This window comes from Pseudomonas sp. GW456-E7 (assembly GCF_059424105.1).
Window position 1 is genome coordinate 1 of sequence record NZ_JBWKZB010000037.1, and the last position, 57,671, is coordinate 57,671.

At 57.4% G+C, this 57,671-nt stretch carries 52 protein-coding genes and 1 pseudogene (1 of these 53 running past the window's edge); 16 read left to right on the forward strand and 37 right to left on the reverse strand.

What is annotated here, in order from left to right; genetic code table 11:
* Positions 1-229: 229 nt before the first annotated feature.
* Both AC07YV_RS21435 and AC07YV_RS21440 read right to left on the reverse strand, forming a co-directional pair.
* The gene (locus tag AC07YV_RS21435) at positions 230-523 is read right to left on the reverse strand and encodes a hypothetical protein (protein ID WP_007991769.1); all 294 of its coding nucleotides are present in this window, start codon (positions 521-523) and stop codon (positions 230-232) included.
* A 56-nt stretch (positions 524-579) separates the two neighbouring features.
* Positions 580-1,185: an arylesterase gene (locus AC07YV_RS21440; RefSeq protein WP_007973565.1), complete on the reverse strand. Its 606-nt coding sequence runs from the start codon at positions 1,183-1,185 to the stop codon at positions 580-582.
* A gap of 10 nt (positions 1,186-1,195) precedes the next feature.
* On the opposite strand from AC07YV_RS21440, the gene AC07YV_RS21445 reads away from it, so the two are divergent.
* From AC07YV_RS21445 to greB, 3 genes are read left to right on the forward strand one after another with little or no spacing between them, the layout of a single operon-like run.
* On the forward strand, positions 1,196-1,879 hold the full coding sequence (locus tag AC07YV_RS21445; RefSeq protein WP_102700327.1) for an ABC transporter ATP-binding protein: 684 nt from the start codon (positions 1,196-1,198) through the stop codon (positions 1,877-1,879).
* A complete protein-coding gene (locus tag AC07YV_RS21450; RefSeq protein ID WP_102700326.1) occupies positions 1,879-4,383 on the forward strand; it encodes an ABC transporter permease in 2,505 nt (834 codons plus the stop codon). The genes AC07YV_RS21445 and AC07YV_RS21450 overlap by 1 nt, the downstream gene beginning before the upstream one ends.
* A gap of 34 nt (positions 4,384-4,417) precedes the next feature.
* A complete protein-coding gene (greB, locus tag AC07YV_RS21455) occupies positions 4,418-4,915 on the forward strand; it encodes a transcription elongation factor GreB (protein WP_007973570.1) in 498 nt (165 codons plus the stop codon).
* 3 nt (positions 4,916-4,918) lie between these two features.
* Here the strand turns inward: greB and AC07YV_RS21460 are convergent, their stop codons facing one another.
* The 3 genes from AC07YV_RS21460 to AC07YV_RS21470 all read right to left on the reverse strand — a co-directional run bounded on the left by AC07YV_RS21460 (position 4,919) and on the right by AC07YV_RS21470 (position 7,435).
* Complete coding sequence (locus AC07YV_RS21460) at positions 4,919-5,227, reverse strand: hypothetical protein (RefSeq protein WP_007973571.1); 309 nt, start codon at positions 5,225-5,227, stop codon at positions 4,919-4,921.
* A gap of 250 nt (positions 5,228-5,477) precedes the next feature.
* Positions 5,478-5,912 (reverse strand): DoxX family protein, encoded by a 435-nt coding sequence (locus tag AC07YV_RS21465; protein ID WP_015094020.1) that lies wholly within the window; start codon positions 5,910-5,912, stop codon positions 5,478-5,480.
* A 101-nt stretch (positions 5,913-6,013) separates the two neighbouring features.
* The gene (locus tag AC07YV_RS21470) at positions 6,014-7,435 is read right to left on the reverse strand and encodes an MltF family protein (protein WP_102700325.1); all 1,422 of its coding nucleotides are present in this window, start codon (positions 7,433-7,435) and stop codon (positions 6,014-6,016) included.
* 224 nt (positions 7,436-7,659) lie between these two features.
* Here AC07YV_RS21470 and AC07YV_RS21475 point away from each other — a divergent pair, with 224 nt between their 5' ends.
* From AC07YV_RS21475 to AC07YV_RS21485, 3 genes are all read left to right on the forward strand, one after another.
* Positions 7,660-8,475 carry a TatD family hydrolase gene (locus AC07YV_RS21475; RefSeq protein WP_102700324.1) on the forward strand — a complete coding sequence of 272 codons (816 nt, stop codon included), beginning with the start codon at positions 7,660-7,662 and terminating at the stop codon, positions 8,473-8,475.
* Positions 8,476-8,664: 189 nt separating this feature from the next.
* Positions 8,665-10,146 carry a methyl-accepting chemotaxis protein gene (locus AC07YV_RS21480; protein WP_102700323.1) on the forward strand — a complete coding sequence of 494 codons (1,482 nt, stop codon included), beginning with the start codon at positions 8,665-8,667 and terminating at the stop codon, positions 10,144-10,146.
* Positions 10,147-10,350: 204 nt separating this feature from the next.
* The gene (locus AC07YV_RS21485; protein WP_102700322.1) at positions 10,351-10,716 is read left to right on the forward strand and encodes an Mpo1-like protein; all 366 of its coding nucleotides are present in this window, start codon (positions 10,351-10,353) and stop codon (positions 10,714-10,716) included.
* Here the strand turns inward: AC07YV_RS21485 and AC07YV_RS21490 are convergent, their stop codons facing one another.
* From AC07YV_RS21490 to AC07YV_RS21500, 3 genes are all read right to left on the reverse strand, one after another.
* Entirely contained in the window at positions 10,717-11,514 is a 798-nt protein-coding gene (locus tag AC07YV_RS21490) for an acyl-CoA thioesterase (protein ID WP_007973583.1), read from the reverse strand.
* 156 nt (positions 11,515-11,670) lie between these two features.
* Positions 11,671-12,429: a CHAD domain-containing protein gene (locus AC07YV_RS21495; RefSeq protein ID WP_102700321.1), complete on the reverse strand. Its 759-nt coding sequence runs from the start codon at positions 12,427-12,429 to the stop codon at positions 11,671-11,673.
* A gap of 100 nt (positions 12,430-12,529) precedes the next feature.
* Positions 12,530-12,808 carry a hypothetical protein gene (locus AC07YV_RS21500; protein WP_102700320.1) on the reverse strand — a complete coding sequence of 93 codons (279 nt, stop codon included), beginning with the start codon at positions 12,806-12,808 and terminating at the stop codon, positions 12,530-12,532.
* A 221-nt stretch (positions 12,809-13,029) separates the two neighbouring features.
* On the opposite strand from AC07YV_RS21500, the gene AC07YV_RS21505 reads away from it, so the two are divergent.
* Entirely contained in the window at positions 13,030-14,067 is a 1,038-nt protein-coding gene (locus AC07YV_RS21505) for a patatin-like phospholipase family protein (RefSeq protein WP_102700319.1), read from the forward strand.
* A gap of 137 nt (positions 14,068-14,204) precedes the next feature.
* On the opposite strand, the gene AC07YV_RS21510 is transcribed toward AC07YV_RS21505, so the two are convergent.
* From AC07YV_RS21510 to kdpF, 6 genes are all read right to left on the reverse strand, one after another.
* Positions 14,205-14,900 carry a response regulator gene (locus AC07YV_RS21510; protein ID WP_102700318.1) on the reverse strand — a complete coding sequence of 232 codons (696 nt, stop codon included), beginning with the start codon at positions 14,898-14,900 and terminating at the stop codon, positions 14,205-14,207.
* 48 nt (positions 14,901-14,948) lie between these two features.
* Entirely contained in the window at positions 14,949-17,600 is a 2,652-nt protein-coding gene (locus AC07YV_RS21515) for a DUF4118 domain-containing protein (protein WP_102700317.1), read from the reverse strand.
* 131 nt (positions 17,601-17,731) lie between these two features.
* The gene (gene kdpC / locus AC07YV_RS21520) at positions 17,732-18,277 is read right to left on the reverse strand and encodes a potassium-transporting ATPase subunit KdpC (protein ID WP_102700316.1); all 546 of its coding nucleotides are present in this window, start codon (positions 18,275-18,277) and stop codon (positions 17,732-17,734) included.
* Between the two features lie 142 nt (positions 18,278-18,419).
* A complete protein-coding gene (gene kdpB / locus AC07YV_RS21525) occupies positions 18,420-20,477 on the reverse strand; it encodes a potassium-transporting ATPase subunit KdpB (RefSeq protein ID WP_102700315.1) in 2,058 nt (685 codons plus the stop codon).
* An 11-nt stretch (positions 20,478-20,488) separates the two neighbouring features.
* Complete coding sequence (kdpA, locus tag AC07YV_RS21530; protein ID WP_102700314.1) at positions 20,489-22,183, reverse strand: potassium-transporting ATPase subunit KdpA; 1,695 nt, start codon at positions 22,181-22,183, stop codon at positions 20,489-20,491.
* Positions 22,184-22,191: 8 nt separating this feature from the next.
* Complete coding sequence (gene kdpF / locus AC07YV_RS21535; RefSeq protein WP_007899818.1) at positions 22,192-22,281, reverse strand: K(+)-transporting ATPase subunit F; 90 nt, start codon at positions 22,279-22,281, stop codon at positions 22,192-22,194.
* A gap of 343 nt (positions 22,282-22,624) precedes the next feature.
* On the opposite strand from kdpF, the gene rfbB reads away from it, so the two are divergent.
* From rfbB to AC07YV_RS21565, 6 genes are all read left to right on the forward strand, one after another.
* Positions 22,625-23,707, forward strand: a complete 1,083-nt coding sequence (rfbB, locus tag AC07YV_RS21540) for a dTDP-glucose 4,6-dehydratase (RefSeq protein WP_102700313.1) — start codon at positions 22,625-22,627, stop codon at positions 23,705-23,707.
* On the forward strand, positions 23,704-24,579 hold the full coding sequence (gene rfbA / locus AC07YV_RS21545) for a glucose-1-phosphate thymidylyltransferase RfbA (RefSeq protein WP_102700312.1): 876 nt from the start codon (positions 23,704-23,706) through the stop codon (positions 24,577-24,579). Before rfbB ends, rfbA begins: the two co-directional genes overlap by 4 nt.
* 46 nt (positions 24,580-24,625) lie before the next feature.
* Complete coding sequence (gene rfbD, locus AC07YV_RS21550; protein ID WP_102700311.1) at positions 24,626-25,495, forward strand: dTDP-4-dehydrorhamnose reductase; 870 nt, start codon at positions 24,626-24,628, stop codon at positions 25,493-25,495.
* A 260-nt stretch (positions 25,496-25,755) separates the two neighbouring features.
* On the forward strand, positions 25,756-27,120 hold the full coding sequence (gene eat / locus AC07YV_RS21555) for an ethanolamine permease (protein ID WP_102700310.1): 1,365 nt from the start codon (positions 25,756-25,758) through the stop codon (positions 27,118-27,120).
* Between the two features lie 142 nt (positions 27,121-27,262).
* The gene (locus AC07YV_RS21560) at positions 27,263-27,430 is read left to right on the forward strand and encodes a DUF2897 family protein (protein WP_007973599.1); all 168 of its coding nucleotides are present in this window, start codon (positions 27,263-27,265) and stop codon (positions 27,428-27,430) included.
* A 167-nt stretch (positions 27,431-27,597) separates the two neighbouring features.
* Positions 27,598-28,155: a TetR/AcrR family transcriptional regulator gene (locus tag AC07YV_RS21565; protein ID WP_102700309.1), complete on the forward strand. Its 558-nt coding sequence runs from the start codon at positions 27,598-27,600 to the stop codon at positions 28,153-28,155.
* Here the strand turns inward: AC07YV_RS21565 and fabF are convergent.
* Positions 28,152-29,426 carry a beta-ketoacyl-ACP synthase II gene (gene fabF / locus AC07YV_RS21570; RefSeq protein WP_102700308.1) on the reverse strand — a complete coding sequence of 425 codons (1,275 nt, stop codon included), beginning with the start codon at positions 29,424-29,426 and terminating at the stop codon, positions 28,152-28,154. The two genes, AC07YV_RS21565 and fabF, sit on opposite strands and share 4 nt — an antisense overlap.
* 31 nt (positions 29,427-29,457) lie before the next feature.
* Positions 29,458-30,252: an SDR family NAD(P)-dependent oxidoreductase gene (locus tag AC07YV_RS21575; protein WP_102700307.1), complete on the reverse strand. Its 795-nt coding sequence runs from the start codon at positions 30,250-30,252 to the stop codon at positions 29,458-29,460.
* A 360-nt stretch (positions 30,253-30,612) separates the two neighbouring features.
* Between AC07YV_RS21575 and AC07YV_RS21580 the strand changes: the two genes are divergently transcribed.
* Positions 30,613-32,019, forward strand: coding sequence for a Wzz/FepE/Etk N-terminal domain-containing protein (locus AC07YV_RS21580; protein ID WP_494990348.1), 1,407 nt, complete (start codon positions 30,613-30,615; stop codon positions 32,017-32,019).
* A gap of 149 nt (positions 32,020-32,168) precedes the next feature.
* On the opposite strand, the gene AC07YV_RS21585 is transcribed toward AC07YV_RS21580, so the two are convergent.
* The 3 genes from AC07YV_RS21585 to AC07YV_RS21595 are packed head-to-tail and all read right to left on the reverse strand — an operon-like array spanning position 32,169 to position 36,653.
* Positions 32,169-33,539 carry a TolC family outer membrane protein gene (locus tag AC07YV_RS21585; protein WP_494990350.1) on the reverse strand — a complete coding sequence of 457 codons (1,371 nt, stop codon included), beginning with the start codon at positions 33,537-33,539 and terminating at the stop codon, positions 32,169-32,171.
* A 35-nt stretch (positions 33,540-33,574) separates the two neighbouring features.
* The gene (locus AC07YV_RS21590; protein ID WP_102700305.1) at positions 33,575-34,897 is read right to left on the reverse strand and encodes an HlyD family type I secretion periplasmic adaptor subunit; all 1,323 of its coding nucleotides are present in this window, start codon (positions 34,895-34,897) and stop codon (positions 33,575-33,577) included.
* 13 nt (positions 34,898-34,910) lie between these two features.
* The gene (locus AC07YV_RS21595; protein ID WP_102700346.1) at positions 34,911-36,653 is read right to left on the reverse strand and encodes a type I secretion system permease/ATPase; all 1,743 of its coding nucleotides are present in this window, start codon (positions 36,651-36,653) and stop codon (positions 34,911-34,913) included.
* Positions 36,654-36,943: 290 nt separating this feature from the next.
* Here AC07YV_RS21595 and AC07YV_RS21600 point away from each other — a divergent pair, with 290 nt between their 5' ends.
* Positions 36,944-38,713 carry a calcium-binding protein gene (locus AC07YV_RS21600; protein ID WP_146025372.1) on the forward strand — a complete coding sequence of 590 codons (1,770 nt, stop codon included), beginning with the start codon at positions 36,944-36,946 and terminating at the stop codon, positions 38,711-38,713.
* A gap of 84 nt (positions 38,714-38,797) precedes the next feature.
* Here the strand turns inward: AC07YV_RS21600 and AC07YV_RS21605 are convergent, their stop codons facing one another.
* The 14 genes and pseudogenes from AC07YV_RS21605 to tviB form a co-directional block, all read right to left on the reverse strand.
* Positions 38,798-39,133: a ComEA family DNA-binding protein gene (locus tag AC07YV_RS21605; protein WP_102700303.1), complete on the reverse strand. Its 336-nt coding sequence runs from the start codon at positions 39,131-39,133 to the stop codon at positions 38,798-38,800.
* Positions 39,134-39,244: 111 nt separating this feature from the next.
* Positions 39,245-41,239: a polysaccharide biosynthesis protein gene (locus AC07YV_RS21610; protein ID WP_102700302.1), complete on the reverse strand. Its 1,995-nt coding sequence runs from the start codon at positions 41,237-41,239 to the stop codon at positions 39,245-39,247.
* Between the two features lie 103 nt (positions 41,240-41,342).
* Positions 41,343-42,368, reverse strand: a complete 1,026-nt coding sequence (locus tag AC07YV_RS21615; RefSeq protein ID WP_102700301.1) for an MraY family glycosyltransferase — start codon at positions 42,366-42,368, stop codon at positions 41,343-41,345.
* A gap of 64 nt (positions 42,369-42,432) precedes the next feature.
* Positions 42,433-42,555, reverse strand: a pseudogene (locus AC07YV_RS21620) (NAD-dependent dehydratase); the annotation flags it as partial.
* Between the two features lie 136 nt (positions 42,556-42,691).
* Complete coding sequence (wecB, locus tag AC07YV_RS21625; protein WP_015093996.1) at positions 42,692-43,819, reverse strand: non-hydrolyzing UDP-N-acetylglucosamine 2-epimerase; 1,128 nt, start codon at positions 43,817-43,819, stop codon at positions 42,692-42,694.
* On the reverse strand, positions 43,812-44,822 hold the full coding sequence (locus AC07YV_RS21630; RefSeq protein ID WP_102700300.1) for a polysaccharide biosynthesis protein: 1,011 nt from the start codon (positions 44,820-44,822) through the stop codon (positions 43,812-43,814). Before AC07YV_RS21630 ends, wecB begins: the two co-directional genes overlap by 8 nt.
* Before the next feature lie 33 nt (positions 44,823-44,855).
* A complete protein-coding gene (locus AC07YV_RS21635; RefSeq protein ID WP_102700299.1) occupies positions 44,856-45,713 on the reverse strand; it encodes a dTDP-4-dehydrorhamnose reductase family protein in 858 nt (285 codons plus the stop codon).
* Positions 45,710-46,954 carry a glycosyltransferase family 4 protein gene (locus AC07YV_RS21640; protein ID WP_102700298.1) on the reverse strand — a complete coding sequence of 415 codons (1,245 nt, stop codon included), beginning with the start codon at positions 46,952-46,954 and terminating at the stop codon, positions 45,710-45,712. Before AC07YV_RS21640 ends, AC07YV_RS21635 begins: the two co-directional genes overlap by 4 nt.
* Before the next feature lie 3 nt (positions 46,955-46,957).
* Positions 46,958-48,094: a glycosyltransferase family 4 protein gene (locus tag AC07YV_RS21645; RefSeq protein ID WP_102700297.1), complete on the reverse strand. Its 1,137-nt coding sequence runs from the start codon at positions 48,092-48,094 to the stop codon at positions 46,958-46,960.
* A 22-nt stretch (positions 48,095-48,116) separates the two neighbouring features.
* Positions 48,117-50,042 (reverse strand): asparagine synthase (glutamine-hydrolyzing), encoded by a 1,926-nt coding sequence (gene asnB / locus AC07YV_RS21650; RefSeq protein WP_102700296.1) that lies wholly within the window; start codon positions 50,040-50,042, stop codon positions 48,117-48,119.
* A 34-nt stretch (positions 50,043-50,076) separates the two neighbouring features.
* Positions 50,077-51,288 (reverse strand): hypothetical protein, encoded by a 1,212-nt coding sequence (locus AC07YV_RS21655; RefSeq protein ID WP_102700295.1) that lies wholly within the window; start codon positions 51,286-51,288, stop codon positions 50,077-50,079.
* A 114-nt stretch (positions 51,289-51,402) separates the two neighbouring features.
* Complete coding sequence (locus AC07YV_RS21660) at positions 51,403-52,626, reverse strand: MATE family efflux transporter (RefSeq protein WP_102700294.1); 1,224 nt, start codon at positions 52,624-52,626, stop codon at positions 51,403-51,405.
* 5 nt (positions 52,627-52,631) lie between these two features.
* Positions 52,632-53,681, reverse strand: a complete 1,050-nt coding sequence (locus tag AC07YV_RS21665) for an NAD-dependent epimerase/dehydratase family protein (RefSeq protein ID WP_102700293.1) — start codon at positions 53,679-53,681, stop codon at positions 52,632-52,634.
* 65 nt (positions 53,682-53,746) lie between these two features.
* Entirely contained in the window at positions 53,747-55,024 is a 1,278-nt protein-coding gene (gene tviB, locus AC07YV_RS21670; protein ID WP_102700292.1) for a Vi polysaccharide biosynthesis UDP-N-acetylglucosamine C-6 dehydrogenase TviB, read from the reverse strand.
* A gap of 209 nt (positions 55,025-55,233) precedes the next feature.
* Between tviB and AC07YV_RS21675 the strand changes: the two genes are divergently transcribed.
* Positions 55,234-55,413 (forward strand): hypothetical protein, encoded by a 180-nt coding sequence (locus tag AC07YV_RS21675; protein WP_494990349.1) that lies wholly within the window; start codon positions 55,234-55,236, stop codon positions 55,411-55,413.
* A gap of 60 nt (positions 55,414-55,473) precedes the next feature.
* On the opposite strand, the gene AC07YV_RS21680 is transcribed toward AC07YV_RS21675, so the two are convergent.
* The 4 genes from AC07YV_RS21680 to AC07YV_RS21695 all read right to left on the reverse strand — a co-directional run.
* On the reverse strand, positions 55,474-56,517 hold the full coding sequence (locus tag AC07YV_RS21680) for an LPS O-antigen chain length determinant protein WzzB (RefSeq protein WP_102700290.1): 1,044 nt from the start codon (positions 56,515-56,517) through the stop codon (positions 55,474-55,476).
* Between the two features lie 180 nt (positions 56,518-56,697).
* Positions 56,698-56,928: a lipopolysaccharide assembly protein LapA domain-containing protein gene (locus AC07YV_RS21685; protein WP_173900816.1), complete on the reverse strand. Its 231-nt coding sequence runs from the start codon at positions 56,926-56,928 to the stop codon at positions 56,698-56,700.
* Between the two features lie 22 nt (positions 56,929-56,950).
* A complete protein-coding gene (gene ihfB / locus AC07YV_RS21690) occupies positions 56,951-57,253 on the reverse strand; it encodes an integration host factor subunit beta (RefSeq protein ID WP_102700288.1) in 303 nt (100 codons plus the stop codon).
* A gap of 153 nt (positions 57,254-57,406) precedes the next feature.
* Positions 57,407-57,671, reverse strand: the 3' portion of a protein-coding gene (locus tag AC07YV_RS21695) for a hypothetical protein (RefSeq protein WP_102700287.1). 14 nt of this gene lie beyond the right edge of the window; the window shows 265 of its 279 coding nt (coding positions 15-279); the start codon falls outside the window, past its right edge; its stop codon occupies positions 57,407-57,409.

Below are 57,671 nucleotides of genomic sequence, written 5' to 3' on the forward strand. Positions count from 1 at the left end.
TTGCATGTAGGTCGAAGCGAAGCCGACCGGAGGGCAATGCCCCCGGATGGACACCGGAGCGAAGGAACCCCGAGCCTTAGCGAGGGGCCGTACGTAAGGGGCGAGCGCTTTTGGTTACTTTTAAGGCGCTTGTTAAAAGTGACTCGCCGTAAGGGCGAAACCATAAGCCGCCGTTACCTAAAAAACGGATATGTACCCAGTCAGCAAAAGACAAGCGCACAACTAAGGATCAAAGCTCAAACCGCAATTCAGGCCAGATCGGCGACGTCCCCCGCTTCTGCGACTCAAGAATGGCCCTGCACAACGAACACAACCGCTGATCCTGAAACACCCGGCGATCAACACTCGACCAGCGAGGCGAAGCCGGTAACAGGCTGCCGCACAAGGTCCGGTCCGCCGAGCCCCCCAACTCCAGCTGACGGGTCACCAGATGCACCCGCACTTCCTGGCAGGCGAACAGATCCAGCTGTTCGTCAGGCTCGATCAGTTGATAGGCAAAGAGTGACCAGGCGGGACGCGGCATCGGGGGCTCCAAATCGGGGGCGCCACCTTAGCCGAAAGCCTGCGTCTAGAAAAGTGTCATAACAGCGGTTTTAGAGTAGGCCAGACATTTTCCAGCAACTTGTCCTGGGCCCCGGCCGCCGGGTGTATGCCGTCGGCCTGCATCAACTCCGGATGACCACCCACACCGTCAAGGAAAAACGGCACCAGCGGGATCTTTTTCTCATCGGCCAGGTTGCTGTAGACCTCGGCGAACGCCTTGGTGTAACGCGCACCGTAATTGGGTGGCAATTGCATGCCGAGCAACAGAACTTTGGCACCGCTGGCCCGGGAGCTGTCGATCATCGAGGCAAGATTTTGTTGCAATTGAGTTGGCAGCAAGCCGCGCAGGCCGTCATTGCCCCCCAACTCGAGGATCACCAGTTCCGGTTTATGCTCTGCAAGCAGCGCGGGCAGGCGCGCCTGGCCTCCGGCACTGGTGTCGCCACTGATGGACGCATTGATCACTTTGTCGTCGAAACCTTCGCGCCTGAGCCGCTGTTCAAGCAGCGACACCCACCCCAGCCGGGTATCCAGCCCGAAACCGGCGCTGATACTATCGCCAACGATCAGGACTGTACCCGCCGCTGCGTTTTGGGCCATGCACATCAAGGCCAGGCCAGCACTCAAAAACCAGACACGCATCGGACTCTCCATGGGCGCAAGCATTCTCATCGCGAAGGACCTTAGCAAAGTGGTTCCCAGCGCGGAAGGTGAACTGACCATCCTGCACGAACTCAGCCTGGAACTGAACAAGGGCGACAGCCTGGCCATCGTCGGCGCTTCCGGTTCCGGCAAATCCACCCTGCTGGGCCTGCTCGCCGGTCTCGACCTGCCGAGCAGTGGCGAAGTCACCCTCGCCGGGCAGGGCCTGAGCAACCTCGATGAAGACCAGCGTGCGCGCATCCGCGCCGAGCACGTGGGTTTTGTCTTTCAATCGTTTCAGCTGCTCGACAGTCTCAATGCCCTGGAAAACGTCATGCTGCCGCTGGAGCTCGATGGCCGCAAAGACGCCCGCGAACGCGCTACCGAGTTACTCCAGCGTGTCGGACTCGGCCAGCGCCTGACGCATTCGCCGCGCCAGCTCTCCGGGGGCGAGCAACAACGCGTGGCGATTGCCCGCGCGTTTGCCGCCGAACCCGATGTGCTGTTCGCCGACGAACCGACCGGCAACCTCGACAGCCACACCGGCGAGCGCATCAGCGACTTGCTGTTCGAACTCAACAAGGAACGCGGCACGACCCTGGTGCTGGTGACCCACGATGAACGCCTGGCCCATCGGTGCCGGCGCCTGATCCGTCTTGAAGCCGGCCTGCTGGTCGCCCCTGTGGAGCCTTGATGGTACGCCTGCCGCTGTTGCGCCTGTTCAGTCTCGCCATCCGCCAATTGCTGCGCGACGCCCGCGCCGGTGAATTGCGTGTCTTGTTTTTTGCCTTGCTGGTGGCCGTGGCCGCGAGCACTGCCATTGGCTATTTCGGCGCCCGCCTGAATGGCGCCATGATGCTGCGCGCCACTGAGTTTCTCGGTGCCGACCTGCTCCTCGAAGGCAGTTCGCCCGCACGCCCCGAACAGATAAGAAGCGGCACGGAGCTGGGACTGCAACATGCACAGGTGGTGGAGTTTTCCAGCGTCATCGCCACCGACAACGGCATCCAGTTGTCCAGCATCAAGGCCGCCGATGACACCTACCCGCTACGCGGCGAACTGAAAAGCGCACCCGCCCCGTTCGCCACGGAAACCGCCGGTGGCGGACCGCAACCCGGTGAAGCCTGGGTCGAGGCACGCCTGCTGACCGCCCTGGACCTGAAGATCGGCGACAGCATCGATGTCGGCATGAAAACCTTGAAACTGGTGCGGGTGCTGACCTACGAGCCCGACCGCGCCGGCAATTTCTACAGCCTGACGCCGCGGGTGCTGATCAATCTCGGCGACCTTGCGGCAACCGGCGTGGTGCAACCCGGCAGCCGGGTCAGCTATCGCGAGTTATGGCGAGGCAATGCCCAGGCACTCGAGACGTATCGGCAACTGATCAAACCGGGACTCGCCGCCAACCAGCGCTTGCAGGACGCCCGGGATGGCAACCGGCAGATCGGCGGCGCCCTGGGCAAGGCCGAACGCTACCTGAACATGGCCAGCCTGGTGGCAGTGTTGCTGTCCGGCGTGGCGGTGGCGTTGTCGGCGACCCGCTTCGCCACCCGCCGATTCGATGCCAGTGCCTTGCTGCGCTGCCTCGGACTGTCGCGCCGGGAAACCCTGGTGTTGTTCGGCCTGCAACTGACTGTGCTCGGGCTTCTGGCCAGCATCAGCGGCGCCCTCCTCGGCTGGCTCGCACAACTGGGGTTGTTTGCCCTGCTGCACGACTTGCTGCCGACCGACGTACCTCCGGGCGGACTGTTTCCGGCCGTCGCCGGGATCGGCACCGGCCTGGTGGCCCTGGCCGGTTTCGCCTTGCCGCCGCTGGCGGCTCTGGGCCGGGTTCCGCCATTGCGCGTGCTGCGCCGGGACATGCTGCCGATTCCTTCCAGCACCTGGATGGTCTACGGTGCAGCGCTGGGCGCCCTCGCCCTGATCATGTGGCGCCTGAGCCTGGACCTGGTGCTGACCTTTGCCCTGCTTGGCGGTGGCGTGATTGCAGCGTTGGTGCTGGGCGGTTTGTTGTTGCTCTTGTTGAAGAGTCTGCGGCGCTTGCTCGCGCGTGCGTCATTGCCCTGGCGCCTGGGGCTCGGGCAATTGCTGCGTCATCCGCTCGCTGCCGCAGGACAGTCCCTGGCGTTCGGCCTGATCCTGCTGTCGATGGCGCTGATTGCGCTGCTGCGCGGCGAATTGCTGGATACCTGGCAGAACCAGCTGCCGAAAAACGCCCCCAATTACTTCGCCCTGAACATCCTGCCTGCAGATAAACAGGCTTTCACCGATCACCTGATCGCCGTGTCGGCAAAATCGGCCCCCTTGTACCCGGTGGTGCCTGGGCGCTTGATCAGTATCAACGGCGAACCGGTGCAGCAGATCGTCACCAAGGAATCGGCCGGCGACCGGGCTATCCAGCGCGACCTGAGCCTGACCTGGGCCGCGGACCTGCCGGAGGGCAACAAGCTCACGGCGGGCAATTGGTGGAACGAACAAACGCCAGACGATGTTCCCGGCGTGTCGGTGGAAGGCAAGGTCGCTGAAAGCCTGAAACTCAAGCTCGGCGACCACCTGGTTTTCAGCGTTGGCGGGGTCAATCGCGAGGCGAAAGTCACCAGCCTGCGGGAGATCAACTGGGACAACTTCCAGCCGAACTTTTTCATGATCTTCCAGCCTGGCACCCTCAAGGATCTGCCGGCGACTTACCTGACCAGCTTCTATCTGGCACCGGGTCATGACCAGCAGATCGTCGACCTGTCCAGAGCCTTCCCGGCGGTGACGATCCTGCAGGTCGAAGCCTTGCTGGAACAACTGCGCAGCATCCTTGCCCAGGTCACCCTGGCGGTGGAGTATGTATTGTTGTTTGTGTTGGCGGCAGGGATGGCGGTGCTGTTTTCCGGCCTGCAGGCGACGCTGGACGAACGCATTCGCCAAGGTGCGCTGCTGCGCGCGCTGGGGGCCGAACGGCAATTGCTGGTCAAGGCACGACGCATCGAGTTCGGTTTGCTGGGTGCGGTCAGCGGTTTGCTGGCGGCATTGGGCTCGGAACTGGTGAGCCTGGTGCTCTACCGCTATGCCTTTGACCTGCCGTGGCATCCGCATCCTTGGCTGTTGCTGCTGCCACTGCTGGGCGCGGTGCTGATCGGCGGTGCCGGTGTGTTCGGCACCCGTCGGGCATTGAACGCCAGCCCGCTGACAGTCCTGCGCGAGGGTTGATAGACTCCAGCCGTCTCCCCCACAAGAAGTTGCCATGAGCCGTTACCGCCCTCCCCGCACCGCCGGCACCGCGCTGATCACCCCCGAGGGTGAAGCGCGGATGCGCGCCGAATTCCATGAGCTGTGGCATGTGCGTCGGCCCCAGGTGACCCAGGCCGTCAGCGAAGCCGCGGCACAGGGTGATCGCTCGGAGAACGCCGAGTACACCTACGGCAAAAAGATGCTGCGAGAGATCGACAGCCGCGTGCGTTTTCTCACCAAACGCCTGGAAGCACTCAAGGTTGTCAGCGAAAAACCCAGCGATCCGAACAAGGTGTATTTCGGCGCCTGGGTCACGATCGAGGACGAGGATGGCAAAGAGTCGCGCTACCGCATTGTCGGACCGGATGAACTGGACCTCAAACAAGGCCTGATCAGCATTGACTCGCCATTGGCCCGAGCCCTGATCGGCAAGGCACTGGACGCCGAAGTCCGGGTCCAGACACCGACCGGTGAGCAGTGTGTCTATATCGTGGCGATCGACTACCCGTAAAACTCAAGGGCGGGTGATCAGCCCTTGCCGGGCAACGCGGGTCAGTTGCCTGATCACCTCGGGAGCGTCTTCGAGGCTGGGGGATTGAATCACTGCCAGATCAAAACTGTCGTCAGCGAAACGCGCGAGGGACTCACCGTCTTCGACAAACTGGATCAGAAAGGCAGCGGGACCGCCGGTACGACGGGGCCAGCCATCGAGATAACGCAAGAGCGTCGGCTGATGTTTGCCGCCAAGCAGGATTTTTGGATTGCGCTGGGTGAGATGTGCCGTGATCGGCGCGGGACGTACAACCGGGTTTAGTGCATTCATTGTGTCGTGTCTCTGCCTCAAAAGTCTGCATGGCAGGTGAGAGGCAACACCGAACCAGCGCTTTAGCGGTATTTCGAAGCCTGTTTCGGCTTCTATCGGCAACTGGATGAGTCACCTGGCGCCCCGCAAGTAGCTGTTTAAATCGGCGCATGAGCAACATCCTAGAGAAGCTGACTGGACAGTGTCAAGAATGACGCTCAACAAAAAAAGGCCCGCACGATGCGGGCCTTTTTTTGTTGAGCCAGAGCGGTCAACCGGCGATGACACGGTCCGCCGAGAGTTTGCCCGCACCTTCGATCAATACCGCGATACTGCCACCGAGCAAGGCCAGGGCGAATTCATAACCGTTGTTGGCCATGAACAGTCCGTTGCTGATGTGCACCGAGAAAATCGCGACCAGCGACAGGAAAATCAGGCCCAATGCAGCCGGGCGTACCAGCAAGCCGATGATCAGCGCCAAACCGGCGAAGAATTCGGTGCCGCCCGCCAGTGCCGCCATCAGGTAACCCGGCGTCAGTCCGAGGCTTTCCATGTACTGCGCGGTTCCGGCCAGACCATAACCACCGAATGCCCCGAAGAGTTTTTGCGCGCCGTGAGCGGCGAAAACAATGCCGACCACGATGCGCAGAACGGTCAGGCCGTAGCCGGCGCGGGTAAACAGTACCTTGTTGATCAGAGTGCTCATGCTGTTTCATTCCTTGTCAGTGTGTTGGTTGGCGGCCATATTAATCAATAAATCACATGTTAAAAGCGGAAAAAACCCACCATTACAATCAGATTAGTTGATCATTTGCGAGAGACAACCTTTTGTCCCTGGGGCTCCAACGACTCCCGCTCCCGGTCGAACGCCAAGTAATACTTGTTCACGCTATTAACATAGCTGACGGGCCCCATACCCACCTGTTCCATGGCCACGCGTTCGACCTGGAAGAACCACTGGTTGGGATTCAAGCCGCGCCGCCGGGCTTCGGTGCGCATGCCCTGAACCCGCTCCGGCCCGATGTTGTAGGCCGCCAACACGAAGGCCATGCGTTCGCGCTCGTTGAGTTTCGGGCTGGCAAAGAACTTGCGCCGGATCATCGCCAGGTACTTGGCCCCGGCCTGCACATTGCCGTCTACGTCCTGAATGTTGCTGACCCCCACCCGCTGCGCCGCAGAAGGCGTGATCTGCATCAGGCCGGTCGGGCTGCCGCCGCTGCGGGCGGTGGGCTGCAACGCGGACTCCTTGAAGGCCAGCGCCGCCAGGTTCAGCCAGTCCATGCCCTGGGCATCGGCGTGTTTCTGCAGCACCGGGCGGAGTTTTTCCAGGCGCTGCCGGTCCGCCTTGGCCAGTGGATAGTGCACTTGATAGAGACGGCGATAGATGCGCAGGAATGCAGCGTCCTGATCCGATGGCTTTTTGTAGACGGTGAGGAAGCGATCAATGCTGGCCCGCAGCATCGACGCATCGCGGCGCACGAACCAGAACTCTTCACCCGGCTCGCTGATGACGACCTGCTTGTCGAAACGCAGCTTGGGCAGGATCTTGCCCCAGCGTTCGGCAATCGGCTGCTCGACAATGGTCAGGTGAAAGATTCCGCCCTGGACCATCTCCAGTACGTCCTCGACGGCAAGGCTCGGATCGACCCACTCGATGTTGACCGGCGGCAGTTTGTGCAGGGCGAGCTTTTGATTGATCTGGCTGACGGCATCCCCGGCGGCGCTGCCAGCGGGTAGCGCCAGGGTCTTGCCGGAGAGCTGTTCAAGCCGGGTGTAGCGGCGTTCGCCCTTGATGCCCACCAGGACCAACGGGATGTTGCTGGCAACCGGCTCACTGGTGCTGACGGCGAAGCCCGGTTGCAGATCGAGCAACTCGCCTGGCGCCACCAGATCGCCCTCCCCTCGCTGCAAGGCGCCGAGCAGTTGATCCTTGGCCTTGGGAATGATCTTGAGGGTGATTTCCTGACCGTCACGGGCGTGGCCGTTGAGGTATTGCTCGAACGCTCTCAGGCGATGGTATTCAACCCCGATCGCCTGCCCCTGGACTTCGCCGGAACTGTTGCGGCTCTGGTTGACCAGCACCCGCAGCACACGACTGCTGCGGATCTGCGCAAGGTCGCGCACTTCGCTGGCCGGTACGGCTTGCAGCGGCCCGGGCAGACGCGCGACCGCCGTCATCGGCAGTAGCAGCGAACAACACAGCAGTAGCAAAACCGAGGGACGAATCATCCACTCTCCGGAAAGAATACGGGGCCGCTTCAATGAAGCGCGGCGACAAAAACAGGGCATCCAGGGCGCTGACAACGCACGAAAGACTGGCACAATGATGGCAAAACTACCAACCGAGCCTGGTCCGCGGCTCAAGAGACAGCGTTAACCCGTTGTAGTTCTTGGCTTTTCTTATAAATCCACGGCTCTGATATGCTTTCCGGCCTTTGGGCCGAGGTAGCACCATGCAACTCATCGATATCGGCGTCAACCTGACCAACGCCAGTTTTGCCGACAAACACCAGGCCGTACTCGACCGCGCCTACGCGGCCGGCGTGTGCCAACTGGTGCTGACCGGCACCAGTGTCGAGGGCAGCGAACAGGCCCTTGAGCTGTGCCAGCAACTGGACGCAAGCAATCAGCGCCTGTTCGCCACCGCCGGTATTCACCCTCACTGCGCCAGCGACTGGAACGCCGACAGCGCCCGCCGTCTGCGCAGCTTGCTCAAGGAGCCGAATGTGGTGGCCGTCGGCGAATGCGGGCTGGATTTCAACCGTGATTTCTCGCCGCGCCCGCAGCAGGAAAAGGTCCTCGAAGAACATCTGGCCTTGGCCGTCGAATTGCAGCTGCCGGTTTTTCTGCACGAACGCGACGCCAGTCAGCGTTTGCTGGAAATCCTTCGCGACTTCCGCGACCAATTGCCGGCCGCGGTGGTGCACTGCTTCACCGGGGAGCAGAAGGCGCTGTTCAGCTACCTCGACCTCGACCTCCACATCGGCGTTACCGGCTGGATCTGCGACGAGCGCCGGGGCACGCATTTGCATCCGCTGGTCAAGGAGATCAAGCGCGGACGCCTGATGCTCGAAAGCGATGCACCGTACCTGCTGCCGCGCAGCCTGCGCCCCAAGCCGAAAAATGGGCGAAACGAGCCGGCGTACCTGACCGAAGTATTGCGCGAAGTGGCACTGCATCGCGGGGAAAGCCAGGAGGATCTGGCGGCGCACACCACAGCCTGTGCACGCGCGTTTTATGGCCTGCCATTGATCTCCTGTTCACCATAAATCCCTGTGGGAGCGAGCTTGCTCGCGATGGCGGCAACACATTCGGTACGGATGTGACTGAAAAACCGCAATCGCGAGCAAGCTCGCTCCCACGGTTTGAAATTGATCTGCATCAAGAACCAGCCACCTGAGTAGCGGCACAATAATGGCACCTTGCCAAAACTGTTTCCGCTATCAGAGAAGACCTCCATGGGTGCCTGGCTTAGCAATATCTCGCTGAAATACAAATTCTGGGCGGTCAACGCCGTCGCGTTCGTCACCACCCTGTTGTTGGTGCTGTACGCGGTGCAGCTTGAGCAGCAGGCCCGCAGTCACGCATCCCAGGCTTCGGCCCAGGCCCAGGCGCGATTGCTCGAAGCCTGGCCCGCCGGGCAACCGCTGCCCAACATCGATAACCTGCTGACGTTCAATCGCGGACAAGTGCCTTCGCTGCTTGAAGAACCCATTCCCGAGCTCATCAATGCAAACGGCTGGGTCGAGATCAACGTGATGCCGCTGTTCGGTGACAACCCGTTGATGGGCGCCGAAGTATTCACGCGCGCTGACGGGCAGCGGGTCGCCGTGATCGCCCACGGCCCAAGCCTGAGCCAGGTGTTCAGCGAGCGTTTCGCTAACTACGCGGTGGCGGTGTTCATCCTGATGCTGGCCATGCTCGGCGCATCGCAGTTGTTGATCCGCTTCCTGCTCAGCCAGCTCAACACCTTGAAGGACGTCATGTTGCACGTGGAGAAAACCGGCGACCTGGCGGCCCGCGTGCCATTGGCTTGCAGCGACGAAGTCGGGCAGATGGCCAACGCCTTCAACGCCATGCAGGCCGGATATCAACGGGTGGTCAATACCGTCGCCAGCACCGCCCGGCAACTGGACACCGGCGCTGCACGGCTGGCGGCGAGCATGAATGAAGTGCGCCACGGCATGCTCGGTCAGCAAAGCGAAACCGATCAGGCCGCCACGGCGATCAATGAAATGACCGCCACGGTCTATCACATCGCCCAACACGCGGGCGCCACCCGTGACCTTTCACAATCGGCCGATACCCTGGCCGGTAGTGGCCAGGAAGTGGTGACGCGGGTGCAGCGCTCGATTGCCGGGCTGTCCACCGGCGTGCAGCAGACCGCCGAGATGATTCAACGCCTGGCCGAGGACAGCCAGAAGATCAACGGCGTGGTCAATGTGATTCACAGCATCGCCGAACAGACCAACCTGCTGGCGCTTAACGCCGCCATCGAAGCGGCCCGGGCCGGCGAGATGGGGCGCGGCTTTGCGGTAGTCGCCGATGAAGTACGTAACCTCGCCAAACGCGTGCAAGCCTCCACGGACGAAATCACGATCATGGTCTCGGCGCTGCAGGCCGGGACGCGGGACGCCGTGGATTTCATGCAAGAGAGCTCGTTCAAGGCCGATGACTGCGTACGACAAGCCCAAGAGGCCGGCGCGGCCCTGGCCGAAATCACCGGCGCAGTGGCACAGATGCGTGAAAGCAACACGCAGATCGCCGTGGCGGCCGAGCAGCAGAGCCAGGTGGCGGAAGAGATGAACCGGGCGGTGGTGAGCATCCGTGACGTGACCGAGAACACGGTGCAGCAGACGGTATCTTCAGCGACCACCAGCAATGAGCTGGCGGCGCTGGCCGGGGAGTTGAGCAAGGCGATAGGTCAGCTCAAACTCTGAGGGCCTTTTCGCGAGCAGGCTCGCTCCCACAAGGGATCTATGTATGCCCTGTGGGAGCGAGCCTGCTCGCGAAGGCGTCAGTCGAACCCACATCAAACTTGAACATGGCGCCTATCAAGCCAATAGCCAGCCTTGATTCGCCGCCGGCATTGACCGGGCCTATTCTTCATTACATGTGTTCAACATGGATCGAGGATCAGCATCATGGGCAAACGTCACCCCAACCTTCCCGCCTGGCAATGGCGAGCGTACCCGAACAATCATCAGCACCCGACCAATCTGGTGTTGCACCTGATCGCGGTGCCGCTGTTCATCGTGGCGTTTCTGCTGATCGTATCCGGGGTCTTCAGCCTGAGCCTGGGCAACATCGCCATTGGCGTGATCGGCGTGATTGCGGCGATGGCCTTGCAACGCCACGGCCACAGCATGGAGACGCAAGCCGCCGAGCCGTTCAGTGACCGCAAGGATGCAATATCGCGCCTGTTGGTCGAGCAGTTTCTGACCTTTCCGCGATTCTTCCTCAGCGGTGGCTGGTGGCGCGCCTGGCGCGAACGCCACCGTCGGCACTGATCAGGCGAACACCGTCACCGTCTGCCGGCTCATGGCGATCAACCGGCCATCGGCGCTCCACATTTTGGCGGCGGCATGTCCGTAGCCGTCCGCGGCGTGCTCGGTCTCGACGAGATATTTGCACCAGTCCAGGGTGGTCAATTCCAGCAGCGGTTGCACGAACTCGATGGTCCAGGTCAGCGTGCTGCCCATCGCTGGCTTCTTCAAAAACGGCATCAGGGCCGGCGGCCAGGCGTCCACCAGCGCGAGGATATGCGCCTCGCTGATGGCCTCTTCCTTGACATCGCCGCGCAAGCGCACCCAACCACCCATTTGCCGCGATGTGCTACCGCTGAACGGCAGTCCGCCTACACTCCAGCGCATCGCCAGGTGTCGCATGAACTCCGGGATGACGCCTTCGACAAAAGGCAATTCCTGGCACTCGTCCCAGTGCTTCATTTCAGGTGCGGGTTCAGCGGCCACGGCCACTACCGAAGGGCGTGAAGCGCCAAAGCTCCCCTGGATCAACGTCACCACCTGCCCCTTCTGCATCACCCGGCCCAACACCTGGCTGACCGCCTTGCCTTCGCGCAATACGTCGACTTCAAAGCTGACTGGAACCTCGGGCTCAACCGGGCCGACAAAGGTGATCGCCAATGAGCGCACCGGGCGATCCGCTGGCACCCGGGCACGCATGGCTTCGTACTGCAAAGCCGCCACTACGCCACCGAAACTGGCGCGCCCCTGGCCCCAGGAGGCCGGAATGGACAGCTCCAGCGGCTGGCTACGGACAGCGTCAAGCAGTTCGGAAAAACGCATGAAAACCTCAGGGATCGGAAAAAGATGAGGGGATGTTAACCATCTGGCGAGGTGGATACATCGCCTATTCCGGACAAATTGACTGACAGATAAGTCGTGCTTGGCTCGAACACAAAATCCATGGCCAACATTGAGCCCATGTGGGAGCGAGGGGTCTCAGGATTTGAAGCAATCGCGACTGAGCTTTTCCAGCACCCGGTCCGCCCGGCTTTCTGCCTCGGCCATGGTGGCTGTCCAGATCGCGACACAGGGCTGCAAATCCGCTTCCTGCTCAGCCATGGCCAGCCATTGCACGCAATCGTGCCAGTCACCCAGCGCGCCCTGGGCTGATTTCAATCGGGGCATGGCCGCTTTCGGCAAACGGTCCAGCTCGGGGTAAGCGTCGATGCCATAGCGTACGCGCTTGATCAGCAGGCGTAGCCGATGACGGTCGTGGGCAGGGTCGTGCAGTGCTTCGTCGAGTTTTTTCCACTGTTTGCCCAGGCGTTTTTCGATGTGCTTGCGCAGGCCCTTGAGCAATCCCTGGCGCTGTGCAGCGCGCAGAAAACGCGGGAACGCATCGAGGACGATCAGCAACCGCGCGAGCTCGGGACTGGCCGCCACGGCCGGATAGGCTTCGGCCATTTGCGCCATTCGCGAATGTGCAGCTCGGGGTTGACCGTGTTGAAGCAGGTACGCCGCCAGCACTTCGCGATCACGTAACGGCGTAGTCAGATCGCCCACCCGTGAGGCGGCCGCTTCCAGTTGTTCGACACCGGGTAACCCTCGCAAGGGTCGCAACAGGCTGCGTAACCGACGCATGGTGGTGCGCAGATCGTGTAAAGCTTCAGGGTCAGTACGCTCTCTCAAGCGGGCCTGACAGGCCAGCAGACGAACTTCAAGGCCCAGGATATGAGCCACCAGCCGATCGATCATGGGGGTTTACTCCGTAAACAGCGCCAGGCTGCAAGCTACGAGCTGCAAGCCCGATGAGTCTTGCAACTCGTAGCTTAGAGCCTGCAGCTGCTTTTTGCCTTCAACGCCCCGCGCGCGATTCACGGATATAGAAACGAGCCTTCTCGGCTTTCCTGGTGCAGCCTTCGAATCCTTCGAATTGCTGTTGTGTCTTGGCCGCGGTCAACAGCGACAGGGCCTTGGAGTAGCTGACGGTCCCGGCGAAACCTTCGACTTTGGCCAGGTCCAGTTCATGCCATGCCGCATCCAGGTTACTACCGCAACTGTCGCGGTAGGTGGTCTTTCCAGCACAACCGGCGAGCGCCAGGGCAATCAATGGCACGCAGATCCAGGCTTTCATCACTTACTCCTCAAAAATAGGTCAACAGTCATGCAGGTAAGACGGTGTGGCACCTGAAAAGTGCCGTTGGTCCGCTGTGCGAACTATAACGCTGACGAGAACAACCCTGTGCCGCCATGGAGTGTCGAAAATACGACGCTCTTGCCCCCTCGAACGACCATGACGATTGAAGCATGGCCCTCGATAGGTGCATTGTTGAAGCATTCAAACGAGGGCGATTCATGAAAAAGCGTGTCGCGCTGGTATTGGGCTCGGGTGGAGCCCGGGGTTACGCACATATTGGGGTCATTGAAGAGATCGAACGGCGCGGCTATGACATTGCCTGTATCGCCGGTTGCTCCATGGGCGCGGTGGTGGGCGGGATCTACGCCGCCGGCAAACTCAATGAATACCGCGACTGGATCGAGAGCCTGGATTACCTCGACGTGTTGCGCCTGGTGGACGTCAGTTTTCGTCTGGGGGCGATTCGTGGCGAGAAGGTGTTCGGGCAGATTCGCAAGATCGTCGGCGAGATCAACATCGAAGACTTGCGCATCCCCTATACCGCCGTTGCCGCCGACCTGACCAACCAGCAGGAAATCTGGTTCCAGGAAGGTTGCCTGCACCAGGCGATGCGCGCCTCGGCAGCGATTCCCAGCCTGTTCACCCCGGTGATGCAAGGCAACCGCATGCTGGTCGATGGCGGCATTCTCAACCCGCTGCCGATCGTGCCGGTGGTGTCGAGCCATTGCGACCTGATCATCGCGGTCAACCTCAACTCCACCAACCAGCGCCACTACCAATTGCCGGTGATCCAGCGCCCCGCCGCGTTCAAGACCCGCTTCGACAACCTGATCAGCTCTGTCGGCTCGAAGTTGCCGTTCCGGCGTAAACAGGCTGAACAATTGTTGATCCTGGAACAGGAAGCGTTGAAAGCCGAAGGGGCGGATTTCAACCCGTGGATCGAGTCCGCCGAGCCCGAAGCACAGCAACCCGCGGCCGCCCCGGAAGCCAGTGGCGCGCCCCGCTCCGCCACCGGTTCGTTCATCATCGACAACGTCGGACCGGCGTCCTTGCTCGACTTGATCAACCAGAGTTTCGAGGTGATGCAGACGTCGCTGGCGCAGTACAAGATTGCCGGGTATCCGCCGGACATCCTGATCAACGTGCCCAAGCGCGTGTGCCGGTTTTTCGAGTTCTACAAGGCGCCGGAGCTGATCGCGCTGGGACGGGAGATTGCGCGCGATACGCTGGATCGGTATGAGAATGAGCAGAATTGAACGCCTGAAAGTTCTCGATTGAATGTAATGCCCTCTTCGCGAGCAAGCCCGCTCCCACAGTGAATCTTTGGTGTACACAAAATCCCATGTGGGAGCGGGCTTGCTCGCGAAAGCGCCAGATCAGTCACCACAAAACTTCAAAACTGCTCACTCAACAACCGATACCCCACCCCCGCCTCGGTCACGATAAACCTTGGCCGGGTCGGGTCATCCGCCAGTTTCTGGCGCAAGTGCCCGACCACGATGCGCAGGTAGTGAGTGTCTTCGGTGTGCGTCGGCCCCCAGATATCCTTGAGCAATTGCTGCTGGGTGATCACTCGCCCGGGATGCCGCGCCAGTTGTGCCAGCACGGCGTATTCCTTGCGAGTCAACGCGACTTCGATACCTTCGAGCAACACCCGGCGATACGCCAGGTCGACCGTCAATGGACCGAAGCTCAGCGCCGCTGGCTGGGCTTCGCCCACCGGTGCCTGGCGCAGCAACGCACGAATCCGCGCCAGGAATTCCTGGATGCCGAACGGCTTGGTCACGTAGTCATTGGCGCCGCCATCCAGAGCCTCGACTTTCTGCCCTTCACCGGCGCGCACGGAGAGCACCAGCACCGGCACCGTCGACCACTCGCGAAAATCGCGCAATACCTGCTGGCCGTCCATGTCCGGCAAGCCGAGGTCGAGCACCAGCAAGTCCGGTTTGTTCAATGCCGCCTGGGCCAGGCCTTCACTGCCCGTGCCGGCCTCCAGCACTTTGTAGCCTTGGGAAGCGAGGCTGATGCGCAGGAACTTACGGATCTGCGGTTCGTCGTCGATGACCAGGATGGTCGCGGTCTGGCTCATGAGTTCACATCAACACAAAGAAGTGGCAAGAGAGTAGCGCAAGCACGATCAGGCTTCACTCTCGTATCCCGGCTGAGCCTGTAGCGGCAGGTGCAACGTGATGCCGGTGCCGCGCCCCTCGATGCCGTCGGCGACGCTGATGCGCCCGCCATGGGCACCGACCATGCCCTGACAGATCGCCAGCCCCAGCCCGGTCCCCTGCCCACCCCGATCCCCTCGCGCCGCGGTGTAGAACATGTCGAAAATCTTCGCCCGATCCTCCTCCGGAATCCCCGGGCCTTCATCGCTGACCGAAAAGAACAGCTCACCGTCGTCGGACCCGGCGCGCAATTGCAAACGCCCGTGGGGCGGCGAAAACCGCGCGGCGTTTTCCAGCACGTTGACCAATGCCTGTTCGATGAGCGCGGCGTGCACATACAGCAGCGGTAACTCGGCCGGCACGTCGGTGCTGACTTGCAGCGGCGCAAGGACTGCACGCAGGCGATTGAGCGCACTGCCGACGATATCGGCCGGTGACACCCAGTCCCGCGCCAGCTTCAGGGCTCCGTGGCCGAGGCGGGTCATGTCGAGCAGATTCTGGATATATCGATCAAGGCGCTCGGCTTCATCGCGGGTGCCTTCGAGCAGTTCACGCCGGTCCTCCAGCGGGATCGCTTCACCCAGGGCCAGCAGGCTATCGATACTGCCGCGCATGGACGTCAAGGGTGTGCGCAAATCGTGGGACACCGAAGCCAGCAAGGCACTGCGCAACTGCTCGGTTTCGCCGTGCAGCCGCGCCGCTTCCAGATCATCGGCCAGTTGCGCCCGGGCCAGCGCCTGGGCCAGCGGCTGGCTCAGCGCGGTCAACAAGCGACGGCGCTGGCCGCTCAGGGTCTGGCCTTCCTTGGCGCACACGCCAAGCAGCGCGAGCGGGCCGTCCTCGACCGATAACGGCCACCACCACCAGCGGCCGAACGGCAAGGTGCCGGTGCCCGCACCTGCCGGTTGATCGTGCTGCCAGGCCCAATCGGCGGCGGCGCGCTCAGCTTCGGTGAACTCCAGCGGGCCACCGGTTTCGACTTTCCAGCCGCTCTGCCCGTCGCGGTTGAGCAGGCACAGTTGCACGTCGCTCCAACCGTTGAGGTGCTGGGCGGCCGCACTGACCACGGCCTGGCGGTCGGTGGCGGCCGTCAGTTTGCGTGACAGGTCGAGCAATTCAGTGGTCTCTTCCTGGGTATCGCGCAGCGCCTGCAATTGCCTGCGCTGGCGCGCCGCGAGGTTGCCGGTGAGGGCTGCCATCAACAGGAAAAACAGCAAGGTCAGCACGTCTTCTTCGCGCTGGATGCTCAAAGAAAAAGTCGGTGGAATGAACAGGAAGTCATAGGTCAGGAACGACAGCGCCGCACAGGCCAGCGCCGGCCCGAGACTGCTGCGCACCGCCACCAGCAACACGGCGGCGAGGAACACCAGTGAAATATTGGGCAGTGGCAGAACGCTCGCCACGGCCCAGGCCAGGGCGCTGGCCAGAACCGTCGCGACCACGGCCAACGCGTAGTCGAACCAGACCAGTGACCCCATCGACCGCTGATGGGGTTGATGCTGTTGGTGATCGCCGTCGAGAACGTTGATTTCCAGTCCGCGCGCATTGCGCAGCAGCCGCGCCGCCAGCCCTCCACCGAACAGGCGTCGGCGCAATCTCGGCCGGGACTGGCCGACCAGCACCAGGCTGGCACGCCGTTCGGCGGCATGCTGGATCAGGGTTTTCGCCACCTCACCGGCGCGCAGCAACACCACTTCGCCGCCCAGGCGTTCGGCCAGTTGCTGGGCGCTCTGCAGGCGCAGGCGGGACTGTTCGTCACGCACGCGACCGTTGTCCACGTGCACCAGGCTCCAGGGCAGGTGCCGCCGCTGGGCCACGCGACTGGCATGCCGTACCAGACGCTCGGCCTGAGCATCGCCGTCCACCCCTACCAGCAAACGCCCGCGCACCGCTGGCGCCGCTTGTCCGAGTTGGCGATAGCCCAGGGCCAGATCGTTATCGACCTGAGCCGCCGCGGTTTGCATCGCCAGTTCGCGCAGGGCTGTCAGGTTGGTCTGGGAAAAGAACGCGTCAATGGCCGCCCGCGCCTGCTCCGGCACATAGACCTTGCCGTCGCGCAAGCGCTCGAGCAGTTCCCGTGGCGGCAAGTCGATCAGCAGCAGTTCGTAGGCCTCTTGCAGCACCCAGTCCGGCAGGGTTTCACGGACCTGCACGCCGGTGATGCCACGCACCTGATCGTTGAGGCTTTCCAGGTGCTGGACGTTGACCGTTGTGTAGACATCAATGCCGGCGGCGAGCAGCTCCTGAATGTCCTGCCAGCGTTTTTCGTGACGGCTGCCGGGTGCGTTGCTGTGCGCCAGCTCGTCGACCAGCACCAGCTTCGGTTTGGCGAGGAGCAGACCGTCCAGGTCCATTTCTTCGAGCAACACACCACGGTATTCCGAGCGCACCAACGGCTGCTGCGGCAAGCCGCTGAGCAGTACTTCGGTTTCGGCGCGGCCATGGGTTTCGACGACGCCGGCAATGACCTTCACGCCTTGACGCAGTTGGGTGTGGGCCGCCTGGAGCATGGCGTAGGTCTTGCCGACTCCAGGCGCGGCGCCGAGAAATACCTTGAGCCGGCCACGGCCATCGCGGGGCAGGTCTGCTAACAGCGCGTCGGCGCGGCCGGAGTTGCTCATGCTTGGAGTTCTCGTCTTTCAGATGTTGATGTAGTGATTGTCAAACCGTCTTCGCGAGCAAGCCCGCTCCCACAGGAGTACGCATTCCAATTGTGGGAGCGGGCTTGCTCGCGAATGGCAGCACCACGGACCTAAAGCTTTTCCAGCGCCAGATTCAACTCAAGCACATTCACCACCGGAGGGCCTACCTGTGGCTGCTCGATGTGCACGTCCAGCAGCTGTTGCAGTGACGCGACCGGCAGATTGCGCGCCGCCGCGACACGCGCCAGTTGATAGGCAATCGCCGCCGGTGGCAAGTGCGGATCGAGACCGCTGCCCGACGTCGTGACCAGCGCCAACGGCACCGGTCCCTGGCCGGGCACCAGCAGCTTGCCGGCTTCGTCGATCACCCGCGTGGCCAGGGCCGGGTTGCTCGGCGACAGGTTGCTGGCGCTGCTCGATACGGTGGCAAAGGCACCGGCCGAAGGACGCGGGTGGAACCAGGCGTCACCGACGAAATCCTGGGCGATCAGCGAGGAACCACGGACCTTGCCCTCGGCATCGCGCACCAGGCTGCCGTTGGCCTGATCCGGGAACGCGACCTGGGCAACGCCGGTAACCACCAGTGGATAGGCGACGCCGGTGATCAGCGTCATCAGGACCAGCAGGCTCAGGGCCGGGCGTATCAATGTGGGCATTTCAAAATCCTCGAATTCGTAATTCAATCAATTGGACCGTGTCGCATTCTTCGCGAGCAGGCTCGCTCCCACAGGGCGAAAGCATTTCAAATGCGGGAGCGAGCCTGCTCGCGAAGGCGGTGCATCTGGCACCCCGCGCAGGTCAAACCAGATGCAACGCCGTCAACAGCATGTCGATCGCCTTGATGCCCACGAACGGCACCAGGATCCCGCCCAGGCCATAGATCAGCAGATTGCGTCGCAGCAATGCCGCCGCACTCGCCGCCTGCACGCGCACGCCGCGCAATGCCAGGGGAATCAGCACCACGATGATCAACGCGTTGAAAACGATCGCCGACAGAATCGCGCTCTGCGGACTGCTCAGGTGCATCACGTTGAGCACGCCCAGTTGCGGGTAGATCGCGGCGAACAGCGCCGGCAGGATCGCGAAGTACTTGGCCACGTCGTTGGCGATGGAAAAGGTGGTCAGCGCACCGCGGGTGACCAGCAATTCCTTGCCGATCTGCACCACGTCCAGCAACTTGGTCGGGTCGCTGTCGAGGTCGACCATGTTGGCCGCTTCACGTGCCGCCTGCGTGCCGTCGTTCATCGCCATGCCGACGTCCGCCTGGGCCAGTGCCGGGGCATCGTTGGCGCCGTCGCCGCACATGGCGACCAGGCGACCGTCGTTTTGCTCGTGACGAATGCGCGCCAGTTTTTTCTCCGGCGTGGCTTCCGCCAGCACATCGTCCACACCGGCCTCAGCGGCGATGGCGGCTGCAGTCAACGGGTTGTCGCCGGTGACCATGACCGTGCGAATACCCAGCTTGCGCAACTCGGCGAAACGCTCGCGGATGCCGGGCTTGACCACGTCCTTGAGGTGGATCGCGCCGAGCAACTTGCCCTCGGCGCAGACCAGCAAGGGGGTGCCGCCGCTTTGCGCGATCTTGTCGATTTCGCGGGACAAGGCCGGTGCCAGGTCAGCACGTTTCAGGCCGACGAAGGCCAGCAATGAATCCACCGCGCCCTTGCGGTACACACGCCCTTGATAGTCAACACCGGACAAGCGGGTTTCGGCACTGAATGGCACGGCTGTCAGCACGTCGGCGGACGGCTCCGGTTGCGGATGAGTGCCACGCAGGTACTCGACGATCGACTTGCCTTCAGCGGTGTCGTCGGCCAGCGACGCCAGCAACGCGCCTTCGGCCAATTCCCTGGCTGTCACGCCTGGCGCGGCATACACCGCCGAGCAACGACGGTTACCGAAGGTGATGGTGCCGGTCTTGTCCAGCAACAGGACGTGCACGTCCCCCGCCGCCTCCACCGCACGACCGGACTTGGCGATCACGTTCAGGCGCACCAGACGATCCATGCCGGCGATACCAATGGCCGACAACAGACCGCCGATGGTGGTCGGAATCAAGGTGACCAACAGCGCCACCAGGAACACCAGCGGCAGGCTGCCATTGGCGAAGTGGGCGAACGGTTGCAGGGTGACGACCACCAGCAGGAAAATCAGGGTCAGGCCGATCAGCAGGATGTCGAGCGCCACTTCGTTCGGGGTTTTCTGGCGTTTGGCGCCTTCGACCAGGGCGATCATGCGGTCCAGGGTCGACTCGCCTGGGTTGGCGGTGATCTTCACCAACAGCCAGTCGGACACCAGCCGTGTGTTGCCGGTGACGGCCGAGCGGTCGCCGCCGGACTCGCGAATCACCGGGGCCGATTCACCGGTAATCGCCGCTTCGTTGACCGCTGCGATGCCTTCGAGCACTTCGCCGTCACCGGGAATCATCTCCCCAGCTTCGACACGCACCACATCGCCCTTGCGCAGACTCGTGGCCGGCACCACCTGGAAGGTGCCATTGCTGGTTTTGCGCCGGGCGCTCAAGCCTTCGCTGCCGGCCTTGAGGCTGTCGGCGCGAGCCTTGCCGCGACCTTCGGCCAAGGCTTCGGCGAAGTTGGCGAACAACACGGTGAACCACAGCCACACGGCAATTTGCGCGGCGACGAAGGTCGGTACGGCCGTATCGGGAATGAAGCACAGCACGGTAGTCAGGATCGCGGTCAGTTCGACCACCAGCATCACCGGCGCACGTTGCAATTGCCGTGGGTCGAGCTTGACGAAGGCTTGCACCAGCGCCGGGCGCCACAGGGCCGAGATCGCGGTTTTCGGTTGTTCCGGCGCCTTGACGGCGACGGTTTTGGATACGGGCATATTCATCTTCAACTTCCTCAGAAGGCCATGCTCAGATGTTCAGCAATCGGGCCCAGTGCCAGGGTCGGCAGGAAGGTCAGGCCACCCACCAGCAAAATGGTCACGGTCAGCAAGGTCACGAACAGCGGGCCGTGGGTCGGGAAGCTGTTCTGGCCGATCGGCGCGGTTTTCTTCATCGCCAGGCTGCCGGCCAGGGCCAGAACCGGGAGGATGTAACCGAAGCGACCGATCAACATGCCCAGGCCCAGCATCAGGTTGTGAAACGGCGTGTTGGCACCGAAGCCACCGAACGCCGAACCGTTGTTGGCACTGGCCGAGGTGTAGGCGTAGAGCAACTGACTGAAACCGTGGGCGCCCGGGTTGCTCACAGCAGCCACCGGACCTGGCAGGCTGGCGGCAATCGCGCCGAGCACCAATACGCCAATCGGCATGACCATCAGGGTCACCACCAGCAATTGCACTTCCCTGGCTTGCAGTTTCTTGCCGAGGTACTCCGGCGTACGACCGATCATCAGGCCGGCGAGGAACACCGCGATCAGCACGTTGAGCAACATGCCGTAGAGCCCGGCACCGACGCCGCCGAAGATCACCTCGCCAACCATCATGTTGACCAGCGCGACCATGCCGCTCAGCGGGTTGAGGCTGTCGTGCATGCCATTGACCGAACCGTTGGACGCCGCCGTGGTGGTTACCGACCAAAGCACCGTGGCGGTAGTGCCGAAACGCGCTTCCTTGCCCTCCAGCGGCGCAGTCTGCTCGACGGCTACGTTGTTCAGGGTCGGGTTCGGCTGGTATTCAGCCCATAGCGAGGTCGCGCCGCCGATCAGGAACAGCGCCAGCATGCAGGCGATGATCGCGCGACTCTGACGCAGGTCCTTCACGTAGTGGCCGAAGGTGAACACCAGTGCCACCGGGATCAGGATGATCGAGGCCACTTCGAACAGGTTGCTCCAGGCCGTCGGGTTCTCGAACGGATGCGCCGAGTTGACGCCGAAGAAGCCGCCACCGTTGGTACCCAATTGCTTGATCGCAATCTGGCTGGCAGCCGGGCCCAGGGGAATGACCTGGTCGACGCCTTGCACCGTCACCGCATTCACATACTGCGCGAAGGTTTGCGGCACGCCCTGCCAGACCAGGTACAGCGCCAGCAGCAGGCACAGCGGCAGCAGGCCGTAGAGGGTGGCGCGGGTCATGTCGACCCAGAAGTTGCCCAGCGATGCCGTGGATTTGCGGCCGATGCCGCGGCACAGCGCAACCAGTACGGCCAGACCGGTGGCGGCGCTGACGAAGTTCTGCACGGTGAGGCCGGCCATCTGGCTCAGGTAGCTCAGGGACGCTTCGCCGCTGTAGGACTGCCAGTTGGTGTTGGTCATGAAACTGACGGCGGTGTTGAACGCCTGCGTCCACTCCTGACCCGGCAGGTTTTGCGGGTTCAGCGGCAGATGGTCCTGGAACAGCAGGATCGCGAACAGCAGCAGGAAACCCGCAAGGTTGAAGGCGAGCAAGGCCAGGGTGTACTTCTGCCAACTCTGTTCGGCGTGCGGATCGACGCCGGCCAGCCGATAGCAACCGCGTTCGACCGGGCCCAGGACCGGCGACAGCCACGTGCGCTGCCCCTCCATCACCTTGTAGTAGAAGCGCCCGAGAAACGGCGCCGGGACCAAGACCAGGGCGAAAAACCCGAGGATCAGCCAATAGTCATAACTGTGCATAGCCGCTCCTAGTTCCGGTCCGCGCGCAACAGCGCAACCAACAGATAAATGAACAGCCCCACTGCCAACAGCAGTGACACTCCGTCCAGAACGCTCATGGAAGTTCTCCGTGTTACGGCGTATTGCCGCGTGTGGAGTCATTGTCGGAAAGGAGGCTGTAAAGGAGCGAGACCGAGGGTGCGGGCCGGACATAAAGAAAGCGTAAAGAGTGGGTTTACGCTGGGGTTACGGGGAGAGCGAAGGCCTTGCGATACGCAAAAAACCACGAGGGTCGTACCTGGAACGCCAAATTGTGCGCAAGGGTGGTGAGTGACGGCGGCAACTCATGGATAATCGAACCTGATTGGCGCGACGCAACCAAATGGATCAAGAACTCTTGCACCTCCCCGCTCGCGCCTGCAAGCTACCGCCATTCGCATTACTGAAAAAGGCTGGCCCAACGTGCGTATCCTCATTACCGGCGGAGCCGGCTTCATCGGCTCGGCCCTTGTTCGCGAGCTGATTCAACACACCGGGCATGAAGTGCTCAACCTGGACAAACTGACGTATGCCGGCAATCTCGAATCGCTGACCAGCATCGCCAACGACACGCGCTACGAGTTCGTTCAGGCCGATATCGTTGACCAGGCCACCGTCAGTGCAGTGCTGGCCCGTTTCCAGCCTCACTCGATCATGCATCTGGCAGCGGAGTCCCACGTCGATCGTTCCATCGACGGGCCATCTGAATTCATCCAGACCAACATCGTCGGCACCTACAGCCTGCTCGAAGCCACCCGTGCCTATTGGCAAGCCCTCCCGGAGCCTGAGAAAAGCGCGTTCCGCTTCCATCACATCTCCACTGACGAGGTTTACGGCGACCTGCACGGTGTCGACGACCTGTTTACAGAAACGACGCCCTACGCCCCCAGCTCGCCCTACTCCGCCAGCAAGGCCGCGTCCGACCATCTGGTCCGCGCCTGGCAGCGAACCTATGGCTTGCCGGTGCTGCTGACCAATTGCTCGAACAATTACGGGCCTTTCCACTTCCCCGAGAAACTCATTCCGCTGGTCATCCTCAATGCTCTGGCCGGCAAGCCGCTGCCGGTGTATGGCAATGGCCTGCAAGTGCGCGACTGGCTGTTCGTCGAAGATCACGCCCGGGCACTGCTCAAGGTGGTGACCACCGGCACCGTCGGCGAGACCTACAACATCGGCGGGCACAACGAACAAAAGAACATCGACGTGGTGCGCGGCATCTGCGCCCTGCTCGAAGAACTGGCACCGCACAAGCCTGAGGGCGTTGCGCATTACGCCGACCTGATCACGTTCGTCCAGGACCGCCCTGGACATGACTTACGCTACGCAATCGATGCCGGCAAGATTGAACGCGAACTGGGCTGGGTGCCCGAAGAGACCTTCGAAACCGGCCTGCGCAAAACCGTTCAATGGTACCTGGATAACCTGGAGTGGTGCCGCCGTGTCCAGGACGGCAGCTATCAAGGTGAACGCCTTGGCGCCATCAATCCCAAGGAGCTGCTCGCATGATGAAAGGCATCGTTTTGGCGGGTGGCTCGGGCACGCGCCTGCACCCGATTACGCTCGGCGTGTCGAAGCAGCTGTTGCCGGTCTACGACAAGCCCATGATCTACTATCCGATCTCGGTGCTGATGCTGGCCGGCATCAAGGATATCCTGCTGATCTCCACCCCGCAGGATCTGCCGCAGTATCGCAATCTGCTGGGTGACGGCAGCCAGTTCGGGGTGAACTTCAGCTTTGCCGAGCAGCCTTCACCGGACGGTCTGGCCCAGGCTTTCCTGATTGGCGAGGAGTTCATCGGCGATGACCCTGTGTGCCTGATCCTGGGCGACAATATCTTCCACGGTCAGCACTTTGGCGAACAGTTGCAGAACGCGGCACAACGCTGCTCCGGCGCCACCGTGTTCGGTTACTGGGTCAAGGACCCCGAGCGCTTCGGTGTCATCGACTTCGACAGCGATGGCCGTGCGCTGTCGATCGAGGAAAAACCGAAAAAGCCGAAATCCAGCTATGCCGTTACCGGACTGTATTTCTATGACAATGACGTGATCGAGATTGCCAAGGCGGTGAAACCTTCACCTCGCGGCGAGCTGGAAATCACCGACGTCAACAACGCCTATCTGCAACGCGGCGACCTGCAGGTCGAGCGTTTTGGCCGAGGTTTCGCCTGGCTCGACACCGGCACCCACGACAGCTTGCTCGAAGCCTCTCAATACGTGCAGACCATCGAACACCGCCAAGGCCTCAAAGTCGCCTGCCTCGAAGAAATAGCCTATGAAAATGGCTGGATCGACCGCGAACAGCTGCTGGAGCGCGCCCGGTACTTTGGCAAGACGGGTTATGGCCAGTACCTGGCCAAACTGGCAGGGGATGAGCAATGAACCTGTGTGAGCCCGATTTGCCTCGTGAGGAGACTGGGCTGCAGCCATGAAAGTACTCATCAATGGCCGCAACGGCCAGGTCTCGCATGAGCTGCAACGGCGGCTGGGGGCTGTCGGCGAACTGATCGTATTGGGTCGCGATCAGCTCGATCTCGCGCAACCCGATCAGATTCGCCGCCAGGTGCAAAACGTCAGGCCCGACCTGATCATCAACGCGGCGGCCCATACCGCGGTTGACCTGGCAGAAAGCGAGCCGCAAGCAGCCTTTGCCATCAACGCAATCGCTCCCGGCATCCTCGCCGAAGAGGCGCTGGCTCTGGACATTCCGTTGATACATTACTCCACGGACTATGTTTTCGACGGGTTGAAAGCCGGCCCCTACAACGAGGACGACACACCCAATCCGCTCGGGGTATACGGCAAGAGCAAGCTGGCCGGTGAACAGGCCATCAAGGACGTGCAAGGCAGACACCTGATCCTGCGTACCAGTTGGGTCTATTCAACCCATGGCCGCAACTTTCTGCTGACGATGCAGCGCTTGCTGCAAGAGAAACCGGAATTACGCGTAGTCGCCGATCAAATCGGAGCCCCTACCTGGGCCGGCACAATCGCCAACAGCACCCTTGCACTGATTGAGCGCTGGCGGGCGAACGAGGTGGCCAACTGGGGCACTTATCACCTTAGCGCTCAAGGTGAGACCTCCTGGTTCGGCTTCGCCCAGGCAATCGGCGAAGCATTGCGACAACAGGGCAAGCCCTGCGCCACCCTGTTACCGATCCCGTCCAGCGACTACCCGACGCCTGCTGCCCGGCCGCTCAACTCGCGTCTGGATTGCAGTCGCTTGCAACGCGATTGGGGCGTCAGTCAACCTGACTGGCAGACGGCGCTGCGAGAGTGCCTGGCCGAACAGACCTGAACATCAACGGCAGCCCGCACCTGACTTGAAATACGACGTACCCGCATCGCAGCGGCGTCGTGTAGCAGACAGGCGGGCTTGCTCGCGAAAGCGGCATTTGCAGCAACGACGCCCCCGACTGACGCACAAAATTCGCACAATCAGTCGCGAACATCTCCGATACGACGCCTTTCAGCCCATTACGACGCACCCTGGCGAAATGGCACGCCCACTGCACCGGCCTCCCCCCGAGCGTTCCAAACCACTCAGGGAGCAAGCGCATGAACACACAACTCAAACCCACGCTGGGCACGTTGCATCTGTGGGGTATTGCCGTCGGGCTGGTGATTTCCGGGGAATATTTCGGCTGGAGTTATGGCTGGGGCGTGGCCGGGACCTTGGGCTTTCTGGTGACCTCTTTCATGGTCGCCACGATGTACACCTGCTTCATCTTCAGTTTCACCGAGCTGACCACCGCCATTCCTCATGCTGGAGGCCCCTTTGCCTACAGCCGTCGCGCGTTTGGGGAAAAAGGCGGATTGATCGCCGGCCTGGCGACATTGATCGAATTCGTCTTCGCCCCACCGGCGATTGCCCTGGCCATCGGCGCCTATCTCAATGTCCAGTTTCCAGCCCTGGACCCGAAACACGCGGCAGTCGGTGCCTACATCCTGTTCATGGGTCTCAACATCCTCGGCGTGAAACTGGCGGCGACCTTCGAGCTGGTGGTCTGCGTGTTGGCAGTCGCTGAATTGCTGGTGTTCATGGGCGTGGTCGCGCCGGCGTTCAGCTTCAGCAACTTCGCCCTCAATGGCTGGGCCGGCAGCGACGTGTTCGGCGCTCCGGCGATCGCCGGCATGTTCGCGGCGATCCCCTTTGCCATCTGGTTCTTCCTGGCCATCGAAGGCGCCGCCATGGCCGCCGAAGAAGCCAGGGACCCGAAACGCACCATTCCCAAGGCCTACATCAGCGGTATTTTGACTTTGGTGCTGCTGGCGATGGGCGTGATGTTCTTCGCCGGTGGCGTCGGCGACTGGCGCACCCTGTCGAACATCAACGACCCGCTGCCCCAGGCGATGAAAACCGTGGTCGGCGAAAGCTCGGGCTGGCTGCACATGCTGGTGTGGATCGGCCTGTTCGGCCTGGTGGCGAGTTTCCACGGCATCATCCTTGGCTATTCACGCCAGTTCTTCGCCCTCGCCCGCGCCGGCTACCTGCCGGCGTCCCTGGCCAGATTGTCGCGCTTCCAGACGCCGCACCGGGCGATCATCGCCGGCGGCGTGATCGGCATCGCGGCGATCTACAGCGACGGTTTGATCAACCTCGGCGGCATGACGCTGACGGCGGCGATGATCACCATGGCGGTGTTCGGCGCCATCGTCATGTACATCATGAGCATGCTCAGCCTGTTCAAACTGCGCAAAACCGAACCAAACCTGGAGCGCACCTTCCACGCCCCGTGCTACCCGCTGGTGCCGTTCATTGCCCTTTTGCTGGCGGTGGTGTGCCTGGTGGCGATGGCCTGGTTCAACACCTTGATCGGCCTGATCTTCCTGGGCTTCATGGCCGCAGGTTTCGTGTACTTCACGCTCACCGCGCAATTGCGCGCCGACGCACCGGCGGACGCGATGCTGACCGGACATTGAATGCGTTCGGGTGAACCTTGAACAACAGGCATAGAATGGGGGTGATAGCGATGGAACTGCGACGAAACCCCGTCACTCAAAGTGCTATACGCGATCGGTTGGCGAACCCTCGTCGACCCGCCTGCTTTTCAAGGAGAGTCCTATGCCCTGGTATGCCTGGTTGATTCTGGTCGTTGCCATTGGCTCGATCGTTGGTGGTCTGATGATGCTGCGCGACACCGCCCACAAAGTCGAACTGACCGAAGAGCAACGTAAGCGCGTCGCCGAACGCAATGCGGAAATGGACGCCAAGGAAGCGCAGGACCGCTGAATGAAAACCCCGCCTTGGACGGCGGGGTTTGTTTTTGCGTGGCCTCCCCTGAAATCATGCCGCTTTGTACCCATATCGAAGCATCTGCATGCTTTTTAGAAGTAGAAGTACAGTCACCATGCAATTTTCATTGGTTAATATGGGCCGCATTGATGCGGAGATATCAGATGCGTTACTCGCAGGACCATAAAGCCCAGACCCACCAACGCATAATCAAGGAAGCTTCAGCGCGATTTCGACGCGACGGTATCGGCGCGACCGGGCTGCAGCCCCTGATGAAAGCACTGGGCCTGACTCACGGTGGCTTTTACTCGCACTTCAAGTCCAAAGACGAACTGGTAGAGAAAGCCTTGCAAGAGGCTGGCGCACAAGTCGACGAATTGTGCGCGCAAATCTTCGCCGAGGAGCATCCTCTCGAAGCCTTCATCGACGCTTACCTTTCCGAATGGCATCAAACCTCACCTCACGAGGGTTGCCCGCTGCCGACCATTTCTTCCGAACTGGGACTGCGTGGCCAACCGAGTCCGACCAGCGACGTCGTGCTCCAGGCGCGACTCGACCAGATCCGGCATACCCTTGACGGAGAGCGCACCGCCGACCGTAGCATCGTCATCATGTCGACGCTGGTCGGCGCCTTGCTGTTATCGCGCAGCGTGGCCGACGCCGGGTTTGCCCAACGGATTCTCGACGTCGCACGCGAACACCTCAAACACCCGCAGGATTAACCCTGCCAACGCTTGAACAGCACACTGGCATTGACCCCGCCAAATCCGAAGCCGTTGGACAACGCATATTCGATGGCCATCGGCCGTGCGCTGCCATGAACAATGTCCACGCCCTCAGCGGCAGGGTCCGGGTTTTCGAAATTGAGGGTCGCGGGCACGACCTGATCGCGGATCGCCAGCAGCGTAAAGATCGCTTCGAGTCCACCCGCTGCACCGAGCAAATGCCCGGTCGCCGACTTGGTCGATGTCACGGCAATGCCGTTTTGCGCCCCGAACAACGCCTTGATCGCCGCCAGCTCCCCCAGATCCCCCACCGGAGTCGAGGTTGCATGAGCATTCAGATGCTGGACCTGAGCCGGTGAAACACCGGCCTGTGCCAATGCCAACGACATCGCTCGCCGCGCACCGCTGCCGTCCTCGGGACCGGCGGTCAGGTGATAGGCATCGGCGCTGGTGCCGTAGCCGACCAGCTCCGCCAGGGGTTGGGCGCCCCGGGCCAGTGCATGGTCCAGAGACTCGATGACCAGCAGCCCGGCCCCTTCACCCATGACAAAGCCATCGCGACCACTGTCGAAAGGTCGTGAAGCTCGCTCAGGCGTGTCGTTGTAAGCGCTGGACAAGGCGCGAGCAGCCGCGAACCCGGCAAGGCTGACCCGATCGATCGCCGCTTCCGCACCGCCGCACACCGCGATATCCGCCTCACCCGCACGAATCATTCGCGCCGCGTCGCCAATCGCCTGAACCCCGGCGGCGCATGCCGTGACCGGCGCGCCCAATGGCCCCTTGAAGCCATGCTGGATCGACACATGACCGGCCGCGAGGTTGACCAGAAATGAAGGAATAGTGAATGGAGACAAACGCCTCGGACCACGGCTATCGGTGGTACGCACCGCGTCGGCAATCGCACCGAAACCGCCCACACCTGAACCGATGATGGTAGCCGTGCGCTCCTGGGCATTGGCATCCAGCGCCTGCCACCCGGCTTGCTCCAGCGCCTGACGCGCGGCTTCCATGGCGAACAGAATGAAGCGGTCCATCTTCTTCTGCTCCTTGGGTGGGGTCGCCCGGTCCGGATCGAAACCCGCCTGGGGATCATCAGCCAGCGTCGGCACCGCACCGCCGACCGTGGCCGGCAGATCGGCAACCACCGCATCCGGCAGATTGCGCAACCCCGAACGGCCGGCCAGCAGCCGCTCCCAGACCACTTCGACACCGCTTCCCAGCGGCGACACCAGGCCCATGCCTGTTACAACCACACGACGATCACTCATACCGCTCACACCTCGATCTGGTTGATGCCACTTACCGATAACGGGCAGCAGCCTTGCTTTTGGACAGGTTAGGCGCCATCACAAGACGCGCCGCCACGAACGCATTCCAATCCGCCGCATCGGGCAATGAAGGAATGGTGATCAATTCACCCTGATCCAGACCTGACAATGCAGCATCGACCATCTCACCCGCCTCCATCACCATGTCCGCAGGAATTTGTGACGCATCGATGCCGGAGCGCTCCCAGATCTCGGTTCGGGTCACACCGGGCAGCACCGCCTGGATCTTCACCCCGGTGCCGTCCAGTTCGGCGTTCAACGATTGAGTCAGGCTCAATACGTAGGCCTTGCTGGCGCTGTAGGTCGCGTTGAAACGCTCTGGAAACAAGGCCACCACCGACGCAATATTGATGATTGTGCCGCGCCCGGCCTTGGTAAAACCGGCTGCAGCCGCCGCGGCCAATCGCGTGACAGCGGTGATATTCAACTGAATCATTCGCTCCAGTTGGTCGAGATCGGCATTGGCCAAAAGCCCGTCCGCCGCCACACCGGCGTTATTGAGCAACAGACTGATACTCGAATCGCTGCGTAACCGCTGTTCGAGTTGCAGCACGTCTGCTTTTTGAGTCAGGTCCGCCTTCAGCACTTCAACCTTGATCCCATGGTCCGAGCGCAGTTTGCTCGCGGCCGCCTCCAGTCGCTGCTCGTCGCGCGCCACCAGCAATAAATCAAAACCACGGGCCGCCAACCGCTCGGCGTAAACCGCCCCGATGCCGGACGAAGCACCGGTGACAAGGGCCGTACCTTGGGATTGAACTGAATTCATGACGGTGCTCCTGAAGGATGCTAAGGGACGCCTGACACCAGGGCACGCCGGCGCAAGCGGTATTTATTATAGTCATAATCCAAAGGCAATATGATAGTCGTAATTTTAATTCTCGAGAAACGCTCGGCTCTCGTCGGTGACCCTGCCAGAATGAGAGTAGACCCTGAATGAACATGAAACCGCGCCGGGCCTATGCGATGGAATGAATGGTATGGCGGGCTAACCGATAAATGGTGAGGGAGGAACAAAGCGGATTAAGGGTACCGAGGGGACAGGGGGCGCATGGGTTGAACCAGTCCTTGAAGCTATCAAGCGAGGCCAGATCAGCCCTGGGCTCGTAATTGCGAGTGTTTCTCACCCTTGCTGTTTGGTAACAAATGCAGGAAAATCCAAAAAAATTTAACCAGATGTAAATTTTTCAACCTGGATGACGATAACTTTCCAGAAACATTTTTGGAGCGTCTGTCCAAACTTTCAGAGCGTGCGATGAATATTCCAGTAAATACAATTGATACTCCCCGACATGAAGTTGCTGAAGTAAAGGAGCTTATTGGTAGCCTCTGGAGCCAACGGCCGATTGTTTTACTGTTTACTGCACTGACTGTTACCGCCGCCATTGCTTATGCTCTATTGGCAACTCCGGAATATGAAGTCGAAACGACTGTTCGACCTGTTCCAATGGCAGACCTGGACGAGTTGAACGAGTCCGGACTTTACAAAATCCTGCCAAATGATGCGTTGAATAACGTTGGCTCATCTATGCAATCTTATGATGTCCGTCTGAAATTCTTCCAGGCCAACCCGCAGTTCCTTGCACCCTTGCAAGCACCAGGGCAATCCATTGAAGAAGCATTTGAAAAATTCAACGAAAAAGCATTTTCTCTTGAAAAAATCGACCCTAGAAAGAGCTCCAGCCTTACCGAAGCCGTTGGCCTTAGTCTCAGGTATCCTCAGGGTGTAGATGGCGTAGGCATCTTGAAAGCCTTTACCGACTACGTCGTCAAAACCGAGAAAGAAAAAGCTGCCGCAAACTTGAAAACACTCGTTGCCAACCGTATCGACAACGTGGAAAAGAAGCTGGAGTCAAAAAAATCGGTCTATGAGGCGGAAAGAGATTCAAAAATCGCCCACTTGCTGGAAAAAGACAAGTTAAAAAAGCAAACACTTCAAGACGAACTCAAAGCACTGCGTCAACAACTGCAAAGCCGCAGACAAAACCGTATCAAAGAACTTGATGAAGCCATCGTCATCGCCAAGAAACTCGGCATTGTAAAACCCACCACGCCCTCGGCGCTGGGAGATGGAGAGCAGGCACATCAGGGCAACATGATCCGCACTGAAGTCAACAATCAGAAAATACCGCTGTACTTCCTGGGACAGGCGGCACTGGAAGCAGAACGCGCCACCCTGGTAACTCGTAATTCCGATGACTTCACCGAGCCGCGTATTGATGAGATTCAAAAAGAACTCAGCCTGCTGGCTACAAACCGCGAAGCGGCACTTCTCAAAGAGCGGGATAATCCTGAGCTGTTTCTCAAGGACTTCGCAGACATTCGCGGAGAGTTGACTCACTTGAAACAGCTGAGTGTAAACTTCGATCAATTCAATCTGGTACAAGTTGATAAAGATGCGACAGCACCTCAAGCGCCTATAAAACCGAAGAAAGCCCTGATCGTCGGATTTGGCCTGGTCTTCGGACTCATACTCGGCGTGGGTGTCGCCATTCTGCGTCGTGCCCTGCTTTCAATGCATTCATCTCGTCGTTGATTGTCGAGGACTGCGCTTGCTCTGCAGGCGCAGTCTGACTTGAACCATTGCTTTAATACCCGCCTTTATCGTCGTAAAAACCAACATCGTTTTTTCGACGCCCTATCTTGTCCAACGCGATACGCCAAGAGCGGTTAACAGGCGACAACTTATTCGCGCAGTGTCTCTGGTGAAGTGGTCGCTTGATCATTCCCACTCAACCAGACATTGACGTTCTCGACACTTTCTTCCGACAACTTTCCGGCCCAGCGATTCAGGATAAAAAGGTTGGTTATAAAGTCGTACTGAGTCTTGAGCAGATCGCGACGTGCCGTGAACTCGTTCTGCACCGCAGTCAATACATCCACGGCATTGACCACGCCATAGGCGAATGCCTTTTCTGCCGCGATGCGCGACTGCTCGGCCGAAGCCAGTGCATTGCGATTGGCATGAATCTTTTCCACGCTTGAGTCTGCAGTCAAATACGCGTTAGTCGTTTCCTTGACCACCTGACGACGTGTCGCCACCAATTGCTGTTCTGCGGTGAGCTGATCCTGATACAACTGCCTGACCCGCGCGGACGTCGCACCACCGCTATAGATCGGAATCTGTACCCCCACACCCGCGACATAGCTATCGGTCTGCGGCGCCAACGAATTGTTGTAACCCTCGTTGGTCTGTTGTGCGCTCAGGTTCAGATTGACCGTGGGATAGTGCCCGCCCTTACCGGCGCGCAGGGCAGCCTCGGCAGCCTCCTGCGCATTTTCACTGGCCTTGATCGCCGGATTGTCGGCGATCGCCAAATTCACCCAACTCTCCAGGCTTTCGGCGGACACCTTCAATTCGACGTCATTACGCACACGGCTGAGCTTCTCTTTGACCGGCCGTCCGATAATCTCCGACAACGCAACCCGGCTCAGACTGGACTGGTTACGTGCTTCGACTTCCTGGGCGGCCAGCGAATCGACTCGAGCCTGGAGATCCAGCAAATCGGTAACCATTGCCATTTGTTTGCTGTAGAGCGCACTGACCCGGTCGAGGTTTTTCTGGGTAGCCCTGCGCTCGGCCTGCACCAGTTCAAGTTCATCATCGGCAGCCAATGCAGCGAAGTAACGCTGCGCAAGATCCACCGTGGCTTCGGCCTGAGCCTCCTTTGATTCGGAGTCCGCCTGCTTTGCCAGGCTTTTGAAGTGCTGGTAGTTTTCCCAGGCAGCCTTGTTATACAAAGGCTGGGTCAACCCCACCGAATAATTGCGGCTGTCGTAGGCCTCGTCGATCTGAATGTTGTTCTGTTTGATCCGGTTGAATCCGGCGTTAGCCGTCACCGAAGGCAACAGACTGCCAAATGCCTGGTTTTGCTGTTCGACCCCGGATTGCGCCTTGGAGTAAGAAGCGATCACCCGAGGGTCTTCCAGGCGTGACTCGCGGTACAACTGCATCAAGTCAACCGAGTAGTTCTGTTTACTGACCGAAGCCGTTGGCGGTGTCGTGATAGAGGACCGGGCGACGGGCGCTTCGGCGGCGTGGACAGGCAATGCCATCGAACCCATCACCAGGCAGGGAAACAGACGCACGATCACTCCTCGATCATCGACTGGGCGATAACGTTACGTGCCGGCTGCATCAAGTACTGCAGCATGGTGCGCTCTCCGGTGCTGATCAATACGTCTGCCGGCATGCCCGCCAACAGCTTGCGATCACCCAGTTTGCGCGCCCCTTCCCGAGTCACGCTGATCCGGGCCAGGTAATACGGCGCACTGGTTTTCTCGTTGATCAGGCGGTCGCCGGAAACACTGGTCACTCGACCTTCGATGACAGGCGTCGTGGCCGTGTTGAAGGCATTGAAGCGAATGTCCGCCAACTTGCCGACAGCGATTCGGTCGATGTCATTGGGCGAGACCTGCGCTTCGACCACCAGATCGGAAACCGATGGAACGATATCCAGCAAGGGCGTCGCGGGTCGCACAACGCCACCGATGGTGTGAACCGTCATGCCGATCACCATCCCGTCATCCGGAGCGCGGATAACCACCCTGCTCAGGCGATCCTCCAGCGCCGAGGCTTTTTCCTGCAAGTCATAGGCCTTGGTCTGGGTCTCTGCCAACTGCCTGGTAACGTCGGCGCTGAAGTCCTTGTCGATCTGCAGGATCTGCAACTGGGTTTCGTTGATCTGCAACCTGGTCTTGATGTTGGTCGAGCGGTGATCCGCCACTTCAGACTTGAGCAAGTCCAGCTTGCGTGCCTGTTCGAGCATGCGCTGTTTGTCGACAAAACCCTGGGCCAGCAATTCTTTCAATTCGGCAATTTCGCCGCTATAGGATTCCTGCAAGCTGGTCTTGGTACCGATCATGGTGTCGGTTCCCTTGATTTGCTGATTCAACTGACCAATACGCTCTTGCAGGACCGAGATTTGTCCAAGTCGCGAGCTACGCCTTGCGTTGAACACCTGAGTCTCGCCGTAACGCGCCTCGGCACCTCGCTGATTATCGGAAATGAGGTCCTTCGGGAATGCGATCGCCGGCAGGTCATCCCGCTCGGCGAGCAGGCGCGCCTCCATTGTCCTGGCAGCAATCAACTGGCTGCGGGTCATTTCGTATTCGGAGCGCAGTTGAGCGTCATCGAGCACGATGATCGGGTCGCCTTTTTTCACGACATCGCCATCATGGGCAAGCAGATCCTTGACGATGCCGCCCTCCAGATGCTGCACCGTCTTGCGATAGGTTTGCACGGTGACGACACCCGGCGCGTAAGCCGCGCCGTCCAGCGGAGCAAACGCCGCCCATCCGCCGAACAGGCCGAACGTCACCAATACAATGAGAAATCCTTTACGGCGTACGGATCTGTCGGACATGGGCAGATCTGCGAAAGTATCGGCAGGAGTAGTGAGCGTGCGGTTCATCGATAACTTCCTGTCAAACTTCGGTCGAAGCGACTTCTGTGCCTGCCCGTGCGCCAGGCTTTTGCTGGGCGGCCAATTGATTCGCGTTGAGTTGCGCGAGGACCTGATCCCGTGGGCCGTACAAACTGATCGTGCCGGCGTTCATCACCAGCAAGCGGTCAAGCTGGGCCAGAATCGAGGTCCGGTGGGCGATCACGAAAACCGTTGCCCCGGTGAGTTTTATCTGTTGCAGCGCCAACGCCAGCGCTCGCTCACCAACCTCGTCCAGGTGAGCGTTCGGCTCATCCAGCACGATAAGCCGCGGGCTGCCATAGATTGCCCGGGCCAACCCGATACGTTGCCGTTGCCCACCCGACAGATTGATGCCGCCCTCGCCGATGACCGTATCGTAGCCATCAGGCAGCATCAGAATCATTTCGTGGACACTCGCGGTCCTGGCCGCCAGCACGACTTTATCCGGATCCACGACACCAAAACGCGCGATGTTGTCGCTGATAGTGCCTTCGAACAATTCAATGTCTTGCGGCAAATACCCGAGGTGCGGTCCCAATTGGCTTTTGTCCCAATTGGCAATATCGGCAGTATCCAGACGGACGACGCCATGCTGTGGCTTCCATACGCCCACCAAGGCCTTGGCAAGCGTCGACTTGCCCGAGGCGCTTGGCCCGACGACACCGATCATTGCGCCTGCCGGTGCGTTGAAACCGATGCCTTTGATGATCGGGGTCTTTGCTCCGGGAGCACCCAGGGTAAGGTTCTCCACCGTCACATGACCGATTGGAGCGGGCAATTGCATACGCTCGGGTTCGGCTTTTTGCTGGTCGAGAATGCTGTTCAGGCGTGCGTATTGTGAGCGGGCGGCGATGAATCCTTTCCAACTGCCGATCATCAAGTCCAGAGGGGCCAGCGCTCGACCCAACAGCACTGAACCTGCGATTACCAGCCCGGCGTTGATCTCATGGCTAACCGCCAGATAAGCGCCGAGGCCGAGAATCAGTGATTGAACAAGCAGACGGAAAGTCTTGGATATCGACGTGATGATCCCGCTGCGATCGCTGGCTCGGGATTGCAGCAGCAGCACTCTCTTGTGCCGCAGACTCCAGCGCGACATGAGGGAGTCAAGCATGCCCATGGATTCGATCACTTCGGCATTGCGCAAATTCTTGTTGGTTTGCAGCGTCGAACCAATGCTCTCTTTATTGGCCGCTGCCAGAACCTTGCCCGTGGATTGCTCATTGATAATGGCCAGCGCCAGCAAGATCACCGCACAACCGATCGCCGTCCAGCCAAACCAGGGATGAAACAGGAACAGCACCGCGACATAGATCGGCAGCCACGGCGCATCAAAAAACGCGAACAGGCCATTCCCGGACATGAATTGGCGCAGCCCGGTCAGATCGCTGAGCGGCTGCGCCGACGCGTCCTGGCCACCGCTGTCCAGGGCCCGTTTGAAACTGGCCCTGTAGACATCCCGGCCCAGCAACACGTCGAGCCTGGTGCTGACACGAACCATGATCCGCGAGCGCACCCACTCCAGCAGGCCCATCGTCACCAGCAGGAAGGTCAGAATAAGGGTCAACATGGCCAATGTCGTCAGGCTGCCGCCCGTGACGACCCGCCCGTAGACCTGAAGCATGTAGAAGGTCGGGACCAACATCAGTGCGTTGATGAACAGGCTGAAAAAACCCACCGACATGAAACTGCTCCTGCAGGCCCTCAGGGCTTCCTGCAAGCTGTTTTCGGGTGTACTGCGTATCATCTCGGAACTGACAACCTGGCGTGTTGATCGGGGATTGCGGGGCGCGCGAGTGTATCACCTGAGTAACGTTTGCAGAATGAAATCGCCACCATCCTGGCTTTGCGATGTAGTCGACGAGCAGCGCTAGTCGTGCCGCTCTGAAGTGTCATAATTCCGCTATAGTCAGTATGGGTTATTTAACGCAGCGGCCAAATGACTGTAATATATGTGAAATTATTGGCCTGCAACGCCGTTTATAGAGCAATACGGATATAGGGAGCGGCCACCCAATCATTGCGGAGTCAATTTTGACCAACTATTTTTCTTTACTCGCCAATATCGTCCGACAAGAAGCAGCTGCAACGGGCATGCTGCTCCAGGATGTCGCCCGCGAACTACTGTCCAACAATACAACTCACTCGGATGGCGCCTGGTGGGCACTCCACGGCAATGACCCTTACTATAGCGCCGAGCAAATTTATAAAACCGTCACAGGCGACCCGACTGCCGAACGCGCAGAACTTCTGTGCGGCAACATGGTTAACGTATTCAGCGGCCTCTGTGCGGAGCTTGGCCTGCAAAAACGCACCATCTGGACGTACTCAGACTCCCAGGGATTCTTCCAGGGACATACGTACCTTGAAATTTTCAATACCACAACCAACAAGTGGGAAATCCAGGACGCGGACTATAACGTCTATTACACCGACGTTCGCACGGGCGAGCGTGTCGGTGTCAAAGACATGATGAACGCAGACGATATTGAAAATTTCATTCCTCATAATGCCAGTGTATCCGGATGGTCGGACACCGGTGCAGAAGGTTTGCGCCTGGCCAATCTCTATGCAGCGCAAGTAATCACTACGGAGCATAAGCTCTATACCAGTAGCGACAGTCTGAGCGACACCTTGCTGGCCAGCATTGCCAACTCACTTGGTGGAGTTTTTGACTATACGGTAGTAGCCGCTCCGGGCAATCCAACCGTCACGCACTTTACCGATAGCAACGCAACCACCGAAAACTCACGAGCCACGATCACAGGGACCGCGGGCGCGGACTTCATTTCATATGACGGCAGTTCGATCAGCCCGGTGTTCGCCAATCTGATCGGAGGAGAGGGTAATGACACGCTTGCCCTACATTTTTCCGCTGGTCAACTTTATGGCAATGCAGGCAATGACGTCCTGATTGGCGGACAGCGAGCGGATCTCCTGGTCGGCGGTACAGGTGATGACTACATGTCCGGCGGAGCCGGTGCAGACCAGTACGCGTTTTCCAAGGGCGACGGCTTCAACGACGTCGTCGATAGTTTCGGCGTAGGAGCAGATCAACTCGTTTTCCTCGGCGTCAGCGGTGCCGGCGGTACAGGCCGCACACAAATTTCGCAAAGTGATTTCAACTTGCGGGTCGATCAGACAATAACCGATGACGGTGTCTATCTTCGTTATGACATCGATGGCGATGTACGTTTTGATGGAGGGATGTTGCTCGAAGGCCGTACGACTCTGCTCACCGCCAGCGATGCTACTTTTATTTTCAACGCTGACCCGCTCAAAGACTTCACCACCATTTCTGTCGCTAGCAATCCTGGTTACGGGTACGCCGAACAAATCTTCGGCGGCAGCTCGGCAGACAAGATCCTCTACACCGGTACCTCAGGCGCCATACTGGCTGGCAGTGTCAGCGGCGTAAACAGCGGCAATGACGTCATCCAGTCTCGTTCGGATGCAAATTGCTCGCTGAACGGTCACGATGGCAACGACGTAGTGATTGGAGGTAACGGAAGCGACTTCATCGTCGGCGGTACCGGTAACGACCTGTTGATCGGCGGAAACGGTCACGACTTCTTCACATTCACCGCGGGCTCGGGCTCAGACATTATCCAGGACTTCAAACAAGGTGAAGACACCCTGTATATCTACGGCTGGACGGCTTCTACCAAGGCTGTGACGCAAACGCTGCAAGACAACGGGCTGGTTGTGACTTTCGACACCGCCGGCGATGGCGCTCACGGTGGCAATATCACGCTACTTGGCCAGACGACCTTGCTGAACAATGCCGACATGTTGTTTGCCTGAGTTCGGGTGATCAGCCCATCGGGCATTAGTTTTTCCAAAGAAAAAGGCCGATCAATGATCGGCCTTTGTCGTTTCTATATCACCTCAGTTCACTTCGATCCTGTCGCGGTTTCGGTCCAGAATCGCTTTGCCGATGCCCGTCACTTCCAGCAACTCGTCAACGGACGCAAACGCACCGTTACTTTCACGATAAGCAACAATCGCTTTGGCTTTGGCCTCGCCCACTCCAATCAACTCCCGTTGCAGCGTAGGTGCATCAGCACTATTGAGATCGACTTTGCCGGATTGCGCCTTGGCGGCGACATCCTGCACCAACGGCGCTTTCATGACCTCAGGTGCGTTGACAGGTGCGGCGATTGCCGTAAGAGAGGTACTGGCGAGAAGGGCGAAAACCAGAGAATGGAAACTGCTTGTACGCATTAGTGAAGCTCCATGCCGTCGTTTGAGAAAGCAGCTTTCCGAAGCTGCTCTCCAAACTTAGGCCATGACATCGAGCTGTCAAAAATGTGTACGTTACTGGATATGAAACAATCAGGGTTCCAGGCGGCGCTGCTGGTAGATCCAGTCGACAATCTCACCGTCCGGGGTATAGCCGCTGACGGTGTCGCGCAACAATTGACGGACGCGCGCATAGTCGTCCTGATCCACTGCGGCAAGCAATTCGATCAGCTTGACCTTCAGCACATCCCAGGACAGATGATCCTCGTTGGCCGTCATGATCATCGGGTGCTGAGTGGCCGCCACGTTGTCACCAATCAGCAACTCTTCGTAAAGCTTCTCACCCGGACGCAGCCCGGTGAACTCGATAGCGATGTCGCCATGCAGGTTCTTTTCCGAGCGCACACTCAGTCCGGACAAATGGATCATCTTCTCGGCCAGCTCGACAATCTTCACGGGCTCCCCCATGTCGAGGACAAATACATCACCGCCCTGCCCCATGGAACCCGCCTGAATCACCAACTGCGCCGCTTCCGGGATGGTCATGAAGTATCGAGTGATCTTCGGATGCGTGACCGTCAGCGGACCGCCCGACTTGATCTGCTTGTGGAACAACGGAATGACCGAACCTGACGACCCCAGAACGTTACCAAACCGCACCATCGTGAAGCGCGTTTTGTTCACGCGTGAAACATTGCTCGTATCACCGAACAACACCGGAGCCAACTCGCGACTCAACGCTTGCAGCGTCAACTCAGCAAGGCGCTTGGTGCTGCCCATGACATTGGTAGGTCGTACGGCCTTGTCGGTCGAAATCAGGACAAAGTTGGCCACTCCTGCCTGGAGCGCGGCCTGGGCCGTGTTAAGCGTGCCGATCACATTATTGAGCACACCTTCGGCAATGTTGTGTTCGACCATGGGCACATGCTTGTAGGCGGCGGCGTGATACACCGTGTCTACTCGCCAGGTTTTCATGACATCCAGCAACTTGTCGGGGTTGCGAACCGATCCGAGAATCGGCAGGAGACGGATCGACAGCGACTCTCGAGCGACCCGCTGCTCCAGCTCGGAAAGAATGGAATAAAGGTTGAACTCGCTGTGTTCAAACAGAAGAAGCGTTGTCGGGCGCAGCGCCAGAATTTGCCGGCAAAGCTCGGAGCCAATGGAGCCCCCGGCGCCCGTGACCAACACGGACTGCCCCGTGATGCAATGCTCAAGTAAATCAGCCTGGGCCGGGACGGCGTCGCGCCCCAGCAGGTCGGCAATATCTACTTCCTGGATATCGTCGACCTTGACCCGGCCGCTGGCCAGATCCATGAAACCCGGGACGCTTCGAACGTGCAGCGGAAAGCCTTCGAGAAACCCGAGAATCTCGCGACGGCGTCCACGGTTTGACGACGGAATTGCGAGGAGAATTTCCTGGGCACCGGTGTTATCGATCATCTGCTGGATGTGCTTGGGCTTGTACACCTGCAATCCGGAAATCACCCGGTCAGCGATTCCGCTATCGTCATCGATAAAGGCAACAGGCCGCATGACGCGCCCCATCCGCAAGGCTGCAACAAGTTGATTACCCGCCGCTCCCGCGCCGTAGATCGCCACTTTCGGCAGACCGTCATCCCGGCTGGTGAACGGGACGTGCTGGGCGGCGCTGAACCAGTCGCCCATAAAGTACTGACGCATGGCCAGGCGCAGACCGCCGATCATGATCAGGCTCAACCACCAGTAGTTGAAAATGATCGAGCGCGGAACGACGTTTTGATGATTGCTGTACCAGTACACCACGACGCCAAGTATCAGGGACGATAGTGTCACCGCCTTGATAATGGCAATGAGCGCGTCATTTCCAAAGTAGCGCATGACCGCACGGTACATGCCAAAGCGAACGAAAAGAGGAATGGCGATGACAGGTGCACTGACAAAAAGCCAGACATGCTGAGTGAACGGGTTGACCAGCTCGTCCAGCCCAAGTCGCACGACAAACGCCATCCACAGGGCACACCAGACCAGCGAAATATCAGTCAGGACCTGCAGAATGCGTTTATGTCGTCTTGGCAGACTTAACAACTTTGCCCGAATCTTATCCATAACCCCTCTAAACACCTGTCGAAGCTCCTAGCATTGATACAGCAACTGCAGCTTTCGGTAACTCACTTACCGACAAAGCAATACTCAAAAACCAATGCGTTCATCACGCCTTGCCAGCGATTTCCAACTCGCCCGCGTGAAACTTGAAAGCCAGCAACACCAGAGGCACGTAGGCCAGGACCACGCCTGCCACGCCATCGATATATTGCATGACGACCAATATAGCCACTGGCACTAACCACAACAAATTGATCGCAGCAATTGTCAGCGTGACCGCCCGATGGCTGCCATATTGTCGCGAAGCATACTGGTATCCATGGCTGCGATGGGCCTCATAAACCTTATCCCCACGCAACAGCCGACGAATGAGGGTAAAGGTGGCATCAACAATAAAGACGCCCAACAAAATGAGCCAGGCCCAGAGAAACAGTGGATTCGTCCATGCGGCATAGAGCGACATCACCGCCAGCACGATGCCCAGAAAACCACTGCCGGCATCGCCCATGAAAATCTTCGCTGGCGGGAAATTCCAGGCCAGGAAACCCGATACGGCCATCGCCAGCACCAGCGGAGCAATCGCAAGGCTGGTTTGGCCTGCGATCCAGTAGACCAGGCAAGCACCGACACAGGCACAAATCGCCTCGACGCTGGCCAGGCCATCAATGCCATCCATGAAGTTGTAGAGGTTGAGCATCCAGACCAGATAGAACGCACCGATGACATATCCGAACCAGCCGAGACTGAACTCGTAGCCGAACAGGTTGATCGGCGCCATCCCGCCAATCCAGATCAATGCCCAGATGGCACCCGCGAAATGCGCAAGCAGCCGCCAACGCGCGGCAATATGCCCATGATCGTCGAGAAACCCGATGATCGCGATCCAGCCGCCGGCCCCAAGCAGTGCCAACGCCATCGGCCAGGCGACCGCATCTGTCCAGGCCAGGACTGGCAAGGCGATCAGAAAGCTCAGGACAATAGCCACACCACCACCCCGGGGGGTCGGGACCGAATGTGAGCTACGTGCATTAGGAATATCAATCAAGCTGCGTGCCAGCGCGTATTTGCGCAATGCACCGGTGCCCAAGAATGAAACACCCACCACCAACGCCAACAACCATATCGTGTTCAAAGGTCAACTTCCTGAAACTGCCACAATCAATTCTGCAATTGAACCAGCACTGTCATAAGCCAGCTTAGCGCTGCCTTTCCTTGTAGTAGTTAGCAGCCGAGACAAGCGCCTCATCGACGCTGATCGGAGGAGTCCAGCCCAGCAATTCTCGAGTCTTGCTTATATCGACGTGCAACGAACCGCACAGTCAGGCAAGGCGTGCCCACGAATAGCTGCCACCGGTTCCAGATCGTCAGAGGCCGCAAAACGACCCAATACCGCGCGATCTATGAAACCCGTAGCACCAGTCAATAAAACACGCACTTTTCAAACCTGGACGACGCTCAGGATTTGGACCAGACAGTACGATTGATGTAGTCGGTATAACTTAGCACGACCCGAACGACCTGCTTCGATACAGGACCTGCCTGGTAATCCCTGACGACCGGGATAACGCGCTGACTACGATCATGTTGGCTGGTTACCACACGCACGGCATCCAGAACGCCCTCCACTTTCAGGCCGCTCATGATGAGAGTGCCCTCATCCATCCCTTCCGGACGCTCGTGCGCATTACGAATGGTAATGGCGGGCAGATTCAGAAGAGAGGCTTCTTCGGTGATGGTGCCGCTATCGGACAGCACGCAGAACGCCGACATCTGCAACTTGATGTAGTCGAGCAGACCAAATGGCTTCGAGAAGCGAATCAGGGGGTGGTCCAGCGATTCGCCTATCGCTTCCAGACGTTTGCGCGTACGAGGATGCGTGGAAACGATAATAGGGTACTGGTATTTGTCGGCCAGGGCGCGCAGCGTTTTGAGCAAGTCGCGAAGGTTTTCCGGCGTATCGACGTTTTCCTCACGATGAGCACTGATGATGAAGAACTTGTCCTGCTCCAGGCCTTCTCGCGCCAGCACGTCGGAAGTGAGGATTTTCGGCATGTAGTAGTCGAGCACCTCCTCCATATGCGAGCCGGTCTTGATGATGGTTTCTGGACGAATGCCTTCAGCGATCAGGTAACGCCGGGCATGCTCGGTCAGGACCATATTGATGTCGCTGAGGTGATCGAGCACCTTGCGGTTCAACTCTTCAGGGACGCGCTGGTCAAAACAGCGGTTGCCGGCTTCCATATGGAACACCGGAATCTTGCGGCGCTTGGCGGCAATGACGGCCAGACAGGTATTGGTATCGCCGTAGAGCAGAAGTGCATCAGGCTTTTCGGCCTCAAATACTTCATCCGCCTTGGAAATGACTTCGGCGATGGTCTTGGCAGCAGTATCGCCCGCAGCACCCAGGAAGTAATCAGGCTTGCGAATTTCGAGATCATCGAAAAAAACCTGATTCAATTCGAAGTCATAGTTTTGACCTGAGTGAACCAACACATGATTAACCTGCTTATCAAGCTCGGCAATGACGCGGCTCATCTTGATAAGTTCTGGTCGCGTACCAACCAGCGTCATGACCTTAAGCATTAAGTTGCTCCTGAATGTATTCCAGGTTCAAAAGAAGTTTCTTCACGCCTTCAACATCCAGACGCTCAGTATTGTGCGAGGTGTAATCGTCCAGATCGGAAATTTCCTGCTCGCCTTCAACAAAGAACTTCTTGTAGTTCAGGTCACGATTGTCCGAAGGAATGCGGTAGTAACGCCCCATGTCTTGGGCTTTGGCCATTTCTTCGCGAGAGATCAGCGACTCGTAAAGTTTTTCGCCATGACGGGTGCCAATGACCTTGACGGTATTGTCGCGAGCAAAGAGCTCCTTGAGCGCTTGCGCCAGGTCCGCCACTGTCGAGGCAGGTGCTTTCTGGACGAAAATATCACCTTGCTCGGCGTGTTCGAATGCGTGCAGAACCAGATCGACAGAATCCTCGAGCGACATCAGGAAGCGTGTCATGTTCGGGTCGGTAACAGTCAGCGACTCGCCGCTCTGCAGCTGGTTGATGAACAACGGGATCACCGAACCTCGCGAAGCCATGACATTACCGTAGCGGGTTGCGCAGATCACCGGGCCTTTAGCCGGGATCATCCGCGACTTGGCAACCATCAGCTTCTCAGCCATGGCCTTGGAAATACCCATGGCATTAATCGGATAGACAGCCTTGTCGGTACTCAGTACAACGACACGTTGCACACCCGAAGCAATGGCCGCATTCAAAACGTTTTCGGTACCCATGACGTTGGTACGCACGGCTTCCATCGGGTAAAACTCGCAGGAAGGTACCTGCTTCAGGGCCGCGGCGTGGAAAATGTAATCCACACCCACCATGGCCTGATCAAGGCTATCGCGATCACGTACGTCACCGATGTAGAACTTCACTTTGTCATTGGACAAAGCAATGCGCATGTCTTCCTGCTTTTTCTCGTCACGGCTGAATACGCGAATCTCTTTTACGTCGGTATCCAGAAAACGCTTCAACACCGTATGGCCAAACGAGCCCGTACCGCCCGTGATCATCAAAACCTTATTATCAAACATAACGACCTTCCCAAACCTGATTGAATTTAATGATCAACGCAACGCGCGCATCGATTTAACCAATTCCAACCATGAAGGTGGAACGTAACCGGTTGCAGCCTGAAACTTCGAGGAGTCCAGTGAGCGATCTATAGAAAGTTGACTGTCCGCGATGATATCGATTTCCTTTTCGTAAACTTCCGCTACCAGTTTCAGAAGAGACAACTTGTCAATCGGAGCCACCGATACATGGTAAAGGCCATGAAGCTCCGGATTCGGTATTACGTAGTCGCGAATGACACGTGCCAGTTCCGCAGTAGGCAACCCCGAAAAAATGGCCTTTTCATAGCCTTTAACGGCGCCATTCTGGGAAAGAAACCAGTCCACCAGCGAATACTGGCTTCCCAATTCGTGGCCAATGATGGAGGTCCGCAGGGTGATCGCATTCGATTCAGCATGTAGCTCGCCAATATACTTCGACTTACCGTAGAGATCTTCCGCGTCGGAGATATCCTCTTCGGTGTACGAACCCTTGCGACCGGAGAACACGCAATCGGTGCTGATGTGAATCAGGCGTGCCCCGGACAGAGCGCACAGCTTGGCAATGCGGTGCGGTAACATCGCATTGATCGGCAGAGCCGACAGAGGATCCTTGGCATCAGCCAGCTGCTTGATCAACCCAACGCAGTTGATGACGACATCCGGCTTGACCCGTGCCAGTACCGAAACCAGGGAATCATGGTCAAGCACGTCAACATTACTGATCAACGAAGCGTGGGTGTCTTCAGAAAAGTATCTGGCGCCATTCGGGTTGCGCAATGTGCCCCACACCTCAAGGTGCGGGATTCCGTGGAATTGCCTGAACACCGTGCTACCCAGCATTCCGGTGACCCCTAACACAAGAACCTTCATTTTGACCTGCCTTTCAATTCGTTAATCCTGCTGTGGAGAAGCTCGACCAGGCGCTGGCTTTGCCGCTCCATTTCGAAATGCTCGAGGTAGTACGCTCGCCCTGACTGCCCCAACGATTCCCGTTGTTCCAGAGTCATGTGGAAAAGTTGTTCAATGCTGTTCGCCATACCTTCGGCGTCCTGCGCCGGACACGTCAGACCAGCCCCAGCCTCCTGAACGATGCGAGCGCCCTCGCCATCCAGTGCAGCAATGATGGGCCGCCCTGCTGCCAGGTAAGCCTGAACCTTACTGGGGATGGTATAGGAGAACGCCTCATTCTGCTTCAACGTCACTAACAAACCCGCTGCCCGGCTGAAAAAATGTGGCATTTCGCTCGCCGGGAAACGTCCGGCAAGGATGAGGTTGTCCAATGCTCGTGATTGCTTCTGACTTTCGATCCAGCTCAACATGCTGCCGCTGCCGACCAGAACAATTTTAAGGCCGGATAAACCGCGAAGCTTGTCCGCCACCTCGACGAGGGTTTCAACCGATTGGGCTGTCCCGAGGTTTCCGGCGAAAACGAGGCAGAAGTTATTCTCGAGCTCTGCAAGCAAGGGCGCGGGAATCCGGGTTTGCTCAGTACTTGGAGGCACGTCCTGATAGGAGTTGGGGTAATACACAATTTTACCCGGGTCAGCATAGCGGGAAACCGGCTCACGAAATGCTCGCGACTGAACCAGAAGCGTATCGGCGAACGCGTAAATGCCTCTCACCATCCAGCCCGCTAGACGCAGCGCTGTTTTGTTCTTGATGAATCCCGTTGCGCTCAGGCTCTCTGGCCACAGATCTTGAACCCATATAGTCAGATGGCTCTTGAGCTTCCACTTCAGATAAATGGCAGGGATGGCCGCCGTAATGGGAGACATTGCAAATACAAAGATCGCATCGAAATTTTCGCCTTTGACTGCACGCGGGTAGTATCTCAGCCCATTCACGACGAAAGATAAATAATTCAACAGCAGGTTTTTTGCGCCCGATGAACCACGAGGCCTGAGCGGTGCGCGACAGATCTTGACCGAAGATTCGTAGATTTCTTCCTGGTATCCAGAAGCACTGTAACCGTCGAATACAACTCCCTCCGGATAGTTTGGTTTCCCGGTGAGAACCTTTACGACGTGCCCCTGAGCAGTCAAATTCCTGACCAGATCATTAATAATAAAAAATTCCGGCCAAAAATATTGCGACACCACAAGAATTTTCATCTATCAAACACTTCCCTTTGCGCGTCCGGCCAAGGCCAGCAACTCGAACCACGTTTTTCTCGAGGTATTTTCCCAGTCAAACTTGTCACTTTGCGTTACAGCCGCGGTGGACAATTTCTTCAAAACATCTGGACTCGTTAACGCCTCGGAGAGAACATCTTTTATATTTTTTGAATCAAACGGCGAAAAATAAAGTGCAGCATCTGCTCCAAATTCCGGCATCGGCATTACATTGGAGCAGATCATTGGCCTACCGGAAGCCATAGCTTCAAGAAGAATATTCGGGCAGTTCTCACAGGACGAAGCAAAGAGATTCAGATAGGCGTGATGATACAGAGGAGGAAGGCTCTGATAGGGGATAGCACCCAATAACAGCACCTGACTTTCCAGGCCAAGTGTAGAAATCAGAGCTTTTACGCGCTCGGCCTCTGGCAGATGTGTTTCACCCACGAAAATTAGCGGAAACCTTTCGCGAAGCTCCTGAGGGAGGTTTGCGTAGGCATTGACAACCTCATAATGATGTTTGTAAACATCAAATCTCGACACATATAAAATGTAATCACCCACCGGAAGAAAATCAGGGCGAACGGGGTTATCGCTGTGAGTTCGAAACACCGAACCGATGCCATGGGGGATGGTGACGGCGTTTTTCACCTTGGTCAGCGACTCGATTACACTCCGCGCGTAATTGGAGATGAAGATTGTCAAATCAGCTTCCGACATGCTCTTGAGCATAATGCGGTTCAACAACCAGTTCCTGAGGCGCTGTAACCCCAACGGGATACTTTTGCGTACGCGCAAATCAAACGGGATCATGTTCCGAAACATCGTCGCAACCTTGCAGCCTGCAGGCGCACGAGTGCTGACTACCCCACCGGGGCAAAACAGCACGTCGGCCTTTTCCGCCTTCAAGATACCGGGCAGCGCCCACTTTTCCCAAAACGCCCTGAGAATCGGGTTCTCTGTGGGCCAGGCCGGTTCAACCCGACGGATCCGGGGATGATCCGGCAGCTTCAGTGAAGCCGGGGCGAAGACAACAATCTCAAGATCTTCGTTGACGGGAACAAATTGAAAAAGATTGATCAGGTATGTCTGACCTCCGCCAAGTCGGGCAGAGAGCGCGTTGAAAACTATCTTCATAGAACACCATTGCTCAATATAATTAACGACTATTTTTATCAAGCCAGGACTGGAACATTAGAATATTCCACAAATGAAGACTGCGATCGTAGGTTCCGTTTTGATGCTGGACCCATGCCGAACGAATTTTCTGACAATCAAAATAACCTTCTCTCTTGATTCGCTCTTCCGTCAACAGCTCTTCCGCCCACTCTCTAAGCGGCCCACGCAGCCATTGCGCCAGGGGAATGGAGAAGCCCGCCTTCGGCCTATCGAAGAATGAATTGGGTACATAGCGTTTCAGCAACTCACGAAGCGGCCATTTCCCAACACCATTTTTGATTAATTGGTCTGAAGACAAGGAAAACGCCAGTTCCGCAACTCGATGATCGAGCAATGGCGCGCGGGTTTCGAGGCTCGCGCTCATGGCGCCGCGGTCTACTTTAACCAGCAAGTCGTCAGGCAAATATTGAGACACGTCCCACCGACGCATTTCCTCAATATAGTCGTCCGCCGATTCCCAGCAAATAGCGCCCTGACCTTGACCGCCAGCTCCCAGCACGACGTTGTCATCAGGCTGCCACTGCGACATCAAACCGGTGTACATCTGTGCCAGACTCTCGGATGCCAGCAACTCGGACATTCTGTAGATGCGGCGACCATTCACTTTTGCTCGTACCGAACCCGGTAAAACAGAGCAGACGTTGTCCCACCCTTTTGAGGAAAGCGAGCGAAGTGAGTAAGCCATGACACGGCGTGCAGGCAATGGAAGCTTTTCTATACGCGCCCATAAGCCGGCAGTGATCTGGTAGCGGGGATAGCCGGCAAAAAGTTCATCACCGCCGTCCCCGGACAGCGCAACAGATACATGTTGCTTGGTCATCCTGGAAACCAGGATTGTAGGGATCTGCGAGGAGTCAGCGAAAGGCTCGTCGTAAATTTCCGGCAAATGCGGAATGATCGCAACGGCGTCGTCCGCACCCAGATAAAACTCAGTGTGATTCGTCCCCAAGTGCTTGGCGATCGCCTTCGCATAAGGGGCTTCATCAAACTCCGGCTCATTGAAGCCGATGGTGTAAGTATTGATACTTGAACTGCTTTGCGACTGCATCAACGAAACAATCAGGCTTGAATCCACCCCACCGGACAGGAACGCACCGAGTGGAACATCCGCAATCATCTGCGACTTCACCGCAGCCGACAGCCTTTCACCGACAACGTCCACCACTTCTTTATCACTAGCCTGAGACAACTCATCCCTTAATGCACTGGATTGCGCCAGTGACCAGTATGAAACAGGTGTCTGCCGGGAAGAAAAAGAGTCCACCGTAAGATAATGGGCTGGCGCCAGTTTCTTGATACCTTCGTAGATAGACTCAGGGGCTGGAACATAGCCAAATCTGACGAACTTCGCCAGTGCATGACGATCAATGCGCAGATCATCAGTAAAGGCCGCCTTGATTGCCTTCAACTCGGAGGAGAAAACAAACCGGTTACCGACAATACCGTAATACAGGGGTTTTTCCCCCATACGATCCCGGGCTAACGTAATTGTCTTGCTGACTTTGTCCCAGACAGCGAATGCAAACATGCCGACCAGATTTTCGAGCGTTGTTTGTACACCCCACGCCTCGATCGCGGCCAGCAGTACTTCCGTGTCAGAGTGACCACGCCAGATACGTGTCGAACCGGAGTCAATCAGTTTTTGTCGCAACTCATTGAAATTATAGATTTCACCATTGAACACGATAACGAAACGCTCGTTATCGGACACCATTGGCTGACTTCCGTGTACCGACAACTCCAGAATAGAAAGCCGCCGATGGCCCAGCGAAACTCCACTATCGGCATCTGACCAAACTGCTCCGTCATCGGGCCCGCGATGTATCAGCGCATCCACCATTTTGCCAACGGCAAAGGCGCTCTGCTGATCCAACTTCCACCCGACAACTCCCGCAATTCCGCACATACCTACGCTCTCACTCCAGTGAAAATATTTAAACTCACTTCAAAACCCGAACGAGTTTCATCGCGAAGAATAATCCAAATGACAATACATAAAAAACCATCGCATTCAGCAAGCTTATTTCACCATACCAAACCCAGTGCATTACCGACGCAGCACAAAGCATATACAGAAAAAGCTGCAAGAAGTCGTTATCGCGCCAGCGCGAATCGACAAAACGCAAGAAACAGACGCTGATGAACCCATTGAAGAATACACCAAACAAGCCAAAGTTTTCGAACGCCACACCAGCGGCATGAATCCCGCCCATCCCGGTAATGAAGTACCAGTAGGCCGGGTTATCCACCGTAATGGGCTTCACTACACCGAAAGCCGTATAGATAGGAGAAGGTGCCAGCGAAAGAAACATATCGAGGTAGGTCTGACCGTAGCGCAGGTGCTCCCCATCCCAGAAGCCTGTCAACTGCTGGACGAGCGGCAGGATGATTGCATTCCAGGAATTGAACAAAAAGAATTGTTCAATATTATCCGTAGTTAAATCAACATCCATGCGCACCATTGAAACGATAACGCCACTGCTCAGAACTACCAGCATAAAAGCCGCAACACACAACAATGTTTTGAATTTGATGAGATGGCTGTAGCGAAACATCAAACCCAGCACATAGGCGACTACCAACACAACAAAATCCCGATCTCCGGTCATCGCGTTGGCAATGGAATAAGTCATCACCAGCAGCGCCGACAAGGTAAGCATGTAGGATGATGGATAGGCAAACGCCAATGCAGTGACCGCAATGATAGAAAAAACCACCACAGCCTCAACACCCGCAAACATCTCGAGCATCGCTTCCACATTTATCAGTCTGAACAAAACAAAGAAGACCGATATTGAAAGAAACACCAGTCCTGCCAACTTGAAGTCGATTGGGGAGAAAAAAGCATTGCGGCGCGAGGAAGAATTTTCGGCAGGCACCAAAAGCCCCAACAGGTAGGCAGTCAGCCCGCCCGCAACGCCTAGAAACCAGACAAGCGAAAGTCTGAATACGAACTGTTCATCAAGGTAAAAACTATAGTCTCCGATCGGCCAAAGCGTAACGGTCTCGCTCCACAGGCTGCTTATCAGCCCAAGGAAGGGCACCGAGTAGCAGACTGCGTACAATGCAACCAGATATTTTTTGGATATCAGGCACAAAATGATTTGAACGACCAAAATCAGCAAGCATGTCGAAACCAGTAATATAACCATGAACCTAACTCAAAAAAGTAAAGCAACAGAACCGACAACCAGGTCCAACACTGGCCCCAACATCACTTACCGTCATGCGCATAGCGTGAGCATGACTCAGATCGAATATATTTTTCATTGCAACAACTTACGTCCGCCCAAGGACGCAAGCACTATAATTTGTGCAGCCAGGGCCAGTATGAATGATCTGAAAAGATCAATCGCCAACATATCGCCCTTCATACCCGTAAAAACCGTCGACGACAGATAGACGATCGCATAAACGCAACTAGCCAGAAAAACAACCTTGGTCAGATTTTTGCTGTGCAGGATCTGAGTAATGATAGTAGTCACAAGGCCAAGACCTCCCGCCAACACCGCATAAGACAGAAGGTCGGTTTTACTGCACAAACTACTACCCAGAATACATAACCAGTAACTCTGCGTCAGAACCATGAACAAAGGCAAACAAATCGAAACTGCAACACCAAGCATCAAATACAACTTGCTGGAGTTTTTGCCGTGGCCAGCCAGCTTGACGATGGCATATGAAGCAAGTGAACTCGGAAGAACCGTGACCAGAATATAAAAAAGAAAAAACAGATTGAAATAGCCCACTTCAGAAACATTCAAACTTGAATTTGCAAATATCATCAGACAAATGATATGAACAGGTGCCCCCAGAAGCATGCTTCCAGCGATGGCAGGCGCGCCAGATCGGAAGAGCAGAGTTGCCATCTTTGCAAAAGAGAAGTACTCACGCCCTCTCCCTTTTTCATGGCTGAACCTGCTCGCCTTTATCATAAAAAAACCGAACGCAGGAGCGATCAACGTGCAGAGTGCAAGTGTCAAAATGACACCCTCTATACGCCCTTCAACCTTCGCGATAGCCAGCACCAGGAGCAATCCGAGCAGCCCATGAGCGGCCAACGCAGCCACCCATCTTCCAGAGGTGTTAAGCGAGAACATCAGACCGGTTATGGTCAAATTGCAAACACAGGCAAACCCGAGGAAAAACGCGCCGGCCATCAAGTAGCCAGCACTCACCTCATAAGAGGACGCGGGGGCCGGGAATACTGAAAAAACAATGACACAGAGGGCACCCACAACGATGCCGCCCCATGCCATGAGACTCAAGGAAGTCCTGTAGTTTACATTTTCGGCATTCATTACCGCATAGCGACTTAGCGCCACACTCAAGCACTCACCCACCACAGTCGCGATGCCTGTTACGATCGCGTAGTGGTAAGAGAATACGCCGTACAACTCAACCCCTAACATTCGGGCCAAGCTGAACAGCAAAACAAACATGCAAAGTTTGTTTGCCAAAACTGTAACAGCACAGATCTCTTTAATCACAAGAGTTAACTTCTTGCGAAGAACGAAACGTACCAGTCAGCTGCTTTCAACATACCTTCGCCAACATTGAAGAGAGGTTGATAGCCCAGCAGATTCTTTGCCTTGTCAATATTGGCTTGCGAATGTCTTACATCACCGGCACGGAAATCCCGATACACCATTTCAGACGTAGTCGTGACATCAACATTGGACAAAGCACCCTTGATACAAGCAAAGACCTGATTCAATGTCGTGCGGTCTCCAACGGCGACGTTATAAACATTGTTTTTTGCTTCAGGACTCGCACAGGCAGCCAGAATATTGGCCTGGACCGCATTCTCTACAAAGCAGAAATCGCGACTCGTTTCCCCATCACCATTAACGAAAACCTCCTCGTTGTTGATCATGGCCGCAGTCCACTTGGGAATAACTGCTGCATAGGCGCCATTTGGATCCTGACGCTTGCCGAACACGTTGAAGTAACGAAGACCAATGGTTTTGAAACCGTAAGTGCTGGAAAAAACTTCAGCGTACAGTTCGTTTACATATTTCGTGACGGCATAAGGAGAAAGAGGTTTTCCGATAACACCCTCAACTTTAGGCAGTCCCGGGTGATCGCCATAGGTAGAGCTGGAGGCTGCGTAAGTAAAACTCTTTACCTGCGCGTCTTTCGCCGCGACCAGCATATTCAGAAAGCCATCAATATTGGTGCTGTTCGTGGTAATGGGATCATTGATGGAACGAGGGACGGACCCAAGCGCCGCCTGATGCAGTACGTAGTCCACCGGAATATCAGTGGCCGCATCAAAAGTCATCGCCCTTCTGCAGTCTTCAATATTTCTGATATCGCCGGTCACGAGTACGAATCGCGCCCATTGCTCCGGGCTCACTACCGACTGCACTTCGTCGAGATTACGTTGATGCCCGGTCGCAAAATTATCGAGCCCAACTACCCGCTGATCCAACTGCAGCAGCGTCTCCAATAGATTGGAGCCGATAAATCCGGCGACACCTGTGATCAACCAAACCTTGGGAGACTGTTGAATTTCAGCTTTGACTTTCTCGAAACGGATCATGTAATTCTCGACTTGGCATTTTTATGTCAGTGATAACGAATCAGGGTCTTCACAGACCCTGAGGATCACAGACGCAGATCTGACTGAGAGGCATCCAGCAGATACTTGAGGTCATAGAGAACGTGTTCGGCTTTACCCAGGCTCCGGATGCTCTCAGCGCCCATCGCGGAAAACTCGTTATGTGCCACAGCCAGAATAATACCGTCGTAGGAATTGACCTCTGGCTGACTGATAGGAGTAATCGAGTACTCATGAACTGCTTCAGCCGCATCTACCCACGGGTCGTACACATCAACAACAATATTGAATTCAGCGAGTTCATTTACGATGTCGATGATTTTGGTGTTGCGCAGATCAGGGCAGTTTTCTTTAAACGTCAACCCCATAATCAGCACTCGCGCACCATCAACATGAATTTTGCGCTTGAGCATTGCCTTGACTAGTTGAGAGACGACGTAAGCCCCCATACTGTCGTTCAAACGGCGACCGGCCAGAATGATTTCAGGGTGGTAACCAATAGACTGAGCCTTGTGCGTCAGGTAGTAAGGATCTACACCGATGCAATGCCCGCCTACCAAGCCCGGACGAAATGGCAAGAAGTTCCACTTCGTCCCGGCGGCCTCCAAAACGGCCTCGGTATCAATACCCATTTTATTGAAAATCAATGCCAACTCATTGATCAGCGCAATATTCAAATCGCGTTGCGTATTTTCAATAACTTTTGCAGCTTCGGCAACTTTGATGCTCTTGGCCTTGTGAGTACCAGCAATAATGATTGTGTTATACAGCGCATCGACAAGATCGGCGACTTCTGGAGTTGAACCCGCTGTAACTTTTTTAATGGTAGTTACGCGATGCTCTTTATCGCCCGGATTTATGCGCTCCGGACTATAACCTGCAAAAAAATCAACATTGAATTCGAGACCGGATACTTTTTCCAATACTGGAACACAGTCTTCCTCGGTAGCGCCAGGATAGACCGTTGATTCATAAATAACGATATCGCCTTTTTTCAGAACACGACCAATGGACTCGCTCGCTTTAACCAAGGGCGTCAAGTCCGGTCTCTTGTGTTCATCGATCGGCGTAGGCACGGTAACAATAAATACGTTGCAGGCAGACAACTCATCCAGCGCGGAGCTAAAGCTTAATCCTGATGCGGACTGCAACTCTTCATCAGACACCTCGAGAGTAGCGTCATGACCGGCTTTCAGCGCATCAATTCGTCGCTGGCTGATATCAAAACCAACCACTTGCATTTTTTTGCCAAACTCAACCGCCAGCGGCAAGCCCACATAACCGAGACCCACTATGGCCAACTTCACATCTTCGAGTTTAAGCATTGTTTTCCCTTGCCATTCATCAATATTAAGTCGATCGTTAAACCACTTTACATCTCGCGCGTCAGAAACGTACGGCATAGCTGCGCAAACTGGAAATTATACCGAAAGCCCCGCAGGGAACCACAATCATTTTCAGCAGCCAGGGAAAGAATATCCCCACCCTGGCGTAACTGCGAGGAGCAGCGCGCCGCCGGGGATAATAGCCGCCAATGAAACGACTGGAAACTGCCGACGATCAACCCGTGACCATCGCTGCGTATCACATTGCCGAGCAAAGTTCGACCCCGCCCGTCGAAAAAAAAAAAAACGCTGAGCCGGCTGATTACGAGCTAAGAAACATTCTGGCACTGCCCACCAAGGAGCAGGACCCAGCTTCCTTCCGCGGTTAAATTACTGCCCCATCGCTCGGCGACAGGGCAATGAAATATTACTGACAGAGGGTATAAAGTTTAATCTTCCGATTTCGCTGCGAAGAACCCACGCAACAATACGACAGCCAAACCCAGCATAAAGCCAGAAATAATACCCAAGACAAGGATCAATGCCTTGTTAGGCTTGACCGGGGTATCTGGCAGCTCGACATCTCCGTCCTGCCGATAGACAGACACCGCTGCCGCGTCAGTTTTCAACCCCTTGAAAAAGTTGTATTTACCCTGAAGCTCACGCAAACGATCCGTGAACGGGTCATCCGACGTGCGGGCCTGCATATTCTCGATTTCCGCCTTCAGCGCTATCGAGCCACGCATGTACGTAAGCTGACCAGACTCACCACCTGCAATAACAGACTGACTCAGCGTAATGGCGGGCGGCTTCGCCAATCCAATCGACTCGGCAATGCGCAAGGCTTCAGCCAACCTGGCTATCGAGTCCTCTTTCGCCACGCGACTCGCATCCCTTGCGGAGCTTATCTGCTGCTCCAAATTACGAGCACGAACCTCTGACTCGATCGAAAGATTCCTGATCATTTCATTTTTAGCCAAATCGCCGGCCTGGGCAATGTATGCTGCGGCCCAATTTCTGGCCTGCTCAGGGTTACTGGTTTGTACGACAACCAAATATCTGTCCGAGGCCTCCTTGAGCGGAGAAACGACACGGAGCACCTGAGAGAAATCCGCATACAAAACATCCTGGGACTTTTTACGCTGATCCTCGGACAAACTTGGTAGATAGACCTTGTAAAAAAAATCCCGACGCAGCGACTCTGCCTGCAAGCGACGAATGTATATGTCGTAGACATCCTTAACACTATAAGGCGCCAACTCGGTATCTTTCGTTCGCCCGTAGTTAAAGTTAGCAATATCGTTCTGAGTTGGCGGAATTACGAAAGCCTTCGCCTCATAAATTGGAGTAGCGACAAAAGCATAGCTCGCTGCAGCGACAGCCCCAAGGACAGCAAAAGCCAAGATGATATACTTCTGACGTAAAATAGCGCGAACAAACCTTTGAAACTCAAAATCACCTACATTTTTTTCTTCTCTGGAGTCGCCCTGCATATACTGATAGCCTTCTACTTATAAAATTACTTTACATTCCACGAACACAGACATTGAGAACCATCAACGTAAAACTCCAGGACTCAAGCTGCAACCGCACCGCGCCCCCCTCTTAAAGAGCGTTCGCAGCACACGACATACCAAAACCCCGACTGAACGCTCGAACACCCAGCGTCAATCTTAATGAGAAACCTGCCGCACTCTCCTCCTGGATCTCAAGGCATAAACGGCCACCATCAATCCGCCCATGATCATTCCGGCCAGGAATGCGACAACTCCAACAATTGATACCTGCAGCTCGGGAGATGAAAAACCAAAAAAGGAAACGACAACGAGCTGCTGATTTTCCAACACAAAAAGTAAACACGCGACCGCTACCAACAGCACCAGTCCCGTGATCGCAAACCGCATGAAGCGACTCCCGGCACGCCAACTACTCCTCAACGTAACCTTCCTCTTCTTCATTCACCCGATCACGCAACTCTTTCCCCGGCTTGAAATGAGGAACAAATTTGCCATCGAGACTGACTGACTGACCGGTTTTCGGATTGCGACCGACTCGCGGCGCTCTGTAGTGCAAGGAGAAGCTGCCAAACCCACGGATCTCGATGCGATCACCAGTAGCCAGACATTGGGACATTTGTTCAAGCATGGTCTTGATGGCCAGCTCCACATCCTTGGATGAGAGCAGCCCTTGGTGGGTGACTATTCGTTCGATCAACTCCGACTTCGTCATATTTTTCCCTTCTTTTTCAAGCAGCTAGATCAAGCGCTTCAAAGGTTTTAGCACGCCCGGATCAATTTGAACAGCCCGAGTTTTTTACATTTTCCTCCAGCAAAGGGATGTCCACTTCCAAGGCAGCGGAACACTGATCCTGCACCCTCACGCTCACCTACAGACAACCAACATGGTGCGCGTCAGATAGCCAGCAGGGTTGAAGCCAAAGGGGCTCCCATCCTCATCTTTGGCATCATCGGACCTGGCTACAACTTTGTAGCCCTCCGCGCTGCACTCTTTGCTCGCTCGCTTGCGGCACTTCTCCCATCCCGACCCCAGTCCCGAACAATCAATCTCGATACCACTGACCCCACGCACCGCGTGAGTCTTGGCATTAGTGCCGCAGCCAGCCAGTATCAGTACTGTCATTACTACG

What these genes read in the sequence shown, in the direction of transcription:
- AC07YV_RS21435 (WP_007991769.1), bottom strand. Translation starts at nt 523, where the DNA reads ATGCCGCGTCCCGCCTGGTCACTCTTTGCCTATCAACTGATCGAGCCT.
- AC07YV_RS21440 (WP_007973565.1), bottom strand. Translation starts at nt 1,185, where the DNA reads ATGCGTGTCTGGTTTTTGAGTGCTGGCCTGGCCTTGATGTGCATGGCC.
- AC07YV_RS21445 (WP_102700327.1), top strand. Translation starts at nt 1,196, where the DNA reads ATGGGCGCAAGCATTCTCATCGCGAAGGACCTTAGCAAAGTGGTTCCC.
- AC07YV_RS21450 (WP_102700326.1), top strand. Translation starts at nt 1,879, where the DNA reads ATGGTACGCCTGCCGCTGTTGCGCCTGTTCAGTCTCGCCATCCGCCAA.
- greB (WP_007973570.1), top strand. Translation starts at nt 4,418, where the DNA reads ATGAGCCGTTACCGCCCTCCCCGCACCGCCGGCACCGCGCTGATCACC.
- AC07YV_RS21460 (WP_007973571.1), bottom strand. Translation starts at nt 5,227, where the DNA reads ATGAATGCACTAAACCCGGTTGTACGTCCCGCGCCGATCACGGCACAT.
- AC07YV_RS21465 (WP_015094020.1), bottom strand. Translation starts at nt 5,912, where the DNA reads ATGAGCACTCTGATCAACAAGGTACTGTTTACCCGCGCCGGCTACGGC.
- AC07YV_RS21470 (WP_102700325.1), bottom strand. Translation starts at nt 7,435, where the DNA reads ATGATTCGTCCCTCGGTTTTGCTACTGCTGTGTTGTTCGCTGCTACTG.
- AC07YV_RS21475 (WP_102700324.1), top strand. Translation starts at nt 7,660, where the DNA reads ATGCAACTCATCGATATCGGCGTCAACCTGACCAACGCCAGTTTTGCC.
- AC07YV_RS21480 (WP_102700323.1), top strand. Translation starts at nt 8,665, where the DNA reads ATGGGTGCCTGGCTTAGCAATATCTCGCTGAAATACAAATTCTGGGCG.
- AC07YV_RS21485 (WP_102700322.1), top strand. Translation starts at nt 10,351, where the DNA reads ATGGGCAAACGTCACCCCAACCTTCCCGCCTGGCAATGGCGAGCGTAC.
- AC07YV_RS21490 (WP_007973583.1), bottom strand. Translation starts at nt 11,514, where the DNA reads ATGCGTTTTTCCGAACTGCTTGACGCTGTCCGTAGCCAGCCGCTGGAG.
- AC07YV_RS21495 (WP_102700321.1), bottom strand. Translation starts at nt 12,429, where the DNA reads ATGATCGATCGGCTGGTGGCTCATATCCTGGGCCTTGAAGTTCGTCTG.
- AC07YV_RS21500 (WP_102700320.1), bottom strand. Translation starts at nt 12,808, where the DNA reads ATGAAAGCCTGGATCTGCGTGCCATTGATTGCCCTGGCGCTCGCCGGT.
- AC07YV_RS21505 (WP_102700319.1), top strand. Translation starts at nt 13,030, where the DNA reads ATGAAAAAGCGTGTCGCGCTGGTATTGGGCTCGGGTGGAGCCCGGGGT.
- AC07YV_RS21510 (WP_102700318.1), bottom strand. Translation starts at nt 14,900, where the DNA reads ATGAGCCAGACCGCGACCATCCTGGTCATCGACGACGAACCGCAGATC.
- AC07YV_RS21515 (WP_102700317.1), bottom strand. Translation starts at nt 17,600, where the DNA reads ATGAGCAACTCCGGCCGCGCCGACGCGCTGTTAGCAGACCTGCCCCGC.
- kdpC (WP_102700316.1), bottom strand. Translation starts at nt 18,277, where the DNA reads ATGCCCACATTGATACGCCCGGCCCTGAGCCTGCTGGTCCTGATGACG.
- kdpB (WP_102700315.1), bottom strand. Translation starts at nt 20,477, where the DNA reads ATGAATATGCCCGTATCCAAAACCGTCGCCGTCAAGGCGCCGGAACAA.
- kdpA (WP_102700314.1), bottom strand. Translation starts at nt 22,183, where the DNA reads ATGCACAGTTATGACTATTGGCTGATCCTCGGGTTTTTCGCCCTGGTC.
- kdpF (WP_007899818.1), bottom strand. Translation starts at nt 22,281, where the DNA reads ATGAGCGTTCTGGACGGAGTGTCACTGCTGTTGGCAGTGGGGCTGTTC.
- rfbA (WP_102700312.1), top strand. Translation starts at nt 23,704, where the DNA reads ATGATGAAAGGCATCGTTTTGGCGGGTGGCTCGGGCACGCGCCTGCAC.
- rfbD (WP_102700311.1), top strand. Translation starts at nt 24,626, where the DNA reads ATGAAAGTACTCATCAATGGCCGCAACGGCCAGGTCTCGCATGAGCTG.
- eat (WP_102700310.1), top strand. Translation starts at nt 25,756, where the DNA reads ATGAACACACAACTCAAACCCACGCTGGGCACGTTGCATCTGTGGGGT.
- AC07YV_RS21560 (WP_007973599.1), top strand. Translation starts at nt 27,263, where the DNA reads ATGCCCTGGTATGCCTGGTTGATTCTGGTCGTTGCCATTGGCTCGATC.
- AC07YV_RS21565 (WP_102700309.1), top strand. Translation starts at nt 27,598, where the DNA reads ATGCGTTACTCGCAGGACCATAAAGCCCAGACCCACCAACGCATAATC.
- fabF (WP_102700308.1), bottom strand. Translation starts at nt 29,426, where the DNA reads ATGAGTGATCGTCGTGTGGTTGTAACAGGCATGGGCCTGGTGTCGCCG.
- AC07YV_RS21575 (WP_102700307.1), bottom strand. Translation starts at nt 30,252, where the DNA reads ATGAATTCAGTTCAATCCCAAGGTACGGCCCTTGTCACCGGTGCTTCG.
- AC07YV_RS21585 (WP_494990350.1), bottom strand. Translation starts at nt 33,539, where the DNA reads ATGGCATTGCCTGTCCACGCCGCCGAAGCGCCCGTCGCCCGGTCCTCT.
- AC07YV_RS21590 (WP_102700305.1), bottom strand. Translation starts at nt 34,897, where the DNA reads ATGAACCGCACGCTCACTACTCCTGCCGATACTTTCGCAGATCTGCCC.
- AC07YV_RS21605 (WP_102700303.1), bottom strand. Translation starts at nt 39,133, where the DNA reads ATGCGTACAAGCAGTTTCCATTCTCTGGTTTTCGCCCTTCTCGCCAGT.
- AC07YV_RS21610 (WP_102700302.1), bottom strand. Translation starts at nt 41,239, where the DNA reads ATGGATAAGATTCGGGCAAAGTTGTTAAGTCTGCCAAGACGACATAAA.
- wecB (WP_015093996.1), bottom strand. Translation starts at nt 43,819, where the DNA reads ATGCTTAAGGTCATGACGCTGGTTGGTACGCGACCAGAACTTATCAAG.
- AC07YV_RS21630 (WP_102700300.1), bottom strand. Translation starts at nt 44,822, where the DNA reads ATGTTTGATAATAAGGTTTTGATGATCACGGGCGGTACGGGCTCGTTT.
- AC07YV_RS21635 (WP_102700299.1), bottom strand. Translation starts at nt 45,713, where the DNA reads ATGAAGGTTCTTGTGTTAGGGGTCACCGGAATGCTGGGTAGCACGGTG.
- AC07YV_RS21640 (WP_102700298.1), bottom strand. Translation starts at nt 46,954, where the DNA reads ATGAAAATTCTTGTGGTGTCGCAATATTTTTGGCCGGAATTTTTTATT.
- AC07YV_RS21645 (WP_102700297.1), bottom strand. Translation starts at nt 48,094, where the DNA reads ATGAAGATAGTTTTCAACGCGCTCTCTGCCCGACTTGGCGGAGGTCAG.
- asnB (WP_102700296.1), bottom strand. Translation starts at nt 50,042, where the DNA reads ATGTGCGGAATTGCGGGAGTTGTCGGGTGGAAGTTGGATCAGCAGAGC.
- AC07YV_RS21655 (WP_102700295.1), bottom strand. Translation starts at nt 51,288, where the DNA reads ATGGTTATATTACTGGTTTCGACATGCTTGCTGATTTTGGTCGTTCAA.
- AC07YV_RS21665 (WP_102700293.1), bottom strand. Translation starts at nt 53,681, where the DNA reads ATGATCCGTTTCGAGAAAGTCAAAGCTGAAATTCAACAGTCTCCCAAG.
- tviB (WP_102700292.1), bottom strand. Translation starts at nt 55,024, where the DNA reads ATGCTTAAACTCGAAGATGTGAAGTTGGCCATAGTGGGTCTCGGTTAT.
- AC07YV_RS21675 (WP_494990349.1), top strand. Translation starts at nt 55,234, where the DNA reads ATGAAACGACTGGAAACTGCCGACGATCAACCCGTGACCATCGCTGCG.
- AC07YV_RS21680 (WP_102700290.1), bottom strand. Translation starts at nt 56,517, where the DNA reads ATGCAGGGCGACTCCAGAGAAGAAAAAAATGTAGGTGATTTTGAGTTT.
- AC07YV_RS21685 (WP_173900816.1), bottom strand. Translation starts at nt 56,928, where the DNA reads ATGCGGTTTGCGATCACGGGACTGGTGCTGTTGGTAGCGGTCGCGTGT.
- ihfB (WP_102700288.1), bottom strand. Translation starts at nt 57,253, where the DNA reads ATGACGAAGTCGGAGTTGATCGAACGAATAGTCACCCACCAAGGGCTG.